The sequence below is a fragment of the Inquilinus sp. NPDC058860 genome (assembly GCF_042743185.1).
In the GTDB taxonomy this organism is placed as follows: Bacteria; Pseudomonadota; Alphaproteobacteria; order DSM-16000; family Inquilinaceae; genus Inquilinus.
On record NZ_JBHYMS010000024.1, the window covers coordinates 1 to 55,008 of the forward strand.

Sequence of the window (55,008 nt, forward strand, 5' to 3'; positions counted from 1 at the left end):
GTGCCGCTGGATGGCCACGCCCCTTCGGGGCTCGCCATGACGGGTTAATCGTCCGGCCCGCCGGTATCAAATCTCAGAGGCTCTGCCGGGGTTCTGTCTCGAACCTGCTCGAAGACCGCGAAATCCTCGTCGGTGAGGCCCGACGCCCGGCCGATTTCAGCCAACAGGGTTCCCAGCTTGATCCGGTCTTCCGGCTCCGCGGCTCCTTCCGGGATGCCGCCGATTTCCGCCTCTGCGTCACGCTTACCGATCACCTCAGCCTCCTTTGCGACAACCGCCCCAGCCCCTACCCCTGCCCCGCCGTGGCGAAGGCCCGGCCGATCAGCGCCTTGGCGTCGTCCTGCACCTGCCGCAGGTGGTCCTCGCTGCGGAAGCTCTCGGCATAGATCTTGTAGACCTCCTCGGTGCCCGAGGGCCGGGCCGCGAACCAGCCGTTCTCGGTCGCCACCTTGATGCCGCCGAAGGGCTGTCCGTTGCCGGGCGCCTTGGTCAGCGTCTGTGTCACCGGGTCGCCGCCGAGCCGGCTGGCGCCGAGCCCCTCCGGCGTCAGGGCCTTGAACACCTGCTTCTGCGCGCTGCTGGCCGGCGCATCGGTGCGGGCATACCAGGCGGTGCCCAGCTCCTGCGTCAGGCCGGCGTAGAGCTCGCTCGGGTCGCGGCCGGTGACGGCGGTGATCTCCGCGGCCAGCAGGCCGAGGATGATGCCGTCCTTGTCGGTGGTCCACACCGTGCCGTCCTGGCGCAGGAAGGAGGCGCCGGCGCTCTCCTCGCCGCCGAAGCCGACCGACCCGTCGCTCAGCCCCTCGACGAACCATTTGAACCCGACCGGCACCTCCAGCAGGCGGCGGCCGAGCTTGGCGGCGACGCGGTCGATCATGCTGCTGCTGACCAGCGTCTTGCCGATGGCGCTGTCCGCCCGCCAGCCCTTGCGGTGCTGGAACAGGTAGGCGATCGACGCCGCCAGGAAGTGGTTCGGGTTCATCAGCCCGGCGGTGCGGGTGACGATGCCGTGGCGGTCGGCGTCGGTGTCGTTGGCGAAGGCCACGTCGAATGTGTCCCGCAAGCCCAGCAGCCGGGTCATGGCGTAGGGCGACGAGCAGTCCATGCGGATCTTGCCGTCCCAGTCGGCCGTCATGAAGCGGAAGGTCGGGTCGACGATGTCGCTGACCACGGTCGCGGCGATGCCGTACCGGTCGATCAGCGGCGTCCAGTAGTGCACCGCCGCGCCGCCCAGCGGGTCGATGCCGATCTTCACGCCGGAGGAACGGATCGCCTCCAGGTCGACGACGCTGCCCAGGTCGCCGACATAGCCATCGACGTAGTTATGCCGGTGCGTGGTCGCCGCCTTCAGGGCGCGCGCCAGCGGCACCCGCTTCACCCCGTCCAGGCCCTTGCCGATCAGCTCGTTCGCCGTGCGCTCGATCCAGCCCGTCACCTCGGTGTCGGCCGGTCCTCCGTTCGGCGGGTTGTATTTGAAGCCGCCATCCTCCGGCGGGTTGTGCGACGGGGTGACGACGATGCCGTCGGCCAGGCCCGAGGTGCGGCCGCGGTTGTAGGTCAGGATGGCGTGGGAGATCACCGGCGTCGGGGTATAGCCGCCGTCGCGGTCGATCATGGTCTCGACCCCGTTCGCCGCCAGCACTTCGAGGGCGCTGGCCAGCGCCGGCTCGGACAGCGCGTGGCTGTCGATGCCGATGAACAGCGGCCCGTCGATCCCGGCGCGCTTGCGGTGCAGGCAGATCGCCTGGGTGATGGCGAGGATATGGTCCTCGTTGAAGCTGCCGGCGAAGGCGGAGCCGCGATGGCCGGAGGTGCCGAAGGCGACGCGCTGCGCCGGGTTCGCGGGGTCCGGCCTGATCGTGAAATAGGCGGTCACCAGCCGCGGCAGGTTGACGAGATCGGACGGATCGACGGGCTTTCCTGCGAGCGGGCTCACCATCTGCATCTCCCCTGGGCTTCTGTCGTCGAGGACATAGGCAAATTGCGCCAGCCGTCATCGGCTGTCGAGAACGGGCGCCTCGGTTTTTGCTTTCACCCGCCTGCCGGGTGCGGGCAAATGGACGGGGCAGCAGGGACGACGCCTTGGACCGGATCGACAGCGCCGAGGGCAGGACGGCCGGGGGCCGCACGCGGGCGCGCTGGCAGCGCGACCCGGAGGGCATGCGCCAGCGCATCCTCGCGGCAGCGCTGGCCGAGTTCACCCGGCACGGCTTCGGCGGCGCCCGGATCGACCGCATCGCCGCGGCCGCCGGCGCCAACAAGCGCATGCTCTACTACCATGTCGGCAACAAGGAGACGCTGTACCTGGCGGTGCTGGAGGCGACCTATGCCCGCATCCGCACCGCCGAGCGCGCGCTGAACCTGGAGAGCCTGGCGCCGGACGCCGCCATCGCCCGGCTGGTCGAGTTCACCTGGAGCTATTTCCTGGAGCACCCGGAATTCCTGATCATGCTGAACCAGGAGAACCTGTACCAGGCCCGGCACCTGAAGAAGTCGCCCAATGTCCGCCCGCTGCACTCGCCCTTCGTCGAGATGATCGGCGAGGTGCTGGCCCGCGGCGTCGCCGCCGGCGCGTTCCGGGCCGGGATCGACCCGGTGCAGCTCTACATCTCGATCGCCGGCCTGGCCTATTTCTACGTCTCGAACCGCTGGACGCTCTCCGTCATCTTCGACCGCGACCTGTCCGCGGCGGAGGCGCGGGCCGAGCGCCTGGCCCACATGACCGACCTGGTGCTGTCGGCGCTGAGGGTGTGAGGCGGCGACCGTTCGCGGCGGATGGGAGAGCAGGCAGAGCCGCAGCGTTTTGGCATGGCGTCTGTGCGCCGATATCGTTGAAAAAGTCAGGCCGCCGTCTTCACTCGCAACAAAAGACCTGGAGACGGATGCCTCACCGTTCTCCTAGTGAACGCGCTTTTCGCTATGGCCTTGTCCGGCGAAACCGGAGATGCTGCCGTGCATTGCAGAGGGGGATTAAGGAATCGGCTGTTTGATGATCAAATTTGTCCGCCCGGTCGAAGCGGGGTTCCGCGAGGGCGCTGCGACGCGATGAGCATCACCCTTCTCGACATACCGGCTCCGCCAGCCCCGGGCGGCCCGCTGGCAGCCGACCAAGCGCTACAGGGCACGCGCTTTCCGCCGCAGCAGCAGATTTTGCTCTACGGACCGGATGAATGGGAAACCTTCGTTCAGGAGTGGGCTCATTACACTCTCAAAACGATCTACGTCCAGGTGCAGCGATTCACCGGCGCAGGCGACCGGGGGATCGATATCGCTGGTTTTGCCGACAGCCATAAGCTGATGGGTGTTTGGGATAATTACCAGTGCAAGCACTACGACCACGGCCTTTATCCGAGCGATATCTGGATCGAGGTCGGAAAGATGCTTTGGTACACCTTCAAAGGTGAATTCAAACCACCGCGGCATTACTACTTTGTCGCGCCTCGCGGCGTCGGGACGACTCTCAACGGCTATCTCTCGAACGCGGCGCAATTCAGGACCGAACTGATTGCAAATTGGGACAAAAGCTGCCGCACGAAAATCAGTGCTTCACAGGCAATCGACCTGACCGGGGCATTCTTGGACTATGTGAATTCTTTCGATTTCACAATTTTTGACGCCAAAACATCGCTGCAACTGGTCGAAGATCACAAGAGCTGCGCCTGCCACGCCGCCCGCTTTGGCGGGGGGCTGCCGGAGCGGCCCTCCCCGCCCCGACCGCCGGAGGCCATTGACGCCGTCGAGAGCCGGTATGTAGAGCAGCTGATGGAAGCGTACACGGATCACACCAAACAGGCCGTCTCTGTCGCCGTATTGAACGAATGGCCGAAGCTGAAAGACCATTTTCTCCGACAGCGCGTCGGCTTCTATCACGCGGAATCGCTGCGGATTTTCGCGCGCGACAGTGTCCCGCCGGGCACCTTCGAGTCGATGCAGGAGGACATTTATACAGGCGTGATCGATACGCATGACTCGGCCCATGCCGACGGGTTCGAGCGCGTCCGCGCGGTCACCAAGGCCGCCCGAGACATGCAGATCACTGCGAATGCCCTGATCGCCAGATCCATGCCGGCAGACCGGGATGGCATCTGTCACCAGCTTGCCAACGAGGACCGGTTGCGGTGGAAGAGTTCGTAGCGCACGGTCGGGGCAGACCGGCGACCTTCAACGGCCCCCTCGAGGCAGGCGTGCGCGCTGTTGCCATCCTGATGGCTGCGCACCCGCTGTCGTTCGACCTGCAAAGGCTGATCGCGTTCGATCATCTTCTAGTCCACACCGGGGAACTCATCGGCGGACCGGCCAGCCTCCACCCGCCGGCGCCAATGAACATGCACACGGCCGAGCTACTGGTTCGCCGCGGTCTCGTCGAGCGAGGGCTTCTCCTGATGATGACCCGCGATCTTGTGCGGCGTGAGGCTGGCGAAGCCGGCTTCCGATACAGGGCCGGCGAGAACGCGGCGCCCTTCTTCTCCATCGTCGCATCGAACTATGTCGCCGCCCTGCGCGACCGAGCCGGTTGGCTGGTCGATCTCCTGGGCAGTTACACAGACCTGGAGTTTCGCGCCTTCATGCGGGGCTATTTCGATCATTGGATCGAGGAGTTTCAGGTGGCCGAGCAAAGCCGGGGAGCGGAAGCATGAGCCCGATCGGCTTCCGTCTTCGCCATCTTGTGTTTCTGGCCCCCAGTTCCGGCCGTTCGGCTGCATCGATCCAGTTCGGTCCGGGCCTGAACATCGTCTACGGCGCCTCCGACACCGGAAAATCCTTCTTGGTGGAGGCGATCGATTTCATGCTCGGTGGCAAGGGGCCGTTACGCGACATCCCGGAACGCGTCGGCTACGACCGCATCCTGCTCGGAATCGAAACGCTCGCCGGTGAGAAATACACAATCTTCCGAAGCATCGATGGCGGCCGCTTCAAAGTCTGGCCAAGCCTGCACATGGAGGAACCTACCGCCGACGTTCAGGTCCGTGAGCTGAGCGAGCAGCACAGCGACCGCAACACCGACAATCTGTCCGCATTCCTGCTGGAGATCTCGGGCCTGATAGGCAAGCGGGTGCGGAGGAACAAGCGCGGCGACACCAACAGCCTGAGCTTCCGCAATATCGCCCGTCTGCTGATCGTGACCGAGACGGAAATCACGGATCAGCGGTCGCCCCTGTCAGACGGCAATCCAACGGCTGACACGCCCAATTTCGCGACCTTCAAGCTGATGCTGACCGGCACAGACGATTCCGCGCTTGTGCCGGCCGCGCCGCCGACGCCGGAAGATCAGACGCGCGAGGCTCAGGCCGAGTTGCTGGATCAGTTGATCGGCGAATACCGCGAGCGGCTCAAGGAGCTGACCAGCTCGCCGAAGGAACTGAACGACCAGCTCAGCCGCATCGATACCTCGCTGCAGCAGCACAGCGCCCAGCTCGCTTCCACGGAGGCCGGATTCCGCGGGTTGTCGCTGCGCCGCCGCGAGCTGCGGGAGCGGTTGGAGCAGGAGAATGACCGGCACGCCGAAATCGCGTCCCTGCTGGAGCGTTTCCGGCTGCTGAACAGGCACTACGACTCGGATGTCGAGCGGCTGGGCGCCATTGAGGAAACGGGCACGCTGTTTGTCGCCCTCGGCCAGACGGCTTGCCCTGTGTGCGGCGCCGATCCGGCCCACCACAGGAAAGATACGGACTGCGACGGCAATGTGGACGCCGTCGTGGCCGCCGCGTGGGGCGAAATCGCCAAGATCGCCCTGCTTCGCACCGAGCTGACCGAAACGATCGCGGGGCTTGAGCGGGAGAGCCAAGCGCTCGATCTCTCCATGCCAAGAACCGGGGCACGGCTTCAAAAGATCTCCTCGGAGATCGATACGCTGATATCCCCCCAGCTCTCTCGTTTGCGTGCGACCTACAAGGATCTGGCCGACAAGAAGGGCGAGGTCCGGGAGGCCATCAGCCTGCTCCGCACCATCGAGGACGTCGAACAGCGACGCGCCGAACTGGAGCGCCAGACGGATGAACAGAGGGGCACTGCCGTGGCGGACGGCGATCTTCCCGCTTCCGTCGCTGAGCAGTTTGCTCTTCAGGTCGAGCACATTTTGAAGGAGTGGCACTTTCCCGGCGCCGAGCGGGTATTTCTCGATCCGAAAACACGGGACCTCGTGATTGGAGGAAAGCCCCGCACCGCCCGGGGCAAAGGGCTGCGGGCGATCACCCATGCCGCCTTCACGATCGGGCTGCTAGAATGCTGCCGTACCCGCCAGACCCCGCATCCGGGCTTCGTGGTGCTCGACTCCCCGCTCCTCGCCTATCGCGCGCCGGAAGGGACGGACGACGATTTGAGGGGCACCGATCTCAAGGACCGCTTCTACGGATACCTACTGGCCGAGGCGCCGGACCGGCAAATGATCATCGTGGAGAATGACGATCCGCCGGCAGATATACAGTCCCAGCCGCAGGTCACCATGTTCAGCGGAAACCCGCATAGCGGACGGTTCGGGCTGTTCCCCCTGTCTGGCGGCAATTCTCCGGACGCCTAACCATTTTCGGTCGCGGACGCGTCGGCGTGACTGTCTGCTCCCTAGGAAGCCCGGTAGGCCAATGATCGTCCGCAATTAGACTGACCGGCCCTACAGCCGGAGGTCAGGTCTCGGGTTCCGGAATGTCCGGTTCGGAGCCGCCTTGAGGCCTCCGAAGGTCCGCAATGGGGACGAAGCGTCCATTCGGCCAACACCAGCCGGCACTTCCGTATCGGAATAGGACACGGTCAGCCGGCCGGCGCTGCTGGACCAGGATTTTTCGGCCGGCTCGCGGCCGTGAACACAATGTCTATTGCGTTCATCCGCGATTCTCGTTCATGATATGTTCTATGGACGAGACGCAATCCGACTCCGGCGAGATCCGGCCGACCGATCCCGACATGAAGTGGACCGGGTGGGCGCTGGACACGCTGCGCGAGGTGGTCGCGGTCGACATGCACACCAAGCGCGCGACCTCGACGCGGCAGATGGCGACGCCCCTGGGGCCGGAGACGCCGGATTTCGCGGTGATGCAGTCGCGGCTCTCCCGCTCGGTGCGGCTGTCGATCGCCATGGTCGAGCGGATCCGCGCCGACTATCTGATGCGCCGCGAGGAGCGCAAGGAGTCGGGCGAGCAGGAGCGCCGCCGGCAGCGGCGGGACCAGGCCGTCGAGGCCGCCGTCCGGGCGGTCGCGAATCCCGAGCAGGACTGGGACGTCGATTGCGTGCGGTCGCAGGTGCGCGAGCGGCTGGTCGAGGACGAGATCCTCGACGCGCAGCTCGACACCCTGTCGGCCGAGGAGTTCGTGCGCGAGGTCTGCCGCAAGATCGGCCGCCCGCCACCGTCGATCCCGCTGCCGCGGTGCTGGGACGACGAGGCGGCGACCCATGGCGCCCTGCCGGTGATGATCGCCGTTCGCGAGCCCGCGGAGGGCTTGCCTCAGGCGCGGACCGAGTCCCTCGCCGGCCGCGCCCTGCCGAGGCCGCTGAAACAGGACAGCAGCTGAGCGCGGCTGGTTGTGCAGCCCTCTCTCTCGACATTTCCGACAGTTTGCCTCTTCCGCCGAGCGGAAGGGGTCGGAGGTGCTTGCGCCCCCGGATGAAGAGAGGGGCGGCGAGGCCGGCCCGATCGCGATCTCCCGCTTCCCCCTCTTGACCCCTGCCCCGGTCCACAGCAGGATTTTAACCAACGGGTTAATTTCTGCCGGGCCGATCGAAGCCCGGAGACCGGGAGACGCCGATGGGATCGCGAAGCGCCCGCGACCGCGCTGTTGGTCTGCTGCAGGCCGGCTGGGTCCGGCCGCTGATTCTGCTGCTGATCATCGTCGTGCTGTGGGACCTGGCGATCCGGGTCTTCCGCCTGCCGCCCTACCAGGTGCCGGCGCCGTGGGACGTGATCGTCACCCTGTGGCGCGACGGGCCGGAGCTGCTGTCGCAATCGGTGCCGACCACCGTCGCGACCGTGCTGGGCTTCCTGCTGTCGGCCGCCATCGGCATCCCGACGGCCATGCTGATCGCAGGCTCCCGCACGGTCGAGGCCTATGTCTACCCGCTGCTGGTGTTCTCGCAGTCGATCCCGAAGGTGGCGATCGCGCCGCTCTTCGTCGTCTGGTTCGGCTTCGGGCTCGAGCCCAAGGTGATCTCGGCCTTCCTGCTCGGCGTGTTCCCGGTGGTGGTCTCGGCGGTGCAGGGCTTCAAGTCGCTCGACCCCGACACGCTCGACCTGGCCCGGGCGATGGCCGCCAGCCGCTGGCAGGTGTTCCGCATGGTCGGGCTGCCCGCGGCGATGCCGGCGATCTTCTCCGGCCTCAAGGTCTCGGTGACGCTGGCGGTGGTCGGCGCCGTGGTCGGCGAGTTCGTCGGCGCCAATTCCGGCATCGGCTTCGTGCTGCAGCGCTCGATCGGCAATTTCGAGCTGCCGACCATGTTCGCGGCGCTGGTGATCCTGGCGCTGCTCGGCGTGGTGCTGTTCTGGCTGGTCGATGTCGTCGAGCGCCTGGTGATCCCCTGGCACGCCAGCCGGCGCCGGGAGCTGATCCTCGCCGCCTGAGGCGGCAAACTTGAGATCGCCGCCTGACGCGGCGCACGCAAACACAAGGGGGAGGAAACACCATGATCCGCAGCCTGCTGGTCGCCCTCGGCGTCCTGCTCGCGGCCGGCTCGGCCCAGGCGGCCGACAAGGTCGTGCTGATGCTGAACTGGTACGTCTATGGCGAGCACACGCCGTTCTTCTACGGCAAGGCCAAGGGCTTCTACGCCGACCAGGGCATCGACCTGGAGATCCAGGAGGGCCGCGGCTCGGCCATGACCGCCCAGGCGGTGGCCGCCGGCACCGTCGGCTTCGGCTATTTCGACGTGCCGACCATGATCAAGGCCGCCGCCAAGGGGGCGCCGCTGGTCTCGGTCGGCGTGCTGCTGCAGAAGAGCCCGATGTCGGTGATGGGCTTCACCGACAAGGCCATCCGCAAGCCGGAGGACATCAAGGGCAAGACCGTGGCCACCACGCCCGGCGATTCGCTGTCGCAGATCTGGCCCTTCTTCCTGCAGAAGACCGGCCTCTCGGAGAGCGACTTCCGCACCGTCTCCGGCGACGCCCAGACCAAGCTGAACGCCGTGATCAACGGCCAGGCCGACCTGCTGCTGGGCTATTCGATGGACCAGAGCATGAAGATCAAGGACGCGACGGGCAAGGACGTCACCCCGATCCTGTTCGCCGATTACGGGGTCAACATGGTGTCCTCCGGCATCGTCGTGCAGAAGGAGCTGCTGACCGAGAACCCCGACCTGGTCCGCCGCTTCATGGCGGCGACGACCCAGGCGGTCGAGGCGGCCGAGAAGGCGCCGGCCGAGGCCACCGCCGCGACGCTGGCGGCGCTGCCCAAGGCCGGCAAGCCGGAGACGCTGCAGGAGGGGTTCGAGCGCACCATCCCGCTGTACCGGACCGACGAGACCCAGGGCCAGCGGCCGTTCCGCGTCACCGACGCCAACATGGCCGAGACGGTGAAGCTGCTGGTCGAATACGGCGGCGTCGACGCGGGCGCGGCGAGCGACCCGAAGGCCTTCTACACCAACGACTTCCTGCCGAAGTGAGCGGCGGCATGGGAAAGGCGCGGCTGCACCTGGTGGAGACGGCGGAGGCGGCGCCGCCCGCCGTCATCGCCGTCGAGGGCGTGTCGAAGACCTATCGCAGCCGCGACGGCGAGGTGCCGTCGCTGGCGCCGCTGGACTTCACCATCGACGAGGGCGAGTTCCTGGTGCTGGTCGGCCCGTCCGGCTGCGGCAAGTCGACCCTGCTGCGGATGATCGCCGGCCTGCTGCCGCCCAGCACCGGCCGGATCCGCCTCGGCGGCCGCACGGTCGACCGGCCGCATGGCGACGCCGGCATCGTGTTCCAGAGTCCGCTGCTGCTGCCGTGGCGCAACGTCCTGGCCAACGTCATGATGCCGGCCGAGGTCAAGAAACTGCCCCGCGCCGCGCATCTGGAGCGGGCGCACCGGCTGCTGCGCATGGTCGGGCTGGAGGGGTTCGAGGCCAAGCTGCCCTGGCAGCTGTCCGGCGGCATGCAGCAGCGCGTCTCGCTGTGCCGGGCCTTGGTGACCGACCCGTCGATCGTGCTGATGGACGAACCCTTCGGCGCGCTCGACGCCATGACGCGCGAGCGGATGAATGTCGAGCTGCAGCGGATCCAGCGCGAGACCCGCAAGACCATCCTGCTGATCACCCATTCGATCCCGGAGGCGGTGTTCCTGGCCGACCGGGTGCTGGTGATGACCGAGCGGCCGGGGTCGATCGCGGCGATCTACCAGGTGCCGCTGCCGAAGCCGCGGTCGCTCGACGTCATGGGCGATCCGCGCTTCGTCGAGCTGACCCAGCGCATCCGCGGCCATTTCCGCGCCCAGGGCGGGCTGGACTGACCCTCAGTCCTCCGGATGCTGCGGCCGCTGCGGCGTCGGCCAGGGCTCGCCGCGGTCCTCGAGCAGCACGTCGATGCCGGCCCCATCCAGCCGCACCGTCGCGTCATCGGCGAAGGTGAGGAGGATGCCGCCCTCCTCCGCCGTCACCGCCAGCAGGTCCAGCATCCGCGCCCGGTCGTTCAGGTCGAGCTTGCGGCTCCGGACCGCGTCGATGCCCTGGAAGCGCACGCCGCACAGGGTGCGCTGCCAGATCTCCTGCCCTTCGACCAGCTGCGCCGGCTGCTCCCAGCAGAAGCGGTTCAGCGCCATGACGAAGCAGCGCTCGGGCCGCAGGAAGGTCATGTCGTGCACCGGCACGATCGCATCCTGCAGCGCCGCGGACAGGACCGCGAGGTCGTCGGCGTCGCGGGCCCGCAGGCGCAGGGGGACGGTCGTGTCGGCCGCCATCTCAGTCGCCCTTGAGCCGGGTGATGTCGGCGCCGCAGCCGGCCAGCTTCTCCTCCAGCCGCTCATAGCCGCGGTCGAGGTGATAGACCCGGTTCAGCACCGTCTCGCCCTGGGCCACCAGGCCGGCGATGACCAGCGAGACGCTGGCGCGCAGGTCGGTCGCCATCACCGGGGCGCCGGTCAGCCTCGGCACGCCGCGCACGAGGGCCGAGGCGCCGTGGATGGTGACGCTGGCGCCCATCCGCACCAGCTCGGGCACATGCATGAAGCGGTTCTCGAAGATCGTCTCGGTGATCATCGAGGCGCCCCTGGCCACCGTCATCAGCCCCATCATCTGGGCCTGCAGGTCGGTCGGGAAGCCGGGATAGGGCTCGGTCATCACGTCGACGCCGATCAGGTCGCCGCTGCGGCGGACCTTGAAACCGTCGGCCGTCGGCTCGAACTCGACCCCGGCGCCGCGCAGCGAATCCGCCGCCGCCTCGATCAGGTGCAGGCTGGTGCCGACCAGCTCGACCTCGCCGCCGGTCGCGGCCGCGGCCATGACATAGGTGCCGGTCTCGATCCGGTCGGCGACGATGCGGTGCGTCGCCCGGTGCAGCCGTTCCTGGCCCTGGATGTGGATGGTGTCGGTCCCCGCCCCTTCGATCTGCGCCCCCATGGCGGTGAGGCAGGCGGCGAGGTCGACGATCTCGGGCTCGCGCGCGGCGTTGACCAGCACGGTCTCGCCGCGGGCCAGCGACGCCGCCATCATCAGGTTCTCGGTGGCACCGACCGACACCTTGGGGAACACGATCCGGGTGCCCTGCAGCCCGTTCGGGGCACGGGCGTTGATGTAGCCCTCGGCCACCTCGATCTCGGCACCCAGCTGCTCCAGCCCCATGATGTGCAGGTCGACCGGCCGGGTGCCGATGGCGCAGCCGCCGGGCAGCGACACCTTGGCATGGCCCTCGCGCGCCACCAGCGGCCCGAGCACCAGCACGCTGGCGCGCATCTTCCGCACCAGGTCGTAGGGGGCGGTGGTGCTGCGGATGCGGCGGGCGGTCAGCTCGATCACCCGGCCCTGCGCCCCGTCGGAATCGGCACCGTTCAGCGCGATCTCGACGCCGTGCTGGGCCAGGAGCGTCGCCAGGGTGGAGATGTCGACGAGATGCGGCAGGTTGGTCAGGGTCAGCGTCTCGTCCGACAGCAGCGCCGCCGCCATCAGCGGCAGCGCCGCGTTCTTCGCCCCGCTGATCGGAAGCCGGCCCTGCAGGGGGCGCCCGCCCCGGATCCGAATCTTGTCCATCTTGGCTCCCCCGGGCCCTGGAATGAGGTGACGTTACAGCTTCGGCAGCGTGACGCCGCGCTGGCCCATGTATTTGCCGGCCCGGTCGGCATAGGACACCTCGCAGGGCTGGTCGCCCTTGAGGAACAGGAACTGGCAGGCACCCTCATGGGCGTAGATCTTGGCCGGCAGCGGCGTGGTGTTGGAGAATTCCAGCGTCACATGCCCCTCCCATTCCGGCTCCAGCGGCGTGACGTTGACGATGATGCCGCAGCGGGCATAGGTCGACTTGCCCAGGCAGATCACCAGCACGTCGCGCGGGATGCGGAAATACTCGACCGTGCGGGCCAGGGCGAAGCTGTTGGGCGGGATGATGCAGACCGGGCCCTTGCGCTCGACGAAGCTCTTCGGGTCGAAGTTCTTCGGGTCGACCAGGGCGCTGTCGACATTGGTGAAGACCAGGAACTCGTCCGAGACGCGGGCGTCGTAGCCGTAGCTCGACAGGCCGTAGGAGATCGTGCCCTCGCGCTTCTGCCGCTCGACGAAGGGGTCGATCATCTTGTCCTGGAGCGCCCGCTCGCGGATCCAGATATCGGACATGATCGTCACGGCCTAACCCCTCGCCTCATCGTTGCGGCCGGACTCCGTGTCCTGCGCGCCCGCCTCGTCCTCGACCGCCGCCCGCCCCCGGCTCTGCGCCTTGCGCCGCGCCAGGTTGGCGCGCAACGCCGCCGCCTCGCGCTCCTGGCGAGACGAGGCTGCGGGCTTGGCGGTCGGGGGACGACGCTGATCGGTCATTTCGGCTTTGGTATGGCCGATGCGACGCCGTTACGCAACCGGAGCGGAATGGCGAACGGTGCGGAACGGAGGTAATCGACAGGACCCTCGGAAAAGCGCTTGCACCACCCCCGACGCTATGGCAGGTTCCGCGCCGCCTTGAAGGCCGGGCTGCCGTAGCTCAGTGGTAGAGCACTCCCTTGGTAAGGGAGAGGTCCTGAGTTCAATCCTCAGCGGCAGCACCAGTTCCCGAGGCCCACCGGACAGAATCACCCCAAGTGTCATCGCCGGGCTTGGCCCGGCGATCCAGGGGCCACCCAGAACGGGCCCGACATCTCTGGATGCCCGGGTCAAGCCCGGGCATGACAGTCCCTTCTTGAATCAACTGGTCTCGCTTCCAGCGTCGGTCCGGTGGACGGACGCCCCTCAGCTCGCGATGCCGGCCGTCCGCGGCAACGGCGTCGTGCGCCCGAGATCGCGGGCGGCGCGCTCGGCATCCGCGACGGTGCGGAAATCCTGTCCTTCGAGGTGCTGGAACCGGGAATCGGAAGCGTAGAAACGGAAGCCGCGTTTCTGGGCGACGACGATGCCGATCGCCTCGCCCGCGACCTCGATCGTGAACGCTTCGGAACGAACCATGATGGACCTCTGCGGAGACGGCGCGAGACGCGCCGGGCAATGACGGGAGCGAAGGGGGAACGGGACGGCCGAGCCGTCAGTTCCGCCATCGCCCGGCCGGATGATCCGAGGTCGGGAGGGGTGGTCTGATGCGCGTTGCCAACATCTCATCCTTCCGTGTCCTTACCGCGTCCCTCCGAAGAAAGCGCGCGGCTCCTCGCCCTCTCCGGGGCGCGACTCGTCTGCTGGCATCAAGTGCTCGGCGGCCTTCATGAGGGGCCGCTCTTGCCGCCGACCCTCGCGCAGCAGGCCATGACTGTCAACGCCTAATACGCAGGCAATGTGAATAAAATTCATTGTCAAGTTAAGGTGATGTGAAATCGAAGTATTACTCGACGATCATTCGTTCCAATGTCACCAGACGATCGGCTTCCGCGGCCGGCTTGTCCCAGCGGATCCGGTGGATCCGGGGAAATCGCATCGCGACTCCGGATTTGTGGCGGGTGGAGCGGTGGACGCTGTCGAAGGCCACCTCCAGCACCAGGCGGGGCTCGACCTCGCGCACCGGGCCGAAGCGCTTGACCGTATGGTTGCGCACCCAGCGGTCGAGCTGCGCCAGCTCCTCGTCGGTGAAGCCGAAATAGGCCTTGCCCACCGGCACCAGCCGCTCGCCCTCCGGCTCGGTCCGCCAGGTGCCGAAGGTGTAGTCGGAGTAGAAGGAGGAGCGCTTGCCGTGGCCGCGCTGGGCGTACATCAGCACGGTGTCGAGGGTCAGCGCGCCGCGCTTCCACTTGAACCAGGGCCCCCTGGGCCGGCCGGCGACATAGTCGCTGTCGCCGCGCTTCAGCATCAGCCCCTCGATCGCCTGGGCCCGGGCGCCGTCGCGCAGCGCCGCCAGCTCGTCCCAGCTTTCGAACGGGATCATCGGCGACAGGTCCATGCGCGGCGGACGCTCCCGCGCGATCCAGGAGTCGAGCCGCACGCGCCGGGCATCGAAGGGCAGCGGCCGCAGGTCCTCCTCGCCTTCGAACAGGATGTCGTAGAGCCGCACCCAGGCCGGGTACTCCTCCATCATCCGGGCCGTGATCGCCTTGCGGTTCAGCCGCTGCTGAAGGTCGTTGAACGGGGCCACAACCCCGTCCCGCGCCACCAGCAGCTCGCCGTCCAGCACGGCGTGGAAGCGGATGGTGTCGGCCAGGTCCGGGAAGGCGCCGGTGACGTCGTCGCCGCTGCGCGAATAGATCCGCGGCGGCCGGTCGCCGCGGCCGACCACCTGCACCCGGATGCCGTCCCATTTCCACTCGGCCCGGTAGGCGGCCGGGTCCAGCCCGGCGATGTCCTCGGCCTCCAGCGGATGCGCCAGCATCAGCGGCCGGAAGGTGGCGCGGTCGCCGATCTCCGGCTTCGGCCCCTGCCCCGACAGCCAGACGAACAGCTCCTCATAGGGCGGCTCCAGCGCGTGCCACAGCTCCTCGATCTCGTCGACCGGCTGGCCGCCCCACTCCGCCAGCGCCACCTTGGCCAGGCGGGCCGAGACGCCGATCCGCAGCGCCCCGGTGATGAGTTTCAGCAGCGCGAATCGCTCCGAGGCCGCCAATGCGTCGAGCCAACGCTCGATCAGCAGCGGCGCCGCGGCGCGCGAGGTGGCGCGCAGCTCCTCCACCACCTCGGTGATGGTCGGCTCGCGGTTGGCGCCCGGCTTCTGCGGCCAGATCAGGGCGACGGTCTCGGCCAGGTCGCCGACGAAGTCGTAGGACCAGCCGAACAGCGCCTCGTCGACCCGCTCGACAGTCAGATTGCGGATGGTCGAGGCCTTGGCGGCGGCGAAGGCCAGATTGCCGGTCAGCGCCGCCAGGGCCCAGCCGCGGTCGGGGTCCGGGGTGTGCTCGAAATAGTCGGTCAGCAGCCGGATCTTGCCGTTGCGCGACGGCCTATAGACCAGCCCCTCGATCAGCGCCGCAAACGCCCTCACCCGTATCTCTCCCACTCCCTGCGCCCTGCGTCGCCTTGTGGCGAGTCGAATGCGGGGGCGGGACGCGAAAAGCGTATGGGGCCATACGGTTGAGCGGCCCGCTCCCGCAGGCGGCCGCCACAAGGCGACCCTCCGGGCCGGTTGAAAATGCCGACAGGGTGCGTCGAACGGCTTGCCCGATGCAAAGGCATCGCGCTGCGCCGCCCTCCTGCCCCGTCGGCATTTTGAACCGGCGCAGGACGCAGGGAGTGGGAGAGATACGGGTTCATGCGCTGTCGTCCTCCTCGAAGCCGATCAGCGCCAGGGCCCGGGCGGCGCGGCCGGATTTCCGGACCTGGTGGATCAGCGCCTCCTCCCGGCCATGGGTGACCCAGACCTCGCCGGCCTCCACCTCCTCGATCGTGGCGCAGAGCTCGTCCCAGTCGGCGTGGTCGGAGATGATCAGCGGCAGCTCGACCCCGCCCTGCCGGGCGCGCTGGCGCACCCGCATCCAGCCCGAGGCGGCGGCCACCACCGGATCCGGCAGGCGCCGCGACCAGCGGTCGGCGCCGGCCGAGGGTGGCGCCAGCACGATCTGGCCGGCCAGATCGGCCTTGGACGCCTCGGTGGCCGGCAGCAGCGGCCCCAGCGGCACGCCCAGCGATTCGTACAAGTCGCACAGCGCCTGCAGCGCGCCATGGATGTAGATCGGCCGCTCCCATCCGGCCTGGCGCAGCAGGCGGATCACCCGCTGGCACTTGCCGAGGGCATAGACGCCGACGAGATGCGCCCGCTCCGGGAACAGGGCGATGGAATGCAGCAGCTTGCCGATCTCCTCCCCGTCCGGCGGGTGACGGAACACCGGCAGGCCGAAGGTCGCCTCGGTGACGAAGACGTCGCAGGCCACCGGCTGGAACGGCAGGCAGGTCTGGTCCGGCCGGCGCTTGTAGTCGCCGGACAGCACCACCCGGCTGCCGGCATGCTCCAGCACGATCTGGGCCGAGCCCAGCACATGGCCGGCCGGCACGAAGGTGACGTCGACCTCGCCGATCCGCATGGTCTCGCCGAGCGCCACGGGCTGCAGGCTGCGGCCCGCCTCCTCGCCGTAGCGGGCGCGCATGATCGCCAGCGTCTCCGCCGTCGCCAGCACCGCGCGGTTGTTCGGCCGGGCATGGTCGGAATGGCCGTGGGTGACCAGCGCCCGCTCGACCGGCCGCACCGGGTCGACATGGAAGCCGCCGGGCACCACCAGCAGGCCCTCGGGCTGGACTCGGATCCACTGGTCGGGGCGCAGGGTCGGCATGGCCTCAAGGATATGGGACGGATCGGGGCGTCACCAAATCCGGCATCAGTTCAGCGACGCCACCGGCACCGGCTTGCAGGGAAGGTCCTCCCCCTCGGCCCGCTTGGCCATCCAGACGCCGGCGAGCCGGTCGGCGAAGTACCATTTGCCGCTGAACCCGGATCCGCCGTCCTTGAAGGCGAAGGTCACGGTGCCGATGCCGAACTTGTCGCTCCAGGTGAAGCGGTAGAGGCCGTCGCCCAGGGCCTCGCCATCGCTGAGCTGGCCGTCATAGGGGCCGGCGGTCGAGTCGATCACGTGGTAGCAGCCGCCGCGCCGCTCCGGCAGGAAGGTCAGCACCGACGGCGCCAGGACGCCGCCCGAGGTCACCTGGCCGCGATAGGTGCCGGCCGGCGCCTGGTCCTCCGCCAAGGCGGGGGCCGTGAAGCCGAGCAGCAGGACGATCAGGAGGGCGAGGCGTCGCATGGCCGGGATGCTGCCGGCTGCGGCGGTGCTTCGCAAGCCCGGATCTTGCCTTTCGCCGGCGGCGGACGCAGGGTGCGCCCGTCCTGAGAGAGACCGAATGACCCTGCCCGTCTGGTGCTTCGGCGCCGCCCATATCGACCGTCAGGCTCGCGCCTATCGCGCCGTGCGCCTGGGCACATCGAACCCGGTGACGATCCGCACCAGCCTGGGCGGCGTGGCCCGCAACGTGGCCGAGACCCTGGCCCGGCTGGGCCTGCCGGTCGGGCTGGTCAGCCGCCTGGGGCACGACCCGTCGGCCGAGCGGATCCTGGCGGAGATGGCGCGGCTGGGCCTCGACCTGTCCCAGGTCGGCCGGTCGGAGACCAGCGGCACCGCCAGCTACACCGCGGTGCTGGAGCCGGGCGGCGAGATGGCGGTCGCGATCGCCGATATGGGCATCTATGACGAGATGGGGCCGGAGGCACTGGCCCCGGCCCTGGCGGCGGTGCGGCCGGCTTCCGCGTGGTTCGTCGACGCCAACCTGCCGGCCGAAGGGCTGGCTGCCGTGCTGTCCCATCCGGCCCGGCCGGCGCTGGTGGCGGTCGACGCCGTGTCCTCGCCGAAATCCGAGAAGCTGCGCGGCCTGCTGGGCCGCATCGACCTGCTGTGCCTCAACCGCGACGAGGCCGAGGCGATCACCGGCCAGCCGGTCACGGACGAGGCGACGGCCTGGGCGGCGCTGCGCCGGCTGCGCGCCGAAGGCGTCGGTCGCGTCGTGCTCAATCGCGGCGGCGCCGGCGCCCTGCTCGCCGATGTGGCGGGCGAGGCCGCGGTCGCCGCCTGTCCCGCCGAGATCGTCGACGTCACCGGCGCCGGCGATGCCGCCGCGGCCGGCACCCTCTACGGCCTGGTCACCGGGCTGCCCCTGGCCGAGGCCGCCCGCCTCGGCCGCGCCGCCGCGGCCCTGGCGCTGGAGGCGCCGACCGCCGTGCCCGAAACCCTGACCGCCGATGCGCTGCGCCGGCGCGCCCTGATTGTCGCGTGAGGACCAAGATGAACAGCCTGCTGTCGATCGCCCCCGAGGTCTCAGCCGCCCTGGCCGCCGGGCGCCCGGTGGTGGCGCTGGAGAGCACCATCATCTCGCACGGCATGCCCTATCCGCAGAACCTGGAGATGGCGCGGCGGGTCGAGGCGATCATCCGCGAGGAGGGCGCGGTCCCGGCGACGATCGCGGTGGCCGACGGCCGCATCCATGTCGGACTCGACGACGCGCTGCTGCAGCGCCTGGCGACGGCCGGGGACGTGGCCAAGCTGTCGCGCCGCGACATGGGCGCGATCCTGGCGTCGGGCGGGCTCGGCGCCACCACCGTCGCGGCGACCATGATCGGCGCCCATCTCGCCGGCATCCGGGTGTTCGCCACCGGTGGCATCGGCGGCGTCCATCGCGGCGCCGAGACCAGCTTCGACATCTCCGCCGACCTCGAGGAGCTGGCGCGCACCCCAGTGGCGGTGGTCTGCGCCGGCGCCAAGTCGATCCTCGACCTGCCGAAGACGCTGGAATACCTGGAGACCCGCGGCGTGCCGGTGATCGGCTACGGCACCGACACCCTGCCCGCCTTCTTCTGCCGGTCGAGCGGCCTGGCCCTGGCGCTGCGCCGCGACACGCCGGAAGAGGTGGCGGCCCTGCTCGCAGCCCAGGCGGCACTGGGCTTCCCGGCCGGGGCGGTGATCGCCAACCCGATCCCGGAGGCGCATGCCCTGCCGGAGGCGGAGATCGACGCCGCCATCGCCAGCGCCCTGGCCGACGCCGACCGCGACGGCATCGCCGGCAAGGCGGTCACGCCCTATCTCCTGGCCCGGATCGTCGCCCTGACCGAGGGCCGCAGCCTGACCGCCAACATCGCGCTGGTGGAGAACAACGCCCGGGTCGGCGCGCGGATCGCGAAGGCTCTCGCAGTCATCACCGGGTAGGTTGGGTTCGCTCCGGCGAACCCAACATCCTGCCGGCCGAGCCCGTGTTGGGTTCGCATGCGCGAACCCAACCTACGCAAGCAACCAGCAATCTCAGAACCGCCACGACAGGGTGAAGGCCCCGTACTGGCTGAAGTGGTCCTTCTGCTCCTCGAACTCCTGCGTCCGGTACACGTGGGTGTAGGCGATCCGGAGGTCGTCGATCTGGATCGCGATGCCGAGCTGCAGGTCGCCGACCAGCGGGTTCTTGGTGACGTGCGGGCTGTCCTCGAAGGTGTTGCCGTCGAGGAAGATGTTGCGGGCCACCGCCCGGCCCTCGACGCTGGCGAACAGGTACCAGCTGAAGCCGCTGGTCGGGATGAAGAAGTCCGACCCCGGCACGCTGGGCCGGATCCGCGGCGGCCCGTAATCGGCCGGCAGGTCGAAGCCGAGGCGCGCCGTGGCGCCGACCGAGGCCTGGGTCAGCACGTTGCCGAGGCTGGCGCCGACATAGGGCGACAGGTCGAAGCCGATGCCGAGCGGCGCAGCCGCATAGAGGCTGCGCCAGGTGCGCTCGTAGCTCAGGATCACGCCGGGCTCGTTGTTCAGCTGGTGCTTCCAGCCACGCGCCTTCTGCGAGCCGATGATGCCGTGCACGGTGTTCTGCACCTGCTCGCCGAGCGCATAGGGCCCGACGACGCCGATCTGCAGCTCCAGCCGATCGAGCCGGTCGCCCGAATCCGCCAGCACCGCGGCACTGCCGTAGAGCCAGGCGGCATAGGGCCGGTCGTCCGGGTCCGGGTCGCGCCGCGAGATGTCCTTCGGCGTGTACAGGCTCTGGCCGAAGGACAGGGTCGACCGGATCGGCGCGGCGTCGGGGAACAGCGGGAAGGCCCGCGCCGCCGTCGCGAGCCAGTCGGGCGTCCAGGTCTCCGAGCTGGTGAAGGCGAAGCGGAAGCCGTTGGTGTAGCCGCGGTCGGTGTTGGCGAAGACGTCGTTCTCGAGGCCGAAGCTGATGAAGGCGCCCGGGTCCTCCTCCAGCGGCCGCGGCGCCTGCGGCGTCGAGGTGATGATCGCCGGCCGCTTCGGTTCGGCCGGCACTTCCTGGGCCGGAGCAGCGGCCGGCAGCATCGTGAGGCCGGCCAAGGCTGAAACCGAAGACCACCAGAACCCGGTGCGCAGAGCCATGCTGTCTCCCCTTCCCTTTCGACCCCGCCGCGCCACGGCAGGCGTCCCGGCAAACGGAACGGGACGACAGCACGAAGGGTTCCCGGCAGCTTGCCGGGACGATAGCATGGATGAGGCTGGCGGGACCGGTCGGAAGCGGTCAGCGCGGGCGCTGCATGCTGAAGACGGTGTCGAGCACGCCGTAATCCATGTAGCCGAGCCGCGAGATCGCACGCCGGGACGACAGGTCGATGCGGCCGTCGACGATCACCGATTCGTCGATATGGATCGACACCACCTCGCCGATCACGATGGCACCCGGCACGGCCTCGCCCGCGGCGGTGGTCAGCGGCACCGACCTGACCCAGCGGCATTCCAGCGCCGCGGCGGCCGTCGCCACCCGCGGCGGCTTCACCAGCCGCGACGGCGCCATCTGGAGCCCGGCCAGCTCGGGCTCGCTGACCTCCGGCCCGACCGAGGCCGAGGTCATGTTCATCTGCTCGCGCAGGTCCCAGGTGGCGAGGCTGGCCACGAACTCGCCGGTCGCCTCGGCGTTGGCCTGGGAATCCTTCGGGCCGCTGGGCGCGAACATCACCATCGGCGGCCGGTCGCACACCGCGTTGAAGAAGCTGTAGGGCGCCAGGTTGACCACGCCGTCCGGGCTGATCGTGCTGATCCAGCCGATCGGCCGCGGCACCACCAGCGCCTTGAACGGGTCGTGCGGCAGGCCGTGGTTGCGCAGCCGGGGTTCGTAATCCATGGGGGTCTCGCGATTCCGGGAACCCGGTAGAAGAGGATCCGGCATCTGCGATTCAAGAGGGCGCGGGAGCCCTTGCCGGTCAGAACCCCACCCTGGATGAGCCGCCCCTGGTGTCGCGGAACCGGATGGCGACGATCTCCGACCGCAGGATGACGGTCTCGGTACCGTCATGCGTCAGGTGGACGAGATCGCGTGCGGTCCGGACGTCGTGGGCGGGATGCTCGTGCCCGCCGCGGGTGAACAGCACCAGCGTTGCCCCCGCACCCGCGGCCCGGAGCTTCTGGGCGTATTCCTCGATAATCGCTGCGTCCATGGCCTCCTCCGTTCCGGCCCGTTCGGGCCGGCCGGAACCATGATGCCATCCGCAGCGATCCTGTCGAGGCCGCGCCGAACCGGGCCGCCCGCTGCCTCCTTCAGAGCGCCACGCTGATCGCCAGCGTCAGGAACCCGATCGCCGCCAAGACGGCGCGGACGACATGCGAGCGCTCCCAGCGGTCGCGATAGACCGTCCAGTTCTCCTCGATCGATGTCTCGGACGTGCCGCGGTGCAGCGGGTCGAAGGCGAAGAACCCCCGGCCCATGCGCTTCAGATCCCGGTTCCGGAGCCAGAACCCGTTCACCGGATGGGTCAGCAGCCAGTATGCGGCGTGCATGGCGACCAGGGCGGCGAAGGCCGCCGCCACCCACCAGAAATCGGCGCCGCCGGCCGGCGTCAGCAGCAGCAGGACCAGCACGATCACGATGCCGGCGGCCTCGCCGAGCCCGCCGGCCCAGGTGAAGCCGGGGTAGTAGATCGGCTGCACGGCCAGATACGCCTCCTTGTCGAGGCGCATCTTGCCGGGTCGCTCCAATGCGTGTGCCAGGGCCGGTGTCATCGCCAGCGCGACCAGGCAGAGGCTGAGCACCTGCAGGATCGGACGCATGCTCCGTCTCCTCCGGTTCCGGAAGGAAACAGGCCGATTCCGTCAGAAGTTCAGGTTGCGGATGATCTGCCACTGCCCGGACGGGCCGCGCTGCCACACCGTCAGGTAGAGGCCGGCGGAGGTGTGGCTCTCGCCCTTGGCGTCGACCTTGGTGGTGCCGCCATGACCCCATTCGTAGATCAGCCCGTCGCGGATGACCTGGATGCCGTCCTGCTGGATGGTGCCGCCGGTGATCTTGCTGCCGGGCGTCAGCCGCTCCTTGAGGAACGCTTCGATCGCCGCCCGGCCGGCATAGGTCTTGCCGTTGCCCAGGATGAACATGGCGTCGTCGGCAAAGGGCTCGGCGGCGCGGTGGACGTCGCCCGCCTGCAGCGCCGGCACCCAATCGGCATTGGCCTTGTCGATCACCGGCCTGGCCGAGGCCAGGTCCTCCTCCGGCGTGGCCGCCGCGGCGGCCAGGGACAGCGACAGGCCGAGCATGAAGGCGGCGAACGGAAGACGGATCGTCATCGGGGCTCCTCCTCGCATCTTGCCGGTCCGGCTTGGACCCGGTGCCGGATCTCCGAGGAGATTATAACCGTCAAGGCGGTTATAACACGTTAAAACGCAGCCATGCGGCGGCCGTCCGGCCGCTCGCCCATCCTGGAATGTCTGGAAGCGACCGGCCCGGCTACAGCACCGTCGAGATCCGCCCGACGACGCGGGCAGCGATGCGGGCGGCGGCGTCGAGGAAGGCGCGGAAATCCATGTGGCTCTCGGTGCCGGCGAGGTCGCTGAGCGCCCTCACCACCACCACCGGCACACCGAAGCGCTCGGCCACCGCCGCCACCGCCGCGCCCTCCATCTCGATCGCGACGCCGCCGAATTCGCGCTGCAGCCGCTCGCGCTCCTGCGCGTCGTTGAGGAAGATGTCCCCGGTCAGGATGGTGCCGAAGATCAGCCGGGACCGATGCGGCTCGCCGCCGGTCGCCGCAGCACCGAATCCACCGATATCAAGACCTTCAACGGCGTCCTTTATCTTCTCTCTGAGGTTCTGATCCAGGCCGTAGCCGGTCTCCTCCGGAAAGCCGGGCAGCGGCGGCACGCCGGGCTGGTAGGGCTTCAGCCGGCCGCCGACCCGGGCGCCGTAGTCATGCATCACCAGCCGGTCGGCCACCACCACGTCGCCGATGGCGAGGTCCGGGTCGAGGCCGCCGGCGACGCCGGAGAACAGGAGCGAGCTGCAGCCGAACTCCTGCAGCAGCAGGGTCGCGACCATGGCGGCGTGGGTCTTGCCGATGCCGGCCTCGACCGCCACCAGGTCGCGGGTGCCGAGGCGGCCGAGGCGGAAGCGGCAGCCGGCGATCTCGCGCTCGGTGCGCACCACCAGGTCGTCATGCGCCGCCAGCTCCTGCGGGATCGCCGCCATCAGCCCGATCGGTCCGTCCGCACGCATCGCATTCCTCCGCTGTCCATCGCCGCCCCTTATGCGCCGGTCGGGCAGCCGGCGCAAAGGGGTGCGACGGTCAGGAGAGGCCGAGCGCGGGACGGCGCCGGGCGCCGGTCAGCCGGTATCCGGCGATCAGCAGCGCGAACCACACCGGCGCGACATAGAGCGCCACCCGGGTCGACGGGTCGAAGCCCAGGAACACCGCGACCAGCACCAGGAACGCCACCACCAGCCAGTTGGCGACCGGCGCGCCCGGCATGCGGAAGGCGACCGCCTGGGTCTCGCCCCGGGCGACGGCGCGGCGGTAGCCGAGATGGGCGATCATGATGATGCCCCAGGTCCACAGGCTGCCGACCAGCGAGATGCTGGTGACCCAGATGAACGCCTCCTCCGGCACCACGTAGTTCAGCCCGACGCCGATCAGCATCACCGCGGCCGAGGCGGCGATGCCGGCCACCGGCACATGGTTGCGGCTGACCCGGGCGAAGGCGCGCGGCGCCTGGCCGGACCGGGCCAGGGTGAACAGCATGCGGCCGTTGCTGAACAGCCCGCTGTTGCAGGACGAGGCGGCGGCGGTGATGACCACGAGGTTGATCACGTCGGCCGCGGCGGACAGTCCCAGCTTGTCGAACACGAAGACGAAGGGGCTGGCGTTCGGGTCCAGCTGGGTCCAGGGCAGGAGCGACATGATCACCGCCAGCGCGCCCAGGTAGAAGATCAGGATGCGCCAGATGACGCCGTTGGTGGCGCGCGGCAGCACCTGGGCCGGGTCCTCGGCCTCGCCGGCGGTGACGCCGATCAGCTCGACGCCCTGGTATGCGAACATCACCATCTGCAGCGCCAGCACGGCGCCGAGCACGCCGAAGGGCAGGAAGCCGCCATGCGACCACAGGTTGGAGACGCTGGCCCCCTGCCCCAGGTCGCCGATGCCGAACACGATCACGGCGAGCCCGCCGAGGATCAGGGCGACGATGGTCACGACCTTGATCAGCGCGAACCAGAACTCCAGCTCGCCGAACAGCCGCACCGCGACGATGTTGACCAGCGTCAGCACCGCCAGCGTTGCCAGCGCCGGGATCCATTGCGGCACGTCGGGCAGCCAGTAATGGACATAGACGCCGACGGCGGTGATCTCGGCCATGCCGATCACCACCCACATGAACCAGTACGACCAGCCGGTGGCGAAGCCGGCGAAGGGGCCGACGAACTCCTCGGCATAGGTGGCGAAGGACCCGGCCACCGGCTTGTGCAGCAAGAGCTCGCCCAGCGCCCGCATGATGAAGAAGATGGCGATGCCGCCGATGGCATAGCTCAGCAGCAGCCCCGGCCCGGCCTTGGCGATCGCCTTGCCGGAGCCGAGGAACAGGCCGACGCCGATGGCGCCGCCGATCGCGATCATATGGATGTGGCGGCTCTTCAGCCGGCGGGCGAGATCGCCGCCCTCGGCCGCGCCGCCGGACGATTGGCTCATAGGGCCCATCGCGCTTCCTCCTGATGTCCTTCTTCGGGGCTACCGCCCGTCGGCCGGCATCTTAGGAGGGAAACAAAAAAACTCATCCGGCTTGTTATCGATTTTCCTTTCGTATTGTGCCGGAAATCCAAAATATTAAGCCATCATTATCGATAAAATTCTTCGGTTCCGTTCGCGCCACAAGTAATACAAAAGCGGCCCGCCGCAGAAGCGGGCCGCAAATTGTATCGACGCAATCGATGAGTCCTTACGCCGCGAGGGAAAGGCAGGTTCAGCCTTTCGGGAAGTCCGGCATGAAGTGGTCGACGAATTCGTTGAGCTCGGCGATGTTGAGCGGCCGGATCATGGCCTTGTCGTCCCAGCCGCCGGCGAATTTGTCCCGCCACTGGTTCGCCGGCTGGCCGATCGGATAGCGGCCGTTCTCGTCCGGTTTGACGTATTTGGCCGCATAGATCATCTCGAACACATCCCTCGGCTTCTGCCGGTTCAGGTATTCGAGGACGGTCTGCGGATCGACATTCCGGTACTCGGCCAGGGCCAGCAGCCGGCCGGCCGGCATCAGGCCCTCGCTGTCGTTCTGCGTCAGCGCCTCCGCGATGCCCGGCTTCACCCCGGCCGCGATCAGATAGGCCCGGTTGTCGGGAACGGTGGCGGCGGCCGCCTTCGCCTTCTCGTGCGAATCGATCAGCGCCAGCGCGCTCGAGCCCACCAGGGTCATCAGCGTCCCGATCGGCCCGCCGCCCTTGCCGAGCCGCAGCAGGTTGGCTAGGCCCGGATAGCTCGAGATGAAGGTGCCGGTGGCCGCAGTGCCCAGCGCCAGGGCCTTCGGCCAGTCGCCCTGGGCGACATAGTTGACGGTGCCCAGCGCGTTCCACCAGCCGAACACCTTCAGGTGGTTGGAGAAGACCTTGCTCCACACCCCCTTGTCCGCCGCGACGCGGCCGAGGAAACCCTTGACCCCGGCCTCGCTGCCGTCCAGCCCCAGCCTCGCGCTCATGATCTGGCTGATCACCTGGGTGCCCTCGATCGCCGTGCCGGCGGCATAGAGGCCGAGGAAGCCGAGATTGCGCCAGCCCTGGTGCTCGAAATAGCCGGGATCGCCGATGTTGCGGCCGTAGCGGTCGGCCTGGTTGTGCACGCCCCAGAGATAGGTGCCGGTGCCGTACAGGCTGAGGCCGAGGCCGAACGGCTTCGTCCCGGTCGCCCATTTGACGTCGGCCTGGACGTGGTTCCGCGCCATGCGCGCCGGCCAGCTGATGTCGACGACGATCTTGCTGGGATCGGCCAGCGTGCCCTTCTCCATCCCCTCAAGGTTGAAGATGCGCGCCGCCTCGGTCATCCCGGCCGAGCTGACGGCGAGCGCCAGCGACAGCTTGGGGTCGCCGTTCGGGTCCGGGGCCGCCGCCTGCTTGAGCAGCTCGTCCTGCTTCGGCGAGCCGGCCAGCTGCGGCGCGTATTCCGAGAGCGCGGCCATGGCCCGGGTCAGCTGATAGCCGTCGCGGTTGATCCGCCGCAGGTCGGCATCGACATCCTTGACCACGCCGTCCTGGTCGCCGATCCGCTGCTGCCGGGTCTGCGCCCCGGTCTTGAAGGGCTGTCCGGGCGGCGCGTCGTCGGCGGGCAGGAAGGCGTCCCAGTTGGCCGGCGGATTGGTCAGGGGAATCGCGGTCTGGCCCAGCTCGGTGACCGAATCCCGGATCCGGCCCTTGAGGTCGCCGACGCCGTCGATCACCCCCTGCTCGATCCGGTCCGCGTTCTTGTCGTCGCCCTGGAGGCGAAGCTCCCGGGCGATCGCCAGGGACAGGACGGAGCCGGAGCCGTCGGCCGCCGATGTCTTCGAATTGACGTTCGGCGCGCCCCAGGCCTGCAGGGTGCGGGCCATGAAGTCGATCGAGTCCTTGCCCTCCGGGCTGCGGTCGGCGCTGTCCGCCGCGGCGCTGAGGTTGCGATAGATCTCGCCGTATTCGCCGACCACGCCGGTGCCCTGCTCGTCATGCCAGAGCTGGGATTCCGGACTGACGAAATCGGTCGTGATGCTGCCGACCGTATCGCTGGCCTGGTCCAGAATCAGCGCGGCGGTCAGCGGGTCGACCTTCTCCGGGTCGGTCAGCTCCCGCAGCTTGGCCGCCGCCTTGTAGGCGCCGGTCGGCCCGTTCTCGCCCTGGCGGGGCTCGTCATAGGCCTTCTTGATCTCGGCTGCGGCGCGCTGCGGCCCGTCGACCAGGTAGTCCTTGGTCTCGGCCTTGATCGCCTCCTGCAGCTTCGGGTCCTGCGGGCCATAGGCCAGCAGCAGGTCCCGGTGGCTCTCGACCGCGGCCGTGGTCGGGGTGGTCACGGCGACGGCGGCAAGCTGGTTGCGGACCTCCTTGCGGAAGTCCTGGATCGATTTCGGATCGGTGCCGGCCAGCCGGTACAGCGGGTCGAAGACCGCATGGGTGCGGCCCTGCGCCTCCCAGGCCTGGGTGGCCGTCTTGCCGGCATCGTCGACGGCGGCGGCAAAGGCCGAATCCCCGGGCCGCCGGGCTTTCAGCTCCGACTTCAGCTCCTCCAGCGCGTCCGCCGGCACCGGCGCCTCGCGGGTCGCGTAATACATCTCCTCGACGACGGCCGGGCGCACGTCCCGGCCCTTCGCCAGCAGATCGGCCTGGTTCCGGACGATGCGGCTGCGCTCGTCGTCCAGGATGGTGATGCGGTCATGGGGATGGATGACGTCCGGGTCGCCCTCGGGCGGGAACCGGGTCGGGTTCGCCGCGCGGATGTCGGCGAGCGTCCGGCCATGGTCGCGGGCAACCCAGGTCAGGGTGTCGCCCAGCTTCACGTCGTAGAAGCTCCGGCCGGCATCGGCCTTGGCGGCCGGGGTCGGCGACGGCGGATCGGGCGGGACCGGCTGCTGGCGATACTGCGCCAGCGTTGCCTGGAAATCGGTGACCGCGGGCGGCCGCCGCACGACAAGGGGAGGTTCGGTCCGCCAGCCGATCCGCGGGGTCAAGGACATCGCCGTTTCCTCCAGCCGTCGCAGGCTGCCGGGGAGGCCGGGCCCGCGTTACCGTTTTATGACGCGGAGTGTGGTGTCCGGACCGATGGGTGTCAAATCTCACGACGCACACATCCGGCCCTTGATCCGGGTCGGATCGGGGAGGCAGCGGACTATCGGCCTGGAATCGGCGATGCGGCGAACCGATCGATCCGGTCGGTCTCGATGCCGCCGGCATAGCCGTCGGCGACCAGGTCGGCGATCTGCGCCGGATCGTCGATGCCTTCGGAGAAGCCGCCGCGCCACGGGCCGATCAGGAAGACCGGCGTGCCCGCCGCCTGCATCCGGGCGACGAACCGGTGCGGCCAGCCCCACAGCCAGGGCGCGACGTTCGACGGCACCAGCAGCACCGACCGCCGGCAGGACTCCGGCACATGGTCGGTCCAGCCCAGCGCGGCATAATTCACGAAGCACTCCTTGATCGACGCGCGGGACATCGCGCGGAACTCCGGCAGCCTCTCGCGCAATACCGCGATCGGCCGGTCGCCGCCATAGGCGGCCAGCAGGTCGCGGCGTTCCGCCGGCAGGGCCGCGAGATACTTGGCCAGCAGCTCTCCCTCCGCCGGGTCGTTGCTCTTGACGTTCAGCAGGAAGCGGCGGCCGGGGAACTCCTGCAGCACCTGGTCCAGCGACGGCATCAGCCCGACGCCCTTGCCGCGAAACGGGAAGGACTTGCCGCCGTCGGCGGTGTAGCCATAGCCGACATCCAGCGCCTGCAGCTCGGCCAGGCTGTGCTCGCGGGTCACGCCGCGGCCCTCGGTGCGGCAGTCGACGGTCCAGTCGTGGAACACGGCGAAGCGCCCGTCGGTGGTCGGCTGGATGTCGAGCTCGACCGCATCGGCGCCGAGATCGAAGGCGGCGAGCATCGAGGCGATGGTGTTCTCCAGATAGGGATGCTCCGGCGGCAGCATGCGGGCGGCGGTGCAGGTGTCGCCCGCCAGCCCCGTCCGGTCGAAGCCCTGGGCCAGGCCGCGATGCGCCAGCAGCACCGGCTTTCCGCCCGGCGCGCCGTGCAGCCAGGAGCTGTTGTTGGCGAAGACGAAGGCGGCAAGCACGCCGAAGATGACGAGAACAAACACTAAACGCTTGCGTGTCCGGCGGGTCATGGGCTGATCTGTCCGGGTGACGGGGTCGGCGCAGGCTGCCTCCCGATCATGGCCGAAACGGCGCGGTGCCGTGACGGTTGGATGTCGAGGCGCAGGCCCATGACCGCATTGGCGGAGACCGCCGAACCGTTGCTGCCGCCGGCCTTCGAGGGCTGGTTCCGGCACAAGGGCTGGACGCCGCATCCGCACCAGCTGGAGATGCTGCAGGCGGCGCGCGACGGCACCCACGCGCTGCTGATCGCCCCGACCGGCGGCGGCAAGACCCTGGCCGGCTTCCTGCCGACCCTGGCCGAGCTGGCGGAGCGGCCGCGCGAGGGGCTGCACACGCTCTACATCTCGCCGCTCAAGGCCCTGGCGGTCGACATCCACCGCAACCTGGAGCAGCCGATCGCCGAGATGCGGCTGCCGATCCGGGCCGAGACCCGCACCGGCGACACGCCGCAGGTCAAGCGCGAGCGGCAGCGCCGCCACGCGCCGCAGATCCTGATGACGACCCCGGAGAGCCTGGCGCTGCTGCTGTCCTACGGCGACGCCGACCGCATCTTCGGGTCGCTGCGCTGCGTCATCGTCGACGAGCTGCATGCCCTGGCCGGCACCAAGCGCGGCGACCTGCTGGCGCTCGGCCTCGCCCGCCTCGCCACCCTGGCGCCGGAAGCTCGCCGGGTTGGGCTGTCGGCCACCGTGGCGCATCCCGACGCGCTGGTCGCCTGGCTGTCGCCGACCGGCCATGCCGACCCGGCCCTGGTGCGCACGGTTCGCGGCCCGCCGGGCATCAAGCCGATCGTCGAGATCATGGAGACCGAGAGCCGCCTGCCCTGGGCCGGCCACATGGGCACCTACGCGGCGCGGGACCTGTACGACCGCATCCGCAGGGCCGGCACCACCCTGCTCTTCGTCAACACCCGGGCGCAGGCGGAACTGGTGTTCCAGGCGCTGTGGCGGATCAACGACGAAGTGCTGCCGATCGCCCTGCATCACGGCAGCCTGGCGGCGGAGCAGCGCCGCAAGGTCGAGGCGGCGATGGCGCGGGGCGAGCTGCGCGCCGTGGTCGCCACCTCCTCGCTCGACCTCGGCATCGACTGGGCCGCGGTCGACCTGGTGATCCAGATCGGCGCGCCGAAGGGCGCCAGCCGCCTGCTGCAGCGCATCGGCCGGTCGAACCACCGCTTCGACGCGCCCTCGGTCGCGGTGCTGGTGCCGGCCAACCGCTTCGAGGTGCTGGAGTGCCGCGCCGCCTCCGACGCCATCGACGCAATGACGCTGGACGGCGACCCGCCAGCCCCCGGCACGCTCGACACGCTGGCGCAGCACCTGCTGGGCTGCGCCTGCTCCGCTCCCTTCGACGCCCGCGCCATGTATACCGAGGTGCGCCAGGCCGCGCCCTATGCCGGCCTCACCCGCCGCGATTTCGACGACGTGCTGGATTTCGTCGCCCATGGCGGCTACGCGCTGCGCAACTACGACCGCTTCCACCGGCTGAAGCAGAATGCCGAGGGGCGCTGGAAGGTCGCCAATGCTGTGGTCGCCCGGCAGTACCGGATGAATGTCGGCACCATTGTCGAGGAGGAGATGCTGAAGGTCCGGCTGTCCGGCGGCTTCGGCCGGGTGCTGGGCGAGGTCGAAGAGTATTTCGCGCAAGGCCTGGTGCCGGGCGACACCTTCATGTTCGCCGGGCAGCTGCTGCGCTTCGAGGCCATCCGCGAGATGACGGTGATCTGCAGCCGCGCCGCCAGCGGCGAGCCCAAGGTGCCGGCCTATGCCGGCGGCCGCATGCCGCTGACCACCCATCTGGCCGACCGGGTGCGGCGCCTGCTCTCCACCCCCGCCCACTGGGCCGGGCTGCCGGACGACGCGCGGGAGTGGCTGGAGCTGCAGCGCGACCGCTCCGGCCTGCCCGGCCCGGGCGAGCTGATGATCGAGACCTTCCCGCGCGGTGGCCGCCACTACATGGTCGCCTATTGCTTCGAGGGCCGGCAGGCGCACCAGACGCTCGGCATGCTGGTGACCAAGCGGATGGAACGCGCCGGGCTGGGGCCGATCGGATTCGTCGCCACCGACTATGTGCTGGCGACCTGGAGCCTGGGGCCGGTGACCGACCCGGCGCCGCTGTTCGACGAGGACATGCTGGGCGACGATCTGGAGGCCTGGATGGGCGAATCCAGCCTGCTGCGCCGCACCTTCCGCAACGTCGCCGTGATCGCCGGGTTGATCGAGCGCCGTACCCCCGGCGAGCGCAAGACCGGCCGCCAGGTCACGGTCAGCGCCGACCTGATCTACGACGTGCTGCGCCGGCACCAGCCGGATCATGTGCTGCTGCGCGCCACCCGCGCCGACGCGGCCCGCGGCCTGGTCGACCTCGGCCGCGTCGCCCTGCTGCTGAAGCGCGCCCGGCGCAAGCTGACGCTGCGCGCCCTCGACCGGATCTCGCCCCTGGCCGTGCCGGTGCTGCTGGAGATCGGCCGGGTCAGCATCGCCGACGGCGCCATCGACACGATGCTGGAGGAAGCCGCCGCCGAGATGATCGCCGAGGCCACGCCGAAGCGGGGCGAGCGGCGCCGCCGGGCGTGACCGGGCCGACATCGTTTGTCGCCCTGCCCCGGATTTGCTAAAATTGCATCCTTTCGGGCGAGGACGAGCCCATGGGACGGTCGGAGGTCCAGCGCAGGCTGGCCGCGATCCTGGCAGCGGACATGGTGGGCTACAGCCGGCTGATGGAGGCCGACGAGTCCGGAACCCTGGCGCGGCTGAAGACCCACCGGCTCGAACTGATCGACCCGGCGATCGCGAAGGCTCGCGGCAGCATCGTCAAGACCACGGGCGATGGCCTCTTGGTCGAGTTCGCCAGCATCGTCGACGCCCTGACCTGCGCCACGGAGATCCAGCGCCGCATGGCCCGGCGCAACAGCGACGTCTCGCCGGCGCGCTGGATCCAGTTCCGCATCGGCATCAATCTCGGCGACGTGATCGTCGAGGACGGCGACCTGTTCGGCGACGGCGTCAACGTCGCGGCGCGGCTGGAGGCGCTGGCGGAGCCGGGCGGAGTCTGCGTGTCGGGCGCCGTGCGCGACCAGGTCGGCGACCGGCTCGACTTCGGCTTCGACGATCTCGGCGAGCAGACGGTCAAGAACATCTCCCGGCCGATCCGCGTCTACCGGGTCCGGCTCGACACGGTAGCGGAGGCCCCGCCCGACGCCGTCGCCAGCGCTCCGGTCGCGACCAAGCCCTCCATCGTCGTGCTGCCCTTCGCCAACATGAGCGGCGAGCCGGAGCAGGAGTTCTTCGCCGACGGGCTGACCGAAGACATCATCACCGAGCTGTCGCGCTTCCACGAGCTCTTGGTGATCTCCCGCAACTCCGCCTTCGTGCACAAGGGCAAGGCGGTGAAGGTGCAGGACATCGCCCGCGAGTTCGGCGTCCACTACGTGGTCGAGGGCAGCGTGCGCAAGGCCGGCGGCCGGGTGCGGGTCACGGTGCAGTTGATCGACGCCGAGACCGACCGGCACATCTGGGCCGAACGCTACGACCGCGACCTGGCCGACATCTTCGCCATCCAGGACGAGGTCACCTCGGCAATCGCCGCCACCCTGCCCGGCCGGGTCGAGGCCGCGGCGCGCGACCGGGCCAAACGCAAGACCACGGACAATCTGGAAGCCTATGAATGCCTGCTGGCCGGCAAGGTCCTGCACCACCGGTCGACGCGCGACGACAATGCCCAGGCGCTGGCGATGCTCGACCGCGCCGTCGCCCTCGATCCGAAATACGCCCATGCCCATGCCTGGCGAGCCTGCGTGCTGGGCCAGAGCTGGGTCAACGGCTGGTGCGCCGACCGTGACGCCACCTGGGACGCCGTGGTCGGCGAGCTGGAGATCGCGATCGCCCTCGACGACAACGACGCCGATGTCCATCGCATCCTCGCCGCGGTCGCCCTGGCGCGGGACGAGTTCGACAAATCCATGTACCACCAGGAACGGGCGATCGCCTCGAACCCGAATTACGACCTGATCGTGGTGCAGCAGGGCGAGATCCTGACCTGGCTCGGCCGGCCGGAGGAAGGCATCGACTGGATCCGCAAGGCGATGCGGCTCAACCCGCATCACCCGGAGCGGTTCTGGAGCCATCTCGGCCGGGCCTATTACACCGCCCAACGCTATGCCGAGGCGGTGGAGGCCTACAGCCACATCACCAAGCCCGACCACACGCACCACGCCTTCCTCGCCGCGGCGCTGGCCTGGATGGGCGATGCCACGGCCGCCGGCGCCCATGCGCAGGCGGTGCTGCGGATCGATCCGGCCTTCACGGCGGAAGCGTTCCTCGCGACCCTGCACTACAAGCGCGACGAGGACCGAGCCCTTTGCCGCGACGGCCTGCTCAAGGCCGGGCTGCCAGCCTGATCGCAAGCTCACGAGATGTGTCCTGCCGCCGCCCGCGGGATTCGATAGGATCGCGATCCGCGGCGGAATCGGGGAAGAACGATGGCAGAGGATACGGAGAGGCGGGATCGTCTGGCCCGGGCCAAGGCGGCGCTGGCGATCGAGGCCTCGCCGGCCAGCCGGGCGCGGATCGACTCCGGCTACGAGGCGCTGTGCGTCGACCTGGTCAGCGAATGGGTGCTCGGCGAGCGCCGCTACGAGACCCAGGGGCAGCAGGCCGAGGCCTGGATCGCCCGCTTCTACGACACGCTGCACGGCGACGAGCAGCCCGATGCCAACCGGATCTATGCCCGGTTCCAGCTCGGCCTGCCGCGGGCCCAGTATCTGGCGCGGCTCTTGCGCGCCCGACGCAGCGCGCAATGGCGGGCCGCCGCCCGGGACGAGCTGCGTCAGGTCCTGGAGCGGGCCGCGGTCGACGCCCGCGCCGCGGCGGAGGCCGGCCGGGCCCAGGTGCAGCGCTTCGAGCTGAGCCTGTCGCGCGGCGGCTATGACGAGCTCGTCACCCTCTACGACACGGTCGCGGCGGCGGTGACCGACGGCGACAGGCCGGCGCCGCCGGCGAAGAAGCCCTCCTCGCCCACCCTGACCTGGTTCTCGATCACGGCGGAGACGATCCTGGCCCTGCTCGACGCCCTGCGCCGGGAAGACCGGCCGTGAGCAACCCGCTGTCGCTGCTCAGCCCGCTGCTGACCCTGGCCGGCCTGGTCGGCAGCTTCTTCTACATCCAGCTCAGCCAGTGGCTGCGCGATCTCGTGGCGCTGCGCCAGAAGATCGAGCTGAACCGCTTCGCCGGCGACGAGGCGCAGAAGCGCGCGATCGTCGAATGCCGGATCGAGTACCGCCGGCTGGCGACGTGGCACACCTACGCCGTCAACCTCAGCGTCATCGGTTTCGTGCTGTTCATCCTGGTCCTGGGCCTGCTGATGATCCGCCCGGCCGCCGCCGACCCGATGTACGTCTATCTGGCGACCGCACTCTGGGTCTTCCTCATCCTCTTCGTCGGGCTCGCCCCCGGGCTGTTCTGGCTCGGCCACCGCAAGGCGACGGAGATCGGGGCGATCCTGGAGCCCAGGCAACCGCCCGGAGCACGAGCGGAACAGAAGTCGAACAAACAAGTTGCCGACGGCAGACCGGACGCCTAAACCGGAATTATGCCGACCCGCGCAATCCCGCTCCGCGATCACACCTTCCGGCCTGATCCGTCGGGCGTGCTGTGGTGGGCGGACCGGCGCTGGCTGCTGGTCGCCGACCTGCATCTGGAGAAGGCGACGGCACTGGCGCAACGCTCGCGCCGCCTGCTGCCGCCCTATGACAGCACCGCGACCCTGGCCCGGCTCGGCGCCGCGATCGACCGGCTCGATCCGGCCGTCGTGGTGGCGCTGGGCGACAGCTTCCACGATTCGGAGGGGGCGGACCGCCTCGCCGCCGGTGACCTCGCGACCCTGACCCGGCTGGCGCTGGGTCGCGACTGGATCTGGGTGCTGGGCAACCACGACCCCGACCTGCCGGCGTCCCTGCCCGGCGACCGGGCCGGGGAGCTGCAGGTCGACGGTCTGGTCTGCCGCCATGCTGCCCGGCCCGGGGCGCCGGAGCATCCGGGCTTCGGCGGCGAGATCTCCGGCCACTACCATCCCAAGGCGGCGGTCAGCGGCCGCGCCGGGCGGGTGACCGGGCGCTGCTTCGTCGCCGACGAGCATCGGCTGGTGCTGCCGGCCTTCGGCGCCTACACCGGCGGGCTCGACGTGCTCGACCCCGCCATCCGCGGGCTGCTTGGCCCCCACTTCCATGTCTGGCTGATCGGTCGCGCCGGGCTGCACCGTTTCCCCGGCGCCCGCCTGTCGCCGATCGCCTTCCGGTACGTCGACAGCGTCGCCTGACGGCAAGCCTCGCCGTGGCGTGGCCATCCAGGCTCGGCCCGGGATCGCCACGCCGGGGTGCGCCGGTGCGTCAAAGTCTCAGCACGGCCGGATCAGCGCCCGCGCCGCATCTGCTCCCGCGGCGAGGATTCGATCCGACAGTTCGGTTCCCGCCGCGGCGCGGGCCAGCTGAAGTGCGCCGACAAGGGTCGCGAAGACGCCCAGCGCGACCCCCTCGGGATCCTTGGTCTGCGGCGGGAGGGCGGCGGACATCTGGCGCACCAGGGCCTCCAGGCGCTCGGCATAGAGCCGGCGCGTTTCGGCCGGCTGGCGCGCGAGTTCCGGCAACAGCGCGGCGGACGCGCAGCCCTTCGCCGGATCATCCCGGTGTTCGGTCGACAGATACGCCGATATGGCCAGGTCCGGGCCGCCGGAAGCCAGCGCCTCCCGCACCTGGGCCGACTGGGCGTCCAGCGCCGCCGCCACGCTTTCCCGCACCAGCTCCTCCTTGGACTGGAAATGCGGATAGAAGGCGCCGTTCGTCAGCCCGGCATCGCTCATGATGCTTGCGAGTCCGGACGCGGCGATGCCGCCGGACCGGAACCGTTCGGAGGCGACCTCCGTGATCCGCCGGCGCGTTGCGTCCTTCCGTCCCTTTTCGTAGCGCATGGCTTTTCCTTGGGCGACCCATTGAATTATGACTATAAGGTGATTAATTGATCGTAATGCAATCGGCCGCCACTGGCCAGGCTTTGTGAGTTTGGAGCATCGATGACCGCACATTCGGGAAAGACCGCGATCGTGACCGGAGCCTCCTCCGGCATTGGTCGTGCCATCGCCGAGGCGTTGGCGCGGGCGGGGTTCACCGTGTTCGGGACGAGTCGCCGGACGACCGGGGACAGCCCGGCCGGTGTGTCGATGCTGGCCTGCGACGTGACCGACGACGACTCCGTCGCCGCCCTGGTGGCGACCGTGATCTCGCACACCGGACGGATCGACGTTCTGGTCAACAACGCCGGCATGGGCCTGATCGGCGGTGCCGAGGAATCCTCGATCGCCCAGGTCCGCGCCCTGTTTGACGTCAACCTGTTCGGCACGATGCGCGTGACCAACGCGGTGCTGCCGTCGATGCGGCGGCACGGCCAAGGCCGCATCATCAATATCGGCTCCATCCTGGGACTGATCCCCGCGCCGTACTCCGCTCATTACTCGGCGACCAAGCACGCGCTCGAAGGCTATTCGGAATCGCTCGACCACGAAGTGCGGGCTTTCGGCATCCGCGTCTCGCTCATCGAGCCGGGCTACACCCGCAGCGGTTTCGAGCAGAACGCCCTCGAGCCGGACGCTATGCTGGCGGACTACGACAAGGCCCGGGCCGACTCCAGCGCGTTGGCCAGGGACATGGTGAGCACGGGCGACGACCCGAAGGTGGTGGCCGACGTGGTGCTCAAGGCCGCAACCGACGCCCGCCCGCGACGGCGCTACACCGCCGGCAAGGTCGCGCGGCAGGTCAGCCTGCTGCGCCGGTTCGTGCCCGCGGGAATGTTCGACAAGAGCCTCCGCAAGCAGCTGCGCCTGCCGGTTTGATCCTTTGGCGGCCGAAGCGCGAAAGGCTTCGCCGCACCATCCGAGAACGGCAGGAAGACAGCGTCATGAAAGCCTTCATCGTCGATCGCTACGGCCGCGCGGATGGCGTGCGGGCGGGTGAGATGCCGGAGCCGGAGCTGCGCGAGGACGACGTGCTGGTCCAGGTCCACGCCGCCGGCGTGAACGTCCTGGACAACAAGATCAGATCCGGCGAGTTCAAGCTGATCCTGCCGTTCCGCCTGCCGCTGATCCTGGGCAACGACGTGGCCGGCGTCGTGATCCGGACCGGATCCCGGGTGCGGCGCTTCAAGGTCGGCGACGAGGTCTATGCCCGGCCGCATCACGATCGGATCGGCACCTTCGCGGAACTGATCGCGATGAACGAGGCCGACGTGGCGCTCAAGCCGAGAACCCTGACCATGGAGGAAGCGGCCTCGATCCCCCTCGTCGGCCTGACCGCCTGGCAGGCGTTGATCGAGAGAGCCGGCCTGAAGAAAGGGCAGAAGGTCCTCATTCACGCCGGCTCCGGCGGCGTGGGCACCTTCGCCATCCAGCTGGCCAGGCATGTCGGCGCGACCGTGGCGACGACGGCGGGCGCGGCGAACTCCGATCTGGTGAGACGTCTCGGCGCCGATGTCGTCATCGACTACAGGACGGACGATTTCACCAAGGCTCTGAGAGACTTCGACGTGGTGCTCGACACCCAGGGCGGCGCTGTTCTCGAGAGATCCCTGCAGGTCCTGAAGCCCGGCGGCAAAGTGATCGGCATCGCCGGCCCGCCCGACCCGGACTTCGCGAAATCCATCGGATCGAACCGGCTCATGGGGCTGGCGATGCGCTTTCTGAGCCGCAAGATCAGGAAGGCGGCACGACGCCACCATGTCGGCTATTCATTCCTGTTCATGAGGGCCGACGGAGACCAGTTGCGGGAGATCGCCGCCCTCATCGATGCCGGAATCATACGTCCGGTCGTGGATCGGGTTTTTCCGTTTGAGGCGACCAAGGAGGCTTTGGCTTACGTCGAGACGGGACGGGCAAAGGGCAAGGTCGTGATCAAGGTGAGATAGAGCGATCTGCGCCCCCGATCGCAGCGCGGACACGGGACATCGGCGCTGCCTCCCTTCCTCAGCGATCCGCCAGGATCGAGCGCACCAGCGGCAGGGTGATCGAGCGTCCCTGGGCCAGGCTGGCGGCGTCGATCTCGGCCACCAGCCGCCGCGCCTCGGCGAAGCTGCGCTCCATCCGCGCCAGCATCGCCTGCACGATCTCCGGCCCGACCGCGAGCTGGCGATCGGCGAACAGCTTGGCCAGCACCTGCGCCAGCAGCACGTCGTCGGGCTCGCCCAGGCCCACGGCCGGCGCCGCCTTCAGCCGAGAGGCGAGGTCCGGCAGCGCCACGGGCCAGCGTGCCGGCGGCTCGCGCGCCGCCAGCAGCAGGAAACCGCCGGCCTCCTTCAGCAGGTTGTGCAGGTGGAACAGCGCCCGCTCAGCCGCCGCGTTGCCGGCCACGCGGTCGGCGTCGTCCAGCGCCACCGCCCCGGCGGCGGCGAGCTCGGCCGGATCGGCCGCGGCGAGTTCGGCGCCGGTCAGGCTTCGGGCGCCGGCGCGCTGCGCCCAGATGCCGAGCAGATGGCTCTTCCCCGCCCCCGGCGCGCCGTGCAGCGCCAGGACCGGCCCCGGCCAGCCCGGCCAGCGCGCGATCCACTCCGCGGCCTCGCGATTGCTGTCGGCGACGATGAAATCCTCCGGCCCCAGGGCGGGGGGCAGCGACAGGTCGAAGACGAACTGCGCCACCGGGCTGGCACTCTTGCTCATGAGACGGTGGGAAGGTCCATGTCCGGCGGATCCGAGGGCGGCGGCGGACCGTACAGCGCGCTCTGGCGATAGCGGTGCAGGGCGAATCGCGTCAGCACGCCGATCACCGCCGCCATCGGCACCGCCAGCATGACGCCGGTGAAGCCGAACAGGCTGCCGGCGGCGAGCAGCGCGAAGATCACCCAGACCGGGTGCAGGCCGACGGAATCGCCGACCAGCTTCGGGGTGACGAAGTTGCCCTCCAGGAACTGGCCGAGCACGAAGATGCCCAGCACCAGCGCCCACATCGTCCAGTCGTCGTACTGCACCAGGGCGATGCCGACCGAGCTGACCAGGCCGACCAGCGAGCCGACATAGGGGATGATCGACAGCACGCCGGTGATCAGCCCGACCAGGAGGCCGAAGTTCAACCCCACCATGGACAGGGCGATGGCGTAGAACAGGCCGAGCAGCAGGCAGACGGTGAGCTGGCCGCGGATGAAGCGGGACATGGTCCGGTTCACCTCGCGCCCCAGGCCACGGATGGTCTCGCGCTGCGCCACCGGCAGGTTGTGGTCGATCACCCCGATCATGTGATCCCAGTCGCGCAGCATGTAGAAGGCGACCACCGGGGTGATGAAGAGCAGCGACAGCAGGTCGATCAGCGCCATGCCGCCCTGCCACAGGCTGCGGAGCACCGTGCCGATCCAGGACACGGCGTTGCCGGCATACTGGCTGACCGCCTTCTGGATCTCGTTGAAGTCGGACTCCGAGACGCGATGGCGCAGCTCGGCGATCAGCGGCTGCAGCCGCGCCCCAGCCCGCGCCACATAGTCGGGCGCGGCCGAGATCAGCCCGGTCAGCTGGTTCACCAGGATCGGGACCACGATCAGCACCGCCAGGATCGCCAGGATCACGAACAGCAGCAGCAGCACCGTCGTCGCCAGCCAGCGCGGCAGCCCCAGCCGCAGCAGCCGGTCGCAGGCCGGGTCCAGCAGATAGGCGATGATCATGCCGGTGACGAAGGGCGCCAGCACGCCGCTCAGCAGCCACACCAGGAGGCAGAAGACGACGAAGCCGATCAGCCAGAAGCGGATTTGGGTCGATGCGTTCACGCGTGCGCCCCGGCCGGGGTGAAGAAGCGGCGGATGGTCTCGCGCAGGTAGCCGGCCGCCGACAGGGTGGTGGTCCCGGCCACGACCCAGACCAGGACCGCGATGACGCCGCTGGCGTCGACATCCAGCCCCGGCGCCGCCATCACCAGCACCACCAGCGCGATCTGCATCACCGTGTTCAGCTTGCTGATCATCGAGGGGGTCAGCGATCGGGTGCCGCGGCCGGCGAAGTGCAGCACCACCACGCCCAGCACCAGGCCGATGTCGCGCGCCACCACCAGCACCACCAGCCAGACCGGCAGCGCCGCCATCCAGGTCAGGGCGAGATAGGTCCCGACCAGCAGCGACTTGTCTGCGATCGGGTCGAGATAGCTGCCCAGCGCCGTGCGCGCCTGCAGCCAGCGGGCCAGGATGCCGTCGATCGCATCGGTCAGCGCCGCCGCCGAGAACATCCAGAAGGCCGTGACCAAGCGGCCGTCCAGGATCAGCCAGATGGTGACCGGGGCGACGACGAGCCGGGCCAGGCTGAGCAGGTTCGGCAGGTATCGCAACATGCGGCGCAAGGGGCCTGACCTCGATGCCAAGGGTGTCGTCACGCCGGGGCTACATCGCACCGGTCCGGTGCAGCTCCAGCGCCTGGGCGCCCTGCTGCACCGTCAGGCCCTGCTGCGACAGGATCTGGTTGAGCTGGGCCTGGTCGCCCGGGAAGCGCAGCTCCAGCACCGCCTGCCGCGCCGTCAGGCTGACCAGGGAGGACGAGACCACGCCGCCGAGGCGGGTCAGCCGGCCCTGCACGTCGTACCAGTCGGCCGGCGCCGCAATCGGCACGGTGACGGTGACCGATCCCCGCGCCGCGAAGCCCGGCTGCGGCAAGGTCCCCGGCACCGTGCCGGGGGCCGCGCCGGGGGCGGTGATCGGCGGCGCGGCACTGCCGCCGGCCAGAAGCTGCTGCACGCCGGAGCTGCGGAAGGTGTAGGCGAGATTGGCGGCATAGTGGCCGGGCGAGGCCTGTTCGGACTTCACCTGGAAGCTCTGCACCAGCCGTTCGACATCGGCGTCGGACATGCCGGAGACGCGGTTCGGATCGGCGCCGATCTGCTGCAGCAGCTGCTGCAGCGCCTTGCGCGGCCCTTGGGCGAAGGCCTTGGTGCGCGCCTCGGTCGCATTCGCCGCACTGGCCTCGACCGCGACATTGTCCACGGAGTAGCCGGAGGCATTGCCCGCGATCGGCGCCCCGCCCGGGGTCTGGGCACGCACCGGCACCAGCCCGGCACAGAGAAGCGCGGCCGCCAGAGCCAGGGTCGATCCGATGCGAAGCATCATTGCAAAGCCTTCCGGTTCCGCTATGGTCCGCGCCCATCCGCACGGATAATCCGCCTTTATATAGCACCGCTCTCTGCGAGGTCATCATGTGCCCGCCGATCGACCCCAAGGACAGCGCCGACGCCTACGCCCGGGCCGGCGTGAACATCGCCGAGGGCGAGGCCTTCGTCGGCGACATCAAGCCCCTGGCGGAGAGCACCCGGCGGCGCGGCATGATGGAGGGGCTGGGCGGCTTCGGCGCGCTGTTCGACCCGAAGGCCGCCGGCTTCCGCGACCCGATCCTGGTCGCCGCCACCGACGGCGTCGGCACCAAGCTGAAGGTGGCGATCGAGACCGGCCGGCACGACACGGTCGGCATCGACCTCGTCGCCATGTGCGTCAACGACCTGGTGGTGCAGGGCGCCGAGCCTCTGTTCTTCCTCGACTACTTCGCCTCCGGCAGGCTCGACCGCTCGGTCGGCGGCGGCGTGCTGCGCGGCATCGCCGAAGGCTGCCGCCAGGCCGGCTGCGCCCTGATCGGCGGCGAGACGGCGGAGATGCCGGGGATGTACGCCGCCGGCGACTACGACCTGGCCGGCTTCGCCGTCGGCGCGGTCGAGCGCGACCAGGCCCTGACCGGCCGCGACGTGCGCGACGGCGATCTGGTGCTGGGCCTGGCCTCGACCGGCGTCCACTCCAACGGCTATTCCCTGGTCCGCCGCACCGTCGCGGATGCCGGCCTGGCCTGGGACGAGCCGGCGCCCTTCGCCAACGACAAATCGCTCGGCGAGGCCTTCCTGGCGCCGACCCGGATCTATGTGAAGAGCAGCCTCGCGGCGATCCGCGCCGGCGGCGTCCACGCCCTGGCCCACATCACCGGCGGCGGGCTGACCGAGAACATCCCGCGGGTGCTGCCGGACGGGCTGGGCGTCGCCCTAGACGCCGGGGCCTGGCCCCTGCCCCCGGTGTTCCGCTGGCTCAAGGCCCAGGGCGGGCTGAACCCGGCCGAGCTGGCCCGCACCTACAACTGCGGCATCGGCATGGTGCTGATCGTGTCGCCGGACCGGGCGGACGCCGTGTCGGCGATCCTGGCCGGCCAGGGCGAGACCGTGCACCGGATCGGCCGGGTCGTCGCCGATGCCGGCCGATCCGTGGCGATCGCGGGCACGGAGGCGGCATGGGCCGTCTGAAAGTCGGGGTGCTCATCTCCGGCCGGGGCAGCAACATGGCGGCCCTGGCCGAAGCCTGCGCCGCGCCGGACTTCCCGGCCGAGATCGCCCTGGTGCTGTCCGACATCCCCGGCGCCGGCGGCCTGGCCGTCGCGGCGGGCCGAGGCATCGCCACCGCCACGGTCGACCGCAAGGCCTATTCGTCCAAGGCCGCCTTTGAGGCGGCGATGGACGAGGCGCTGCGCGCCGCCGGGGTCGAACTGGTCTGCCTCGCCGGCTTCATGCGAGTGCTGAGCGCCGATTTCGTCGGCCGCTGGCACGACCGAATCCTCAACATCCATCCGTCGCTGCTGCCGGCCTTCCCCGGCTTGCACACCCATGAGCGGGCGCTGGCCGCCGGCGTCAGGCTCGCCGGCTGCACCGTGCACATCGTGCGCCAGGCGGTCGATGACGGGCCGATCCTGGTCCAGGCGGCGGTGCCGGTGCTCGACGGCGACGATGCCGCCAGCCTCGCCGCGCGCATCCTGGTGGAGGAGCATCGCTGCTACCCGCTGGCGCTCCGCTGGATCGCCGAGGGGCGGGTCCGGATCGAGGACGGGCGGGTCCGGATCACCGGTGCGGACGCCGCCGCAGGCGCGATCCACAACCCCTTGTGATAATTGTCACAAAGCCCAATAGACGCTGCGACAATTAAACCCTATTTCACTGGACAAGGCCGGGGGGCACCCGTAAATGGTGCCTCGATCGCAAACATACGAAAGCGTGACGAGGATGGGCGCGATGGCCAGCGAAGGCACGAATCAGGTTCCGGAAGAACTGCTGGCTTCGCGCAAGCAGATGTATGCCAGCTTCGTGCGCTTCAGCACCTGGGGCATCGTGGCCGTCGCCATCCTGCTGATCGGCATGGCGCTGTTCCTGCTCTGATTTTTGCCATCGGCGCGAAAAAGGCCGGCCCCACGGGGACCGGCCTTTTTTGTTGCCCGATGGCAGCGTCCGGCCCTCCCCGCCGCAGCGGGGAAAGCCGAAAGCGCTTCGGATCAGCCGACGATCTCGGTGCCGGCGAAGAAGAAGGCGATCTCGATCGCCGCGTTCTCGGCCGAATCGGAGCCGTGCACCGAATTCGCCTCGATCGACTCCGCAAACTCCTTGCGGATGGTGCCCGGGGCGGCGTTGGCCGGGTTGGTGGCGCCCATCACCTCGCGGTTGCGGGCCACGGCGTTGTCGCCTTCCAGCACTTGGACCACGACCGGACCCGAGATCATGAAGGCACACAGGTCGTTGAAGAACGGCCGCTCCTTGTGCACGCCGTAGAACGCCTCGGCCTGGGCGCGGCTCAGCTGGATCCGCTTCTGCGCGACGATGCGCAGGCCGGCTTCCTCGAACTTGGCGTTGATCTTGCCGGTCAGGTTGCGGCGGGTCGCGTCCGGCTTGATGATGGAGAGGGTGCGCTCGGCCATTGGATCCTCGGTTTTGCAGGCGTTGGCGATCGGAATTGCGCGGCCTTATAGACGGGCCGCCCCGATCCGGCAACCGAAGCGCGCGAATCCCGCTCTTCCGTGCTATGACGCCGCCGCCATGCTTCAGATCCAGGACATCACCATCCGCATCGCCGGCCGCGTGCTGCTCGACTCCGCTTCGGTGTCGGTGCCGGCCGGGCACAAGGCGGGCCTCGTCGGCCACAACGGCACGGGCAAATCGACGCTGCTGCGCGCGATCCGCAAGGAGATCGGGCTCGACGGCGGCCGGATCAGCTATCCCGGGCGCTGGCGCATGGCCAGCGTGGCCCAGGACGCGCCGGAGGGGTCGGCCAGCCTGCTCGACACCGTGCTGGCCGCCGACACCGAGCGCGCCAGCCTGCTGGACGAGGCGGAGACCGCCGAGGACCCGGACCGGATCGGCGAGATCCACACCCGCCTGGCCGATATCGACGCCCACACCGCTCCGGCCCGCGCCGCCACCATCCTGGCCGGCCTGGGGTTCGACACCGAGGCCCAGGCCCGGCCGGTCGGCGACCTGTCGGGCGGCATGCGGATGCGCGTGGCGCTGGCGGCGACGCTGTTCCTGCAGCCCGATCTTCTCCTTCTCGACGAGCCCACCAACCACCTCGACCTCGAGGCCACGCTGTGGCTCGAGACCTGGCTGAAATCCTACCCGCACACCATCCTGATGGTCAGCCACGACCGCGACCTGCTGAACCGCGTGGTCGACACGACGATCCATCTCGAGAACGGCAAGCTGACCGCCTACAGCGGCGGTTACGACCAGTTCGAGCAGACGCGCCGCATGCGGCTGGAGCATCTGGCGGCGCTGCAGAAGCGGCAGATCGCCCAGCGCGCGCATATGCAGAGCTTCATCGACCGGTTCAAGGCCAAGGCCACCAAGGCCCGCCAGGCGCAGAGCCGGGTCAAGGCATTGGAGAAGATGGAGCCGATCGTGGCCCTGGTCGAAGGCCAGTCGATCAGCTTCGACTTCCCGCCGCCGGAGGAGCTGGCGCCGCCGATCCTGGTGCTGGACAAGGTGACCGTCGGCTATGACGAGCGCCCGGTCCTGAAGAGCCTCGACCTGCGGATCGACATGGACGACCGCATCGCGCTCCTCGGCGCCAACGGCAACGGCAAGTCGACGCTGGTCAAGCTGTTCGCCGGACGGCTGCAGCCGATGGCGGGGCAGCTGCGCAAGTCCAACAAGCTCAAGGTCGGCTATTTCGCCCAGCACCAGGCCGAGGAGCTGGACCTGTCGCTGAACGCCATCGCCCAGGCGCGGCGGGTGATGCCGAATTCGACCGACGAGAAGATCCGCGCCCATCTCGGCCGCTTCGGCTTCGTCCAGCGCCGGTCGGAGACCCGGATCGGCGACATGTCGGGCGGCGAGAAGGCGCGGCTGCTGCTGGCCCTGATGGCGCGCGAGGCGCCGCAGCTGCTGCTGCTCGACGAGCCGACCAACCATCTCGACGTCGACAGCCGCCAGGCGCTGGTGCAGGCGCTGAACGAATATGACGGCGCCGTGGTGCTGATCACCCACGACCCGCATCTGATCGAGCTGACCGCCGACCGGCTGCTCTTGGTCAAGGACGGGGCCGTGAGCCCCTTCGAGGGCGACCTCGACGACTACCGCCGCCTGTTGGCCGAGCAACGCCGGCAGGAGCGCGCCGGGCGGCAGGCGGAGAAGCAGAGCCAGGCCGACCGCAAGGAGCAGCGCCGCGCCGCCGCCGAGGCCCGAGCCCAGCTGGCGCCGCTGCGCCAGGCGATCCGCGAGATCGAGAAGCGGATCCAGGGGCTGGAGCGGGACAAGAAGGCGATCGAGGCGAAGCTGGCCGACACCGCGCTCTACAACAACCCCGCGGCAGCGACCGAGCAGCAGATCGCCCTGCACGACGTGCAGGGCAAGCTCGACGCCGCCGAAGAAGCCTGGCTGGAAGCCAATGGCAAGCTGGAGGCGGCGCAGGCCCTGGCGGGATAGGCCCTTCTTCGTAGGTTGGGTTCGCTTTGCGAACCCAACACGGTACGGCCGCTCGATGTTGGGTTCGCTTCGCGAACCCAACCTACGATTGCAGCGCTTCCCACACCGTCGCCGGGGTCAGCGGCATCTGGATGAGGTCCGCGGCCGCGCCATGGCCAGCGCGGGCCAGGGCATCCGCGACGGCGTTGACCACCGCCGGGGTGGCGCCGATCGTGCCGAGCTCGCCCACGCCCTTCACCCCCAGCGGGTTGTTCAGGCAGGGTATCGATTCGTCGAGCAGATGGACGAAGCCGCGGATCACATCCGCGCGCGGCACGCCGTAATCCATCAGCGTGGCCGTCATGACCTGCCCGGTCTCCGGGTCGTAGACCATCCGCTCGCCCAGCGCCTGGCCGATGCCCTGGACCGCGCCGCCGTCGAGTTGGCCGCGCACGATCATCGGGTTGACCACCCGGCCGACATCGTTGGCCGAAACGTAGGAGACGATGTCGACCGTCCCGGTCTCGGGGTCCAGCTCGACCTCGCAGATATGGCAGCCATTCGGCCAGCTCGGCCCCTTCACCGTGCTGGTGGCGTCGATGAAGATGCGCCGGTCGGGCTGGCGGTCGGCCAGCTCGAACAGGCCGATGGCCCGGTCGGTGCCGGCGATCCGGAACACGCCCTCGGCATATTCGATGTCGGCGGCCGCAGCCTCCAGCGCGTCGCCGGCCAGATCCCGCCCGGTGTCCACCGCGCGCTCGGAGGCGTGGCGGATGGCCGAACCGGCGGTGAACAGCGACCGCGACCCGGCGCTGCCGAAGCCCTGGCCGCGGTCGGTGTCGCCCATGACGATGCGGATCTTCTCGATCGGCACGCCGAACACGTCGACCACCAGCTGGGCGTAGGAGGTCGCGATCCCCTGCCCCATCGGCATGGTTGCCGCGTAGACCTCGATGCCGCCGTCGCCGGAGACCTGCACCGTCACCCGCTCCTCGAACACGTTGCCGCCCGTCCATTCCAGGAACGAGGCCAGGCCGCGGCCGCGCAGCTTGCCGCAGGCCCGGGATTCGGCCTCGCGGGCGGCGAAGCCGTCCCAGTCGGCGAGGGTCACGGCCTGGTCGATGATCGAGCCGAACCTGCCGCTGTCATAGGTCTGCCCCATCGCGTTGGTGTAGGGCATCTGCTCCGGCCGGATCAGGTTGCGGCGCCGGATCTCGACCGGATCCAGGCCGAGCTGCCGCGCCGCGGTGTCGAACAGCCGCTCGATCAGGTAGATCGCCTCCGGCCGGCCGGCCCCGCGATAGGCCGCGGTCGGGGCGGTGTTGGTGAGGATGGCGGTGAACTCGAAATCGATCGGCCGGATGTCATAGATGCTTGTCGACACCCAGGGGCCGATCATCAGCTGGATGATGATGCCGGCCGTGGTCGCATAAGCGCCGACATTGGCAGTGGTCCGGATGCGGTAGCCCAGGGCGCGGCCGGTCTCGTCGAGGGCCAGCTCGGCATGGCTCTCGATATCGCGGCCGTGGGTCGCCGCCAGGAACTCCTCGATCCGCTCGGCGGTCCATTTCACCGGCCGCTGCAGCTTGCGCGCGGCATAGGCGACCATGATGTCCTCGGCATAGAGGCCGGTCTTCATGCCGAAGCCGCCGCCGACATCGTCGACCACCACCCGAACCTTCTCCCGTGGGATGCCGAGCACCGCGTCGCACAGCGTGTCGCGCGCGCCGGACGGCATCTGGCTGGACAGGCGCAGCGTCAGCTTGTCGGCCTCGGCATCGTAATCGGCCTGGGAGCTGCGTGGCTCCATCGGCGTCGGCGCCAGCCGCTGGTTGACGAGGTCGAGCGAGACGACATGGGCGGCCGTCCGGAAGGCGGCGTCGGTCGCCGCCGCATCGCCGTGGCGCATCTGCGCCGCGACGTTGCCCGTCGCCGCCGGCCAGACCTGCGGCGCGTCCGGTGCCAGGGCCTGCGCCAGCCCGGTAACGGCCGGAAGGTCCTCGTACTCGACCACGATGGCGTCGAGCGCGTCCTTCAGCAAAGCGCGGCTTTCGGCCACCAGCGCGACCACGGCCTCGCCGACGAAGCGCACCACCTCCTGCGCCAGGGCCGGCCGCAGCGGCGACGCGCCGGGCGACCCGTCCGGCCGCTTGAAGATCGGCGCCAGCGGCAGCGGCTTCACCCCGTCTGCGGCCAGGTCGGCGCCGGTCAGCACCGCGACCACCCCCGGCATCGCCAGCGCCGCCGAGGCATCGATCGACACGATCCGCGCATGCGGATGCGGCGAGCGCAGGAAACCGAGATAGGCCTGTCCTGGCAGGGAGATATCGTCGCTGAACCGGCCGGCGCCGGCCAGGAGCCCGGCATCCTCGATCCGCCGCACCTCGCGCCCGCTGCCGAACCGTCCGACAGTCGATCCGTCCGTCATCACTCGTCACCTTGGCTGGGAAACCGCCCGGATCGCTGACCCGCGGCGGCCTTGGCTGTCAGTCTATATGGTTGCGGATTGCGCCCGCGCATCACTTGCCGGACAAATTGGCAGCGGCTGCAACTCAGCCCCGCTCCGGCCAGCGGATCAGGCCGCGGGTGAAGTCGCGCCAGGCGGCGGCCGTGCTCCAGCGGTCGAACAGCAGGGCGTGCAGCCCGGCGCTGACCAGCAGGATCACCGCGGCGGCGAAGACCACGTCGCTGAAGAAATGCCCGCCCATGCCGACGCGCAGCAGGCCCAGCAGGCCGCCCAGCGCCATCGATCCCCAGAAGATCCGGCGGCGGCGCCGCGCCGGCACGACATAGGCGACGCTGTGGACGACGAAACCGACGGTCGGGTCGCCGGCGACGAAGGAGCAGTTGCGGGCACACTGGCCGGCCGGGATCAGCGGCGGCGTGAAGACCGCGGCGCCGCCGAAGGCCTCGACCTGGCGCGGCCGGGCCCGACCCCAATGGTCCTTCAGCACGGCGTTGGCCACCAGCCCGGGCCCGATCGCCAGCGCCAGGGCCAGGAAGGCCCAGCGCCGCGCGTCGAGGCCGAGCAGCCGCCGCTGCCGCAGCCAGGTCCAGCCCGCGGCGAGCAGAAGCAGCACGGCGGCGGCGCGGACCAGGAGTTGCACCACCTCGTGGATCGCCTCCGCCGGCGGCGCCCCGTCCCAGGCGAAGCCGCTGCCGGGGGCGTAGAACCAGCCGGAGACGACGAGGTCGATCCCGGGCAGGAGGACCAGCAGGGCACAAATCGCGACCGCGAGCCACAGTGCCGTGCGCGGCGTCACCCGCCCACCCGTTGCTTCTCGCTCCAGGCCCCGGCCTCGTCCTGCTGGTAGTAGACCAGGGTATGGCCGCCGTCGCGGAAGCGCTTCCAGCGCCCTCGGGCGGCCTGTACCGCCTCCGGGTCGTTGCCGTCGAACAGGTCGCAGACCGTCGGGAAGGCGCCGTCGCCGTCCGACTCCGCGCCGTCGCCCAGGAACAGCACCTGGGCGCCGTTCGGGTTCTCGACCTGGTCGCTGATCCAGACCGGCTGCTCTTCGGCAAAGCCGTCGCGCTTGGTGCCGTGCGGCAGGAAGCCTTCCTTGGAATAGGTCCAGAGATGGCCGGCCAAGCTCTCCGCCCGCTCCTCCGAGCCGACGCAGACCACGGCCCGCCAGCCGCGCTGCAGCGTCCGGTCGAGCAGCACCGGCAGGGTCTGCTCGAACGTCCGCGCGGTCAGGTGATAAAAGCGGATCTCGGCCATCAGCCCTCGTAATTGTCGGCCACGAACCGCTCCAGCAGGCGCACGCCGAAGGCGGTGGCGCCCTTCGGCACGGTCGGCGTGTCCTTGCTGGACCAGGTGGTGCCGGCGATATCCAGATGGGCCCAGGGCACCTTGTTGACGAAGCGCTGCAGGAACTGCCCGCCGATGATCGACCCGGCGTCGCGGCTGCCGGTGATGTTCTTCATGTCGGCGATGTCGCTGTCGATCTGCTTGTCGTAGGCGTCGCCCAGCGGCAGGCGCCACAGCTTCTCCTCGACCGCCTTGCCGGCGGCGGTCAGCTTCTCGGCCAGGGCGTCGTCGTTCGCGAACAGGCCGGCATGGTCCGTGCCCAGCGCGATGATAACCGCGCCGGTCAGGGTGGCGAGGTTGACCATCGCCTTCGGCTTGAACCGGTCCTGCGTGTACCAGAGCGCGTCGGCCAGGACGAGCCGGCCCTCGGCGTCGGTGTTCCAGACCTCGATGGTCTGGCCGGACATCGAGGTGACGATGTCGCCCGGCCGCTGCGCGTCGCCGGACGGCATGTTCTCGACCAGGCCGAGCACGCCGACCGCGTTGACCTTGGCCTTGCGCAGCGCCAGCGCCTTGAACAGCCCGGTGACAACGCCGGCGCCGCCCATGTCCCACTTCATGTCCCACATGCCCTGGCCGGGCTTCAGCGAGATGCCGCCGGTGTCGAAGGTCACGCCCTTGCCGACGAAGGCGATCGGCGCCTCGTCCTTGCGCTTGCCGCCGGCGCCCTTCCATTGCAGCACCACCAGCTAGCTCTCGCGCGCCGAGCCCTGGCCGACGCCGAGCAGCGCGCCCATGCCGAGCTTACGCATCTGCTTCTCGCCCAGGATCTCGACCTCGACGCCGAGATCCGCCAGCTCCTTGGCCTTGGCGGCGAAGCTCTCCGGATGGAGGATGTTGGCCGGCTCGGACACCAGCTCGCGGGTCAGGAACACGCCCTGGGCCACCGCATCGGCGCGGGCGAAGGCCTTCTTCGCCGCCGCGGCCTCGCCGGTCTGCACCGTCAGGCCCTTCAGCGTCGGCTTCGCCTCGGCCTTCTCCTTGGTGCGGTAGCGCTCGAACCGCCAGGCCCGCAACCGGGCGCCGAACGCGAATTCGGCGGCCGCCGCGCCCGCCCCCTGGCCGGCGAGAACGATGCCGTCGAGTTGGGCCGTCGCCGTGCCGATCCGGGCCTGGTTCAAGAGCGCGGCGACCGCGCCGCCAGCCCGCTGCAGCCGGACCGCATCGACCTCTTCCGGCTTGCCGAGGCCGAACAGCACGATCTGGCCAACGCCAACGCCGGCAAGGCCGTACAGGGTCAGCGTCTCGTCGCGGCCGCCCTTGAACTTCGGCGCGGCCTTCAGCGCCCGCGACAGCGCCCCCTTCGACCGCTTGTCGGCCGCGGCGGCGGCCGTGGAGAGAACGCCGTCGGCGAACACGCCGAGCACCAGGGCGCCGGCTTCCACCGAAGCAGGCGGGGCAAAGGAGATCTGCATCTTGTCGTCTTCCGGGCGATTTCCGATGACCGCGGCCGAAGCGGCGGAACCTGCAAGGTAACAGGGGGTTTCACACCCGTCACCGGTCGAAAACGGCCCTGCCGCCCGGCTGCGACTCCTTGATGGTCGCGGCGGCGGGCCGTCTGATGTAGAAGAAGCGCCCAACCGCCTTCGGCACCACAGGCCAGCCGCACCCGATGCTCCGCTCCCCCACCCTCTACGCCTATATCGTGCGGCAGTTCCTGTTCTGGTTCCTGGCCGTGCTGCTGGTGCTGAGCGGCGTGATCGCGGTGTTCGAGTTCGTCGAGTTCGTGCGCCAGGTCAGCGCCGTGCCCGAGCTGCCGGTGAGCCTGGCCTTCACCCTGGCCGCCTTCAAGCTGCCCAGCGACGTCGAGATCCTGTTCCACTTCGCCGTGCTGATCGCGGCGATGGTGACCTTCTGGCGCATGACCCGCAGCCGCGAGCTGGTGGTGGCGCGCGCCGCCGGCCTGTCGGCCTGGCAGTTCCTGGCGCCGGTGATCGCCGCGGCGATGGTGCTGGGCGTGGTCAAGATCGCCGTCGTCAACCCGATCTCGGCGGCGATGTACAGCCGTTTCGAGCGCCTGGACCTCGACTTCCTGGGCGGCACCGGCGACGTCATGAAGGTGGCCAGGACCGGCTTCTGGCTGCGCCAGAAGGACGAGGGCGAAATCGTCGTCATCCACGCCGAGAAGGTCGGCAGCAACGGCGACGAGCTGCAGAACGCGATGTTCCTGCTGCTGAACCCGGACGAGAGCTATCACGGCCGGATCGACGCCGCGAACGCCCATCTCCAGGACGGCAAATGGGTGATCAACGATGCCTGGGTCATGGACGGCAGCCAGCCGGCGCAGCATGTCGACACCACCTCGATCCCGAGCAACCTGACCCGCAACGGCATCCAGGAGCGGTTCGCCTCGCAGCAGACCATCTCGTTCTGGGACCTGCCGGACTATATCCGCAATCTCGAGGCCACCGGCTTCTCCTCGACCCGCTACCGCATCGCCTACCAGGGGCTGCTGTCGCAGCCTCTGCTGATGGCGGCGATGATCCTGGTCGCCGCGGCCTTCAGCCTGCGGCCGGGGCGCCGGGTCGACACCGTGCTGATGATCGTCGGCGCCATCGTCACCGGCTTCTCGATCTTCGTCCTCGGCGACATCGTGGCGGCGCTCGGCCGCGCCGGAACCCTGCCGGTGCCGATGGCCGCCTGGGCCACCTCCTGCGTCGCCCTCCTGTTCGGCGCCGCCGCGCTGCTCCATCTCGAGGATGGCTGAGCCTGCCATGCCCCGGGATCTGGCCGCTTTTGCCTTGAGTCGGCCAAAGTCACGTGCTGTATCTGCGCCTTTCAATAGCGAGGCCGTGTCGCCCTCATGATCCTTCGTCTGTCGGCCCCGATCGTCGCCCTGGTCCTGGCGATCACCTCTCTCGTCGCCCCCTCCGCCATGGCGCAGACCCGCCCTGCACCGGCCTCAGCCGTCGGCACCATCGCTGCGGTGGTCAATGACGACGTGATCACCGTGGCCGACCTGCAGATGCGCCTGCGCCTGGCGCTGATGAGCAGCGGTCTGCCGGCGACGCCGGACGCCCAGCAGCGGATGCTGCCCCAGGTGCTGCGCCTGCTGATCGACGAGAAGCTGCAGGGCCAGGAGGCCAAGCGCGCCGGCATCAGCGTCCCGGCCCAGGACGTGGACCGGGCGCTGGCGGCGATCGCCGGCCAGAACCGGATGTCGACGCAGCAGCTGTTCACGATGCTGAAATCCACCGGGGTGCCGCAGACCGCGCTGGAGGACCAGGTGCGCTCCCAGCTGGCCTGGCGCCAGCTGGTCCAGCGCCGCTTCGTCTCCCAGGTCGAGGTCTCCGACACCCAGGTCGACGAAGTGGTCGAGCGGCTGAAGGCGAACCAGGGCAAGCCGCAATATCTCGTCGCCTCGATCTTCCTCGCGGTCGACCAGGATGCGGGCGAGGGCCAGGTCAAGGCCCTGGCCGACCGCCTGGTCTCGGAGATCCGCCGCGGCGCCCCCTTCCCGGCCGTGGCCCGCCAGTTCAGCCAGGCCGCCGGCGCCCAGAGCGGCGGCGACATGGGATGGGTCCTGGCCGGCCAGCTGGAACCCGCGCTCGACCAGGTGCTCGGCACCATGCAGCAGGGCCAGGTGTCGGACCCGATCCGCACCCTCGGCGGCTACAATATCCTGCTGCTGCGCGACAAGCGGCTGGTCAACGCCAACACCGCGACCGGCGTCAAGGTCCGCCTGAACCAGATTGTCGTTCCGGTGCCGCCGACCGCGCCGGGCAACCGGGTGCAGACCGTGGTGGCGCAGATGCGCAACGACTTCTCCGGCGTGAACGGCTGCGAGGCCTTCCGCGCCAAGGCCAAGGAACTGGGCGTGACCGCCAACCCGGATCTCGGCGACATCCTGCTCAACCGCCTGCCCGATGCGATGCGCCAGGTGGTCAGCGCCCTGCCAGACGGCCAGGTCAGCTCGCCCCTGCGCGTGCCGGACGGCGTTGCCGTGATGATGGTCTGCTCGCGCCAGGATGCCGGCGGCGACGGCGTCGATCGCGACCAGATCCGGTCCGGCCTGGCCGAGCAGAAGCTGGACATGATGCAGCGTCGGCTGCTGCGCGACCTGCGCGGCAACGCCTATATCGACATCCGGCTCTGAGAGGCATCTGACCCTGTCCGGCGACCTCCGCGACGCGATCGCCGCCCTGCCGCCGCTGCGCGACGTGATCGCGCGGCACGAGCTGGCGGCGAAGAAGTCGCTCGGGCAGAACTTCCTGCTCGACCTCAACGTCACCGCCCGGATCGTCCGCGAGGCCGGCGACCTGGCCGGCGCGCATGTGGTCGAGATCGGGCCGGGCCCCGGCGGGCTGACCCGGGCGCTCCTGGCCTCCGCCGCCGACAGCGTCACGGTGGTCGAGCGCGACCGGCGCTTCCGGCCGGCGCTGGAGGAGCTGGCCGCCGTGGCCGGCGGCAAACTGCGGATCGTCGAGGCCGACGCGCTGCAGACCGACATCCCGGCGCTGGTGCCGGCGCCGCGCGCCGTGATCGCCAACCTGCCCTACAACGTGGCGACGCCACTCCTGATCGGCTGGCTGCGCCGGATCGACGAGTTCCGGTCGCTGACGCTGATGTTCCAGAAGGAGGTGGCGGACCGCCTGGTGGCCGAGCCGCGCAGCAGCGCCTACGGCCGGCTGTCGGTGATCGCCCAGTGGCGGGCCGAGGTCGATCCGTTGCTGACCCTGCCGGCCCGCGCCTTCACGCCGCCGCCCAAGGTCGATTCGACCGTGGTCAGCTTCCGGCCGCGCGGGAACCGGCAGGACGTGCCGTTCGAGGCGATGGAGACGGTCACCGCCGCCGCCTTCGGCCAACGCCGCAAGATGCTGCGCGCCAGCCTGCGCGGCCTGGGCGACGCCGAGGCGCTGCTGGCCGAGGCCGGCCTGCCGCCGACCGCGCGGGCCGAGGAGATCGACATCGCCGGCTTCGTCCGCCTGGCCCGGGCAGTGACGGCCCGCTCGAAGGCCTAAAGCTTCGCCTGCAGCGAGCGGACGAAGTCCGGCAGGCCGGTCTGGCGGCTGCGACGCAGCCGCTCCGCCGTCAGGATCGCCTGCACCTGGGCGATGCTGGCGTCCAGGTCCTGGTTGACGATCGCGTAGTCGTATTCCGGCCAGTGGCTCATCTCGTCCGCCGCCTTGGCCATGCGGCCGGCGATCACCTGGTCGCTGTCCTGGGCGCGGGCGCGCAGCCGTTCCTCCAGCGCCTCCACCGTCGGCGGCAGCACGAACACGCTGACCAGGTCGGTGCGGACCTTCTGCGCCAGCTGCTGGGTGCCCTGCCAGTCGATGTCGAAGATCACGTCGCGACCGGTCGCCAGCGCCGCTTCGACCGGCGCGCGCGGCGTGCCGTAGCCGTTGCCGAAGACCGTGGCACGCTCGAGCAGCTCGTCATTGGCGACCATGGCGTCATAGGCCGCCTGATCGATGAAGTGGTAGTGCGTGCCGTCGACCTCGCCCGGCCG

Annotated in this window: 53 protein-coding genes, 1 tRNA gene and 1 pseudogene (1 of these 55 only partly in view); 25 read left to right on the forward strand and 30 right to left on the reverse strand. The window is 69.5% G+C overall.

Annotated features, from left to right (window positions below; all coding sequences use genetic code 11):
- Positions 1-44: 44 nt before the first annotated feature.
- Complete coding sequence (locus ACFW16_RS17760; RefSeq protein ID WP_380307334.1) at positions 45-254, reverse strand: plasmid stabilization protein; 210 nt, start codon at positions 252-254, stop codon at positions 45-47.
- A 32-nt stretch (positions 255-286) separates the two neighbouring features.
- Positions 287-1,945, reverse strand: a complete 1,659-nt coding sequence (gene pgm / locus ACFW16_RS17765) for a phosphoglucomutase (alpha-D-glucose-1,6-bisphosphate-dependent) (protein ID WP_380307336.1) — start codon at positions 1,943-1,945, stop codon at positions 287-289.
- A gap of 137 nt (positions 1,946-2,082) precedes the next feature.
- Between pgm and ACFW16_RS17770 the strand changes: the two genes are divergently transcribed.
- The 8 genes from ACFW16_RS17770 (at position 2,083) to ACFW16_RS17805 (ending at position 10,410) form a co-directional block, all read left to right on the forward strand.
- The gene (locus tag ACFW16_RS17770; RefSeq protein WP_380307338.1) at positions 2,083-2,754 is read left to right on the forward strand and encodes a TetR family transcriptional regulator; all 672 of its coding nucleotides are present in this window, start codon (positions 2,083-2,085) and stop codon (positions 2,752-2,754) included.
- 291 nt (positions 2,755-3,045) lie between these two features.
- Positions 3,046-4,134, forward strand: a complete 1,089-nt coding sequence (locus tag ACFW16_RS17775; RefSeq protein WP_380307340.1) for an ABC-three component system protein — start codon at positions 3,046-3,048, stop codon at positions 4,132-4,134.
- Positions 4,119-4,637 (forward strand): ABC-three component system middle component 2, encoded by a 519-nt coding sequence (locus ACFW16_RS17780; RefSeq protein ID WP_380307342.1) that lies wholly within the window; start codon positions 4,119-4,121, stop codon positions 4,635-4,637. Before ACFW16_RS17775 ends, ACFW16_RS17780 begins: the two co-directional genes overlap by 16 nt.
- Complete coding sequence (locus tag ACFW16_RS17785; RefSeq protein ID WP_380307344.1) at positions 4,634-6,517, forward strand: AAA family ATPase; 1,884 nt, start codon at positions 4,634-4,636, stop codon at positions 6,515-6,517. Before ACFW16_RS17780 ends, ACFW16_RS17785 begins: the two co-directional genes overlap by 4 nt.
- Before the next feature lie 329 nt (positions 6,518-6,846).
- Positions 6,847-7,503: a hypothetical protein gene (locus tag ACFW16_RS17790; RefSeq protein WP_380307346.1), complete on the forward strand. Its 657-nt coding sequence runs from the start codon at positions 6,847-6,849 to the stop codon at positions 7,501-7,503.
- A 233-nt stretch (positions 7,504-7,736) separates the two neighbouring features.
- Positions 7,737-8,546: an ABC transporter permease gene (locus ACFW16_RS17795; RefSeq protein ID WP_380307348.1), complete on the forward strand. Its 810-nt coding sequence runs from the start codon at positions 7,737-7,739 to the stop codon at positions 8,544-8,546.
- A 62-nt stretch (positions 8,547-8,608) separates the two neighbouring features.
- Positions 8,609-9,586 (forward strand): ABC transporter substrate-binding protein, encoded by a 978-nt coding sequence (locus ACFW16_RS17800; RefSeq protein ID WP_380307350.1) that lies wholly within the window; start codon positions 8,609-8,611, stop codon positions 9,584-9,586.
- 8 nt (positions 9,587-9,594) lie between these two features.
- Positions 9,595-10,410, forward strand: coding sequence for an ABC transporter ATP-binding protein (locus ACFW16_RS17805; protein WP_380307352.1), 816 nt, complete (start codon positions 9,595-9,597; stop codon positions 10,408-10,410).
- Between the two features lie 3 nt (positions 10,411-10,413).
- Here ACFW16_RS17805 and ACFW16_RS17810 read toward each other — a convergent pair whose 3' ends face one another.
- Genes ACFW16_RS17810 through ACFW16_RS17825 form a run of 4 tightly spaced genes read right to left on the reverse strand, consistent with a single transcriptional unit; the run spans position 10,414 to position 12,919 of the window.
- Positions 10,414-10,857 (reverse strand): DUF2948 family protein, encoded by a 444-nt coding sequence (locus tag ACFW16_RS17810; protein WP_380307354.1) that lies wholly within the window; start codon positions 10,855-10,857, stop codon positions 10,414-10,416.
- Between the two features lies 1 nt (position 10,858).
- Positions 10,859-12,142, reverse strand: coding sequence for a UDP-N-acetylglucosamine 1-carboxyvinyltransferase (gene murA, locus ACFW16_RS17815; RefSeq protein ID WP_380307356.1), 1,284 nt, complete (start codon positions 12,140-12,142; stop codon positions 10,859-10,861).
- A 33-nt stretch (positions 12,143-12,175) separates the two neighbouring features.
- Positions 12,176-12,721 carry a dCTP deaminase gene (gene dcd / locus ACFW16_RS17820; protein WP_380307358.1) on the reverse strand — a complete coding sequence of 182 codons (546 nt, stop codon included), beginning with the start codon at positions 12,719-12,721 and terminating at the stop codon, positions 12,176-12,178.
- Positions 12,722-12,733: 12 nt separating this feature from the next.
- Positions 12,734-12,919, reverse strand: a complete 186-nt coding sequence (locus tag ACFW16_RS17825; protein ID WP_380307360.1) for a hypothetical protein — start codon at positions 12,917-12,919, stop codon at positions 12,734-12,736.
- A 149-nt stretch (positions 12,920-13,068) separates the two neighbouring features.
- Here ACFW16_RS17825 and ACFW16_RS17830 point away from each other — a divergent pair.
- A tRNA-Thr gene (locus ACFW16_RS17830) sits at positions 13,069-13,143 on the forward strand.
- A gap of 181 nt (positions 13,144-13,324) precedes the next feature.
- Here the strand turns inward: ACFW16_RS17830 and ACFW16_RS17835 are convergent.
- The 4 genes from ACFW16_RS17835 to ACFW16_RS17850 form a co-directional block, all read right to left on the reverse strand.
- A complete protein-coding gene (locus ACFW16_RS17835; protein ID WP_380307361.1) occupies positions 13,325-13,537 on the reverse strand; it encodes a hypothetical protein in 213 nt (70 codons plus the stop codon).
- 367 nt (positions 13,538-13,904) lie between these two features.
- A complete protein-coding gene (locus tag ACFW16_RS17840) occupies positions 13,905-15,488 on the reverse strand; it encodes a cisplatin damage response ATP-dependent DNA ligase (protein ID WP_380307363.1) in 1,584 nt (527 codons plus the stop codon).
- Between the two features lie 265 nt (positions 15,489-15,753).
- Positions 15,754-16,770 carry a ligase-associated DNA damage response exonuclease gene (locus tag ACFW16_RS17845; RefSeq protein ID WP_380307365.1) on the reverse strand — a complete coding sequence of 339 codons (1,017 nt, stop codon included), beginning with the start codon at positions 16,768-16,770 and terminating at the stop codon, positions 15,754-15,756.
- Positions 16,771-16,815: 45 nt separating this feature from the next.
- Entirely contained in the window at positions 16,816-17,235 is a 420-nt protein-coding gene (locus tag ACFW16_RS17850) for a hypothetical protein (RefSeq protein ID WP_380307367.1), read from the reverse strand.
- 97 nt (positions 17,236-17,332) lie between these two features.
- On the opposite strand from ACFW16_RS17850, the gene ACFW16_RS17855 reads away from it, so the two are divergent.
- Complete coding sequence (locus ACFW16_RS17855) at positions 17,333-18,259, forward strand: PfkB family carbohydrate kinase (protein ID WP_380307369.1); 927 nt, start codon at positions 17,333-17,335, stop codon at positions 18,257-18,259.
- Between the two features lie 8 nt (positions 18,260-18,267).
- Positions 18,268-19,185, forward strand: coding sequence for a pseudouridine-5'-phosphate glycosidase (locus tag ACFW16_RS17860; protein WP_380307371.1), 918 nt, complete (start codon positions 18,268-18,270; stop codon positions 19,183-19,185).
- A 93-nt stretch (positions 19,186-19,278) separates the two neighbouring features.
- On the opposite strand, the gene ACFW16_RS17865 is transcribed toward ACFW16_RS17860, so the two are convergent.
- From ACFW16_RS17865 to ACFW16_RS17905, 9 genes are all read right to left on the reverse strand, one after another.
- On the reverse strand, positions 19,279-20,352 hold the full coding sequence (locus ACFW16_RS17865) for a lipid A deacylase LpxR family protein (RefSeq protein WP_380307373.1): 1,074 nt from the start codon (positions 20,350-20,352) through the stop codon (positions 19,279-19,281).
- A gap of 139 nt (positions 20,353-20,491) precedes the next feature.
- Complete coding sequence (locus ACFW16_RS17870; protein ID WP_380307375.1) at positions 20,492-21,091, reverse strand: flavin reductase family protein; 600 nt, start codon at positions 21,089-21,091, stop codon at positions 20,492-20,494.
- Positions 21,092-21,170: 79 nt separating this feature from the next.
- Positions 21,171-21,404, reverse strand: coding sequence for a hypothetical protein (locus tag ACFW16_RS17875; RefSeq protein WP_380307377.1), 234 nt, complete (start codon positions 21,402-21,404; stop codon positions 21,171-21,173).
- Positions 21,405-21,504: 100 nt separating this feature from the next.
- The gene (locus ACFW16_RS17880; protein ID WP_380307379.1) at positions 21,505-22,014 is read right to left on the reverse strand and encodes an anthrone oxygenase family protein; all 510 of its coding nucleotides are present in this window, start codon (positions 22,012-22,014) and stop codon (positions 21,505-21,507) included.
- A gap of 42 nt (positions 22,015-22,056) precedes the next feature.
- Positions 22,057-22,524, reverse strand: a complete 468-nt coding sequence (locus ACFW16_RS17885) for a YybH family protein (protein ID WP_380307381.1) — start codon at positions 22,522-22,524, stop codon at positions 22,057-22,059.
- 160 nt (positions 22,525-22,684) lie between these two features.
- Complete coding sequence (locus tag ACFW16_RS17890) at positions 22,685-23,449, reverse strand: 5'-methylthioadenosine/adenosylhomocysteine nucleosidase (protein ID WP_380307383.1); 765 nt, start codon at positions 23,447-23,449, stop codon at positions 22,685-22,687.
- A 70-nt stretch (positions 23,450-23,519) separates the two neighbouring features.
- Positions 23,520-24,914 (reverse strand): amino acid permease, encoded by a 1,395-nt coding sequence (locus ACFW16_RS17895; RefSeq protein WP_380307385.1) that lies wholly within the window; start codon positions 24,912-24,914, stop codon positions 23,520-23,522.
- Positions 24,915-25,185: 271 nt separating this feature from the next.
- Positions 25,186-27,909: a LysM peptidoglycan-binding domain-containing protein gene (locus ACFW16_RS17900; protein ID WP_380307387.1), complete on the reverse strand. Its 2,724-nt coding sequence runs from the start codon at positions 27,907-27,909 to the stop codon at positions 25,186-25,188.
- 152 nt (positions 27,910-28,061) lie between these two features.
- Positions 28,062-29,054, reverse strand: coding sequence for a glycerophosphodiester phosphodiesterase family protein (locus ACFW16_RS17905; protein ID WP_380307389.1), 993 nt, complete (start codon positions 29,052-29,054; stop codon positions 28,062-28,064).
- A gap of 99 nt (positions 29,055-29,153) precedes the next feature.
- Here ACFW16_RS17905 and ACFW16_RS17910 point away from each other — a divergent pair, with 99 nt between their 5' ends.
- From ACFW16_RS17910 to pdeM, 5 genes are all read left to right on the forward strand, one after another.
- On the forward strand, positions 29,154-31,622 hold the full coding sequence (locus ACFW16_RS17910) for a ligase-associated DNA damage response DEXH box helicase (protein ID WP_380307391.1): 2,469 nt from the start codon (positions 29,154-29,156) through the stop codon (positions 31,620-31,622).
- A gap of 71 nt (positions 31,623-31,693) precedes the next feature.
- Positions 31,694-33,445 carry an adenylate/guanylate cyclase domain-containing protein gene (locus tag ACFW16_RS17915; RefSeq protein WP_380307393.1) on the forward strand — a complete coding sequence of 584 codons (1,752 nt, stop codon included), beginning with the start codon at positions 31,694-31,696 and terminating at the stop codon, positions 33,443-33,445.
- An 81-nt stretch (positions 33,446-33,526) separates the two neighbouring features.
- The gene (locus tag ACFW16_RS17920; protein WP_380307395.1) at positions 33,527-34,141 is read left to right on the forward strand and encodes a hypothetical protein; all 615 of its coding nucleotides are present in this window, start codon (positions 33,527-33,529) and stop codon (positions 34,139-34,141) included.
- Entirely contained in the window at positions 34,138-34,626 is a 489-nt protein-coding gene (locus ACFW16_RS17925; RefSeq protein ID WP_380307397.1) for a hypothetical protein, read from the forward strand. Before ACFW16_RS17920 ends, ACFW16_RS17925 begins: the two co-directional genes overlap by 4 nt.
- Before the next feature lie 9 nt (positions 34,627-34,635).
- Complete coding sequence (gene pdeM / locus ACFW16_RS17930; protein WP_380307399.1) at positions 34,636-35,361, forward strand: ligase-associated DNA damage response endonuclease PdeM; 726 nt, start codon at positions 34,636-34,638, stop codon at positions 35,359-35,361.
- A 78-nt stretch (positions 35,362-35,439) separates the two neighbouring features.
- Here pdeM and ACFW16_RS17935 read toward each other — a convergent pair whose 3' ends face one another.
- The gene (locus ACFW16_RS17935; RefSeq protein WP_380307401.1) at positions 35,440-36,009 is read right to left on the reverse strand and encodes a TetR/AcrR family transcriptional regulator; all 570 of its coding nucleotides are present in this window, start codon (positions 36,007-36,009) and stop codon (positions 35,440-35,442) included.
- Between the two features lie 102 nt (positions 36,010-36,111).
- Here ACFW16_RS17935 and ACFW16_RS17940 point away from each other — a divergent pair, with 102 nt between their 5' ends.
- Positions 36,112-36,927 (forward strand): oxidoreductase, encoded by an 816-nt coding sequence (locus ACFW16_RS17940; RefSeq protein WP_380307403.1) that lies wholly within the window; start codon positions 36,112-36,114, stop codon positions 36,925-36,927.
- Positions 36,928-36,992: 65 nt separating this feature from the next.
- Complete coding sequence (locus tag ACFW16_RS17945) at positions 36,993-37,994, forward strand: NADP-dependent oxidoreductase (protein WP_380307405.1); 1,002 nt, start codon at positions 36,993-36,995, stop codon at positions 37,992-37,994.
- A gap of 58 nt (positions 37,995-38,052) precedes the next feature.
- Here ACFW16_RS17945 and ACFW16_RS17950 read toward each other — a convergent pair whose 3' ends face one another.
- Genes ACFW16_RS17950 through ACFW16_RS17965 form a run of 4 tightly spaced genes read right to left on the reverse strand, consistent with a single transcriptional unit; the run spans position 38,053 to position 41,159 of the window.
- Complete coding sequence (locus ACFW16_RS17950) at positions 38,053-38,742, reverse strand: DNA replication protein (protein ID WP_380307407.1); 690 nt, start codon at positions 38,740-38,742, stop codon at positions 38,053-38,055.
- Positions 38,739-39,836 (reverse strand): AI-2E family transporter, encoded by a 1,098-nt coding sequence (locus tag ACFW16_RS17955; RefSeq protein WP_380307409.1) that lies wholly within the window; start codon positions 39,834-39,836, stop codon positions 38,739-38,741. Before ACFW16_RS17955 ends, ACFW16_RS17950 begins: the two co-directional genes overlap by 4 nt.
- Positions 39,833-40,390, reverse strand: a complete 558-nt coding sequence (locus ACFW16_RS17960; RefSeq protein WP_380307501.1) for a CDP-alcohol phosphatidyltransferase family protein — start codon at positions 40,388-40,390, stop codon at positions 39,833-39,835. Before ACFW16_RS17960 ends, ACFW16_RS17955 begins: the two co-directional genes overlap by 4 nt.
- A 49-nt stretch (positions 40,391-40,439) precedes the next feature.
- Entirely contained in the window at positions 40,440-41,159 is a 720-nt protein-coding gene (locus ACFW16_RS17965) for a hypothetical protein (RefSeq protein WP_380307411.1), read from the reverse strand.
- A gap of 86 nt (positions 41,160-41,245) precedes the next feature.
- Here ACFW16_RS17965 and purM point away from each other — a divergent pair, with 86 nt between their 5' ends.
- The 3 genes from purM (at position 41,246) to ACFW16_RS17980 (ending at position 43,231) form a co-directional block, all read left to right on the forward strand.
- Complete coding sequence (purM, locus tag ACFW16_RS17970; protein ID WP_380307413.1) at positions 41,246-42,328, forward strand: phosphoribosylformylglycinamidine cyclo-ligase; 1,083 nt, start codon at positions 41,246-41,248, stop codon at positions 42,326-42,328.
- Positions 42,316-42,963 carry a phosphoribosylglycinamide formyltransferase gene (gene purN / locus ACFW16_RS17975; RefSeq protein WP_380307415.1) on the forward strand — a complete coding sequence of 216 codons (648 nt, stop codon included), beginning with the start codon at positions 42,316-42,318 and terminating at the stop codon, positions 42,961-42,963. Before purM ends, purN begins: the two co-directional genes overlap by 13 nt.
- 124 nt (positions 42,964-43,087) lie before the next feature.
- Positions 43,088-43,231, forward strand: coding sequence for an aa3-type cytochrome c oxidase subunit IV (locus ACFW16_RS17980; RefSeq protein WP_202964615.1), 144 nt, complete (start codon positions 43,088-43,090; stop codon positions 43,229-43,231).
- Between the two features lie 113 nt (positions 43,232-43,344).
- Here the strand turns inward: ACFW16_RS17980 and ndk are convergent, their stop codons facing one another.
- On the reverse strand, positions 43,345-43,764 hold the full coding sequence (ndk, locus tag ACFW16_RS17985; protein ID WP_380307417.1) for a nucleoside-diphosphate kinase: 420 nt from the start codon (positions 43,762-43,764) through the stop codon (positions 43,345-43,347).
- A 118-nt stretch (positions 43,765-43,882) separates the two neighbouring features.
- On the opposite strand from ndk, the gene ACFW16_RS17990 reads away from it, so the two are divergent.
- Positions 43,883-45,766, forward strand: coding sequence for an ABC-F family ATP-binding cassette domain-containing protein (locus ACFW16_RS17990; protein WP_380307419.1), 1,884 nt, complete (start codon positions 43,883-43,885; stop codon positions 45,764-45,766).
- A gap of 82 nt (positions 45,767-45,848) precedes the next feature.
- On the opposite strand, the gene ACFW16_RS17995 is transcribed toward ACFW16_RS17990, so the two are convergent.
- The 4 genes and pseudogenes from ACFW16_RS17995 to ACFW16_RS18010 all read right to left on the reverse strand — a co-directional run bounded on the left by ACFW16_RS17995 (position 45,849) and on the right by ACFW16_RS18010 (position 50,971).
- The gene (locus tag ACFW16_RS17995) at positions 45,849-48,173 is read right to left on the reverse strand and encodes a xanthine dehydrogenase family protein molybdopterin-binding subunit (RefSeq protein ID WP_380307421.1); all 2,325 of its coding nucleotides are present in this window, start codon (positions 48,171-48,173) and stop codon (positions 45,849-45,851) included.
- A gap of 124 nt (positions 48,174-48,297) precedes the next feature.
- Positions 48,298-49,008, reverse strand: coding sequence for a phosphatase PAP2 family protein (locus tag ACFW16_RS18000; RefSeq protein ID WP_380307423.1), 711 nt, complete (start codon positions 49,006-49,008; stop codon positions 48,298-48,300).
- Positions 49,005-49,466, reverse strand: a complete 462-nt coding sequence (locus ACFW16_RS18005) for a DNA polymerase III subunit chi (protein WP_380307425.1) — start codon at positions 49,464-49,466, stop codon at positions 49,005-49,007. Before ACFW16_RS18005 ends, ACFW16_RS18000 begins: the two co-directional genes overlap by 4 nt.
- Positions 49,466-50,971 (reverse strand): annotated as a pseudogene (locus ACFW16_RS18010) (leucyl aminopeptidase). Before ACFW16_RS18010 ends, ACFW16_RS18005 begins: the two are co-directional and overlap by 1 nt.
- Before the next feature lie 197 nt (positions 50,972-51,168).
- On the opposite strand from ACFW16_RS18010, the gene lptG reads away from it, so the two are divergent.
- The 3 genes from lptG to rsmA all read left to right on the forward strand — a co-directional run bounded on the left by lptG (position 51,169) and on the right by rsmA (position 54,517).
- Positions 51,169-52,263, forward strand: a complete 1,095-nt coding sequence (lptG, locus tag ACFW16_RS18015; protein ID WP_380307427.1) for an LPS export ABC transporter permease LptG — start codon at positions 51,169-51,171, stop codon at positions 52,261-52,263.
- 96 nt (positions 52,264-52,359) lie between these two features.
- Positions 52,360-53,652 (forward strand): peptidylprolyl isomerase, encoded by a 1,293-nt coding sequence (locus tag ACFW16_RS18020; RefSeq protein ID WP_380307429.1) that lies wholly within the window; start codon positions 52,360-52,362, stop codon positions 53,650-53,652.
- A 7-nt stretch (positions 53,653-53,659) separates the two neighbouring features.
- On the forward strand, positions 53,660-54,517 hold the full coding sequence (rsmA, locus tag ACFW16_RS18025; protein WP_380307503.1) for a 16S rRNA (adenine(1518)-N(6)/adenine(1519)-N(6))-dimethyltransferase RsmA: 858 nt from the start codon (positions 53,660-53,662) through the stop codon (positions 54,515-54,517).
- On the opposite strand, the gene gmk is transcribed toward rsmA, so the two are convergent.
- Positions 54,514-55,008, reverse strand: the 3' portion of a protein-coding gene (gene gmk / locus ACFW16_RS18030) for a guanylate kinase (RefSeq protein WP_380307431.1). 141 nt of this gene lie beyond the right edge of the window; 495 of the gene's 636 nt are visible here — the last part of the coding sequence; the start codon falls outside the window, past its right edge; its stop codon occupies positions 54,514-54,516. The two genes, rsmA and gmk, sit on opposite strands and share 4 nt — an antisense overlap.

What these genes read in the sequence shown, in the direction of transcription:
- pgm (WP_380307336.1), bottom strand. Translation starts at nt 1,945, where the DNA reads ATGCAGATGGTGAGCCCGCTCGCAGGAAAGCCCGTCGATCCGTCCGAT.
- ACFW16_RS17775 (WP_380307340.1), top strand. Translation starts at nt 3,046, where the DNA reads ATGAGCATCACCCTTCTCGACATACCGGCTCCGCCAGCCCCGGGCGGC.
- ACFW16_RS17785 (WP_380307344.1), top strand. Translation starts at nt 4,634, where the DNA reads ATGAGCCCGATCGGCTTCCGTCTTCGCCATCTTGTGTTTCTGGCCCCC.
- ACFW16_RS17790 (WP_380307346.1), top strand. Translation starts at nt 6,847, where the DNA reads ATGGACGAGACGCAATCCGACTCCGGCGAGATCCGGCCGACCGATCCC.
- ACFW16_RS17795 (WP_380307348.1), top strand. Translation starts at nt 7,737, where the DNA reads ATGGGATCGCGAAGCGCCCGCGACCGCGCTGTTGGTCTGCTGCAGGCC.
- ACFW16_RS17800 (WP_380307350.1), top strand. Translation starts at nt 8,609, where the DNA reads ATGATCCGCAGCCTGCTGGTCGCCCTCGGCGTCCTGCTCGCGGCCGGC.
- ACFW16_RS17805 (WP_380307352.1), top strand. Translation starts at nt 9,595, where the DNA reads ATGGGAAAGGCGCGGCTGCACCTGGTGGAGACGGCGGAGGCGGCGCCG.
- ACFW16_RS17810 (WP_380307354.1), bottom strand. Translation starts at nt 10,857, where the DNA reads ATGGCGGCCGACACGACCGTCCCCCTGCGCCTGCGGGCCCGCGACGCC.
- murA (WP_380307356.1), bottom strand. Translation starts at nt 12,142, where the DNA reads ATGGACAAGATTCGGATCCGGGGCGGGCGCCCCCTGCAGGGCCGGCTT.
- dcd (WP_380307358.1), bottom strand. Translation starts at nt 12,721, where the DNA reads ATGTCCGATATCTGGATCCGCGAGCGGGCGCTCCAGGACAAGATGATC.
- ACFW16_RS17825 (WP_380307360.1), bottom strand. Translation starts at nt 12,919, where the DNA reads ATGACCGATCAGCGTCGTCCCCCGACCGCCAAGCCCGCAGCCTCGTCT.
- ACFW16_RS17835 (WP_380307361.1), bottom strand. Translation starts at nt 13,537, where the DNA reads ATGGTTCGTTCCGAAGCGTTCACGATCGAGGTCGCGGGCGAGGCGATC.
- ACFW16_RS17845 (WP_380307365.1), bottom strand. Translation starts at nt 16,770, where the DNA reads ATGCCGACCCTGCGCCCCGACCAGTGGATCCGAGTCCAGCCCGAGGGC.
- ACFW16_RS17850 (WP_380307367.1), bottom strand. Translation starts at nt 17,235, where the DNA reads ATGCGACGCCTCGCCCTCCTGATCGTCCTGCTGCTCGGCTTCACGGCC.
- ACFW16_RS17855 (WP_380307369.1), top strand. Translation starts at nt 17,333, where the DNA reads ATGACCCTGCCCGTCTGGTGCTTCGGCGCCGCCCATATCGACCGTCAG.
- ACFW16_RS17860 (WP_380307371.1), top strand. Translation starts at nt 18,268, where the DNA reads ATGAACAGCCTGCTGTCGATCGCCCCCGAGGTCTCAGCCGCCCTGGCC.
- ACFW16_RS17865 (WP_380307373.1), bottom strand. Translation starts at nt 20,352, where the DNA reads ATGGCTCTGCGCACCGGGTTCTGGTGGTCTTCGGTTTCAGCCTTGGCC.
- ACFW16_RS17870 (WP_380307375.1), bottom strand. Translation starts at nt 21,091, where the DNA reads ATGGATTACGAACCCCGGCTGCGCAACCACGGCCTGCCGCACGACCCG.
- ACFW16_RS17875 (WP_380307377.1), bottom strand. Translation starts at nt 21,404, where the DNA reads ATGGACGCAGCGATTATCGAGGAATACGCCCAGAAGCTCCGGGCCGCG.
- ACFW16_RS17880 (WP_380307379.1), bottom strand. Translation starts at nt 22,014, where the DNA reads ATGCGTCCGATCCTGCAGGTGCTCAGCCTCTGCCTGGTCGCGCTGGCG.
- ACFW16_RS17885 (WP_380307381.1), bottom strand. Translation starts at nt 22,524, where the DNA reads ATGACGATCCGTCTTCCGTTCGCCGCCTTCATGCTCGGCCTGTCGCTG.
- ACFW16_RS17890 (WP_380307383.1), bottom strand. Translation starts at nt 23,449, where the DNA reads ATGCGTGCGGACGGACCGATCGGGCTGATGGCGGCGATCCCGCAGGAG.
- ACFW16_RS17895 (WP_380307385.1), bottom strand. Translation starts at nt 24,914, where the DNA reads ATGAGCCAATCGTCCGGCGGCGCGGCCGAGGGCGGCGATCTCGCCCGC.
- ACFW16_RS17900 (WP_380307387.1), bottom strand. Translation starts at nt 27,909, where the DNA reads ATGTCCTTGACCCCGCGGATCGGCTGGCGGACCGAACCTCCCCTTGTC.
- ACFW16_RS17905 (WP_380307389.1), bottom strand. Translation starts at nt 29,054, where the DNA reads ATGACCCGCCGGACACGCAAGCGTTTAGTGTTTGTTCTCGTCATCTTC.
- ACFW16_RS17910 (WP_380307391.1), top strand. Translation starts at nt 29,154, where the DNA reads ATGACCGCATTGGCGGAGACCGCCGAACCGTTGCTGCCGCCGGCCTTC.
- ACFW16_RS17915 (WP_380307393.1), top strand. Translation starts at nt 31,694, where the DNA reads ATGGGACGGTCGGAGGTCCAGCGCAGGCTGGCCGCGATCCTGGCAGCG.
- ACFW16_RS17920 (WP_380307395.1), top strand. Translation starts at nt 33,527, where the DNA reads ATGGCAGAGGATACGGAGAGGCGGGATCGTCTGGCCCGGGCCAAGGCG.
- pdeM (WP_380307399.1), top strand. Translation starts at nt 34,636, where the DNA reads ATGCCGACCCGCGCAATCCCGCTCCGCGATCACACCTTCCGGCCTGAT.
- ACFW16_RS17935 (WP_380307401.1), bottom strand. Translation starts at nt 36,009, where the DNA reads ATGCGCTACGAAAAGGGACGGAAGGACGCAACGCGCCGGCGGATCACG.
- ACFW16_RS17940 (WP_380307403.1), top strand. Translation starts at nt 36,112, where the DNA reads ATGACCGCACATTCGGGAAAGACCGCGATCGTGACCGGAGCCTCCTCC.
- ACFW16_RS17945 (WP_380307405.1), top strand. Translation starts at nt 36,993, where the DNA reads ATGAAAGCCTTCATCGTCGATCGCTACGGCCGCGCGGATGGCGTGCGG.
- ACFW16_RS17950 (WP_380307407.1), bottom strand. Translation starts at nt 38,742, where the DNA reads ATGAGCAAGAGTGCCAGCCCGGTGGCGCAGTTCGTCTTCGACCTGTCG.
- ACFW16_RS17960 (WP_380307501.1), bottom strand. Translation starts at nt 40,390, where the DNA reads ATGTTGCGATACCTGCCGAACCTGCTCAGCCTGGCCCGGCTCGTCGTC.
- ACFW16_RS17965 (WP_380307411.1), bottom strand. Translation starts at nt 41,159, where the DNA reads ATGATGCTTCGCATCGGATCGACCCTGGCTCTGGCGGCCGCGCTTCTC.
- purM (WP_380307413.1), top strand. Translation starts at nt 41,246, where the DNA reads ATGTGCCCGCCGATCGACCCCAAGGACAGCGCCGACGCCTACGCCCGG.
- purN (WP_380307415.1), top strand. Translation starts at nt 42,316, where the DNA reads ATGGGCCGTCTGAAAGTCGGGGTGCTCATCTCCGGCCGGGGCAGCAAC.
- ACFW16_RS17980 (WP_202964615.1), top strand. Translation starts at nt 43,088, where the DNA reads ATGGCCAGCGAAGGCACGAATCAGGTTCCGGAAGAACTGCTGGCTTCG.
- ndk (WP_380307417.1), bottom strand. Translation starts at nt 43,764, where the DNA reads ATGGCCGAGCGCACCCTCTCCATCATCAAGCCGGACGCGACCCGCCGC.
- ACFW16_RS17990 (WP_380307419.1), top strand. Translation starts at nt 43,883, where the DNA reads ATGCTTCAGATCCAGGACATCACCATCCGCATCGCCGGCCGCGTGCTG.
- ACFW16_RS17995 (WP_380307421.1), bottom strand. Translation starts at nt 48,173, where the DNA reads ATGACGGACGGATCGACTGTCGGACGGTTCGGCAGCGGGCGCGAGGTG.
- ACFW16_RS18005 (WP_380307425.1), bottom strand. Translation starts at nt 49,466, where the DNA reads ATGGCCGAGATCCGCTTTTATCACCTGACCGCGCGGACGTTCGAGCAG.
- lptG (WP_380307427.1), top strand. Translation starts at nt 51,169, where the DNA reads ATGCTCCGCTCCCCCACCCTCTACGCCTATATCGTGCGGCAGTTCCTG.
- ACFW16_RS18020 (WP_380307429.1), top strand. Translation starts at nt 52,360, where the DNA reads ATGATCCTTCGTCTGTCGGCCCCGATCGTCGCCCTGGTCCTGGCGATC.